This window comes from Croceibacterium selenioxidans (assembly GCF_018599195.1).
GTDB lineage: Bacteria > Pseudomonadota > Alphaproteobacteria > Sphingomonadales > Sphingomonadaceae > Croceibacterium_A > Croceibacterium_A selenioxidans.
The window spans coordinates 1686338-1742108 of sequence record NZ_JAHFVK010000001.1 but is presented as its reverse complement, the minus strand read 5'-3'; the positions used below and the strand labels follow the sequence as shown (position 1 = coordinate 1742108).

The 55771-nt window shown below is 63.3% G+C and carries 57 protein-coding genes and 1 tRNA gene (2 of these 58 cut by a window edge); 27 read left to right on the top strand and 31 right to left on the bottom strand.

Going from position 1 to position 55771, the window contains the following annotated elements:
- Together KK137_RS08560 and KK137_RS08555 are read left to right on the top strand one after the other, a co-directional pair.
- On the top strand, nt 1–659 hold the 3' portion of the coding sequence (locus KK137_RS08560; RefSeq protein WP_214535701.1) for a DUF2092 domain-containing protein. Its footprint begins 133 nt before the window's first position; 659 of the gene's 792 nt are visible here — the last part of the coding sequence; its start codon lies off the left edge, out of view; the stop codon is at nt 657–659.
- Nucleotides 656–1558: a hypothetical protein gene (locus KK137_RS08555; RefSeq protein ID WP_214535700.1), complete on the top strand. Its 903-nt coding sequence runs from the start codon at nt 656–658 to the stop codon at nt 1556–1558. Before KK137_RS08560 ends, KK137_RS08555 begins: the two co-directional genes overlap by 4 nt.
- A gap of 72 nt (nt 1559–1630) precedes the next feature.
- On the opposite strand, the gene KK137_RS08550 is transcribed toward KK137_RS08555, so the two are convergent.
- The 4 genes from KK137_RS08550 to KK137_RS08535 form a co-directional block, all read right to left on the bottom strand.
- Nucleotides 1631–2713, bottom strand: a complete 1083-nt coding sequence (locus KK137_RS08550) for a sensor histidine kinase (protein WP_214535699.1) — start codon at nt 2711–2713, stop codon at nt 1631–1633.
- Nucleotides 2714–2942: 229 nt separating this feature from the next.
- On the bottom strand, nt 2943–3773 hold the full coding sequence (locus KK137_RS08545; protein ID WP_214535698.1) for a hypothetical protein: 831 nt from the start codon (nt 3771–3773) through the stop codon (nt 2943–2945).
- A 119-nt stretch (nt 3774–3892) separates the two neighbouring features.
- A complete protein-coding gene (locus tag KK137_RS08540; RefSeq protein ID WP_214535697.1) occupies nt 3893–4315 on the bottom strand; it encodes a YidH family protein in 423 nt (140 codons plus the stop codon).
- A gap of 16 nt (nt 4316–4331) precedes the next feature.
- Nucleotides 4332–4952, bottom strand: a complete 621-nt coding sequence (locus KK137_RS08535; protein ID WP_214535696.1) for a YidH family protein — start codon at nt 4950–4952, stop codon at nt 4332–4334.
- 303 nt (nt 4953–5255) lie between these two features.
- On the opposite strand from KK137_RS08535, the gene KK137_RS08530 reads away from it, so the two are divergent.
- The 4 genes from KK137_RS08530 to KK137_RS08515 are packed head-to-tail and all read left to right on the top strand — an operon-like array spanning nt 5256 to nt 8310.
- On the top strand, nt 5256–6128 hold the full coding sequence (locus KK137_RS08530) for a hypothetical protein (RefSeq protein WP_214535695.1): 873 nt from the start codon (nt 5256–5258) through the stop codon (nt 6126–6128).
- A 12-nt stretch (nt 6129–6140) separates the two neighbouring features.
- Entirely contained in the window at nt 6141–6497 is a 357-nt protein-coding gene (locus KK137_RS08525) for a DUF1622 domain-containing protein (RefSeq protein WP_338028014.1), read from the top strand.
- The gene (locus KK137_RS08520) at nt 6494–7309 is read left to right on the top strand and encodes a hypothetical protein (RefSeq protein ID WP_214535694.1); all 816 of its coding nucleotides are present in this window, start codon (nt 6494–6496) and stop codon (nt 7307–7309) included. Before KK137_RS08525 ends, KK137_RS08520 begins: the two co-directional genes overlap by 4 nt.
- A gap of 14 nt (nt 7310–7323) precedes the next feature.
- Entirely contained in the window at nt 7324–8310 is a 987-nt protein-coding gene (locus KK137_RS08515) for a formylglycine-generating enzyme family protein (protein ID WP_250893629.1), read from the top strand.
- Here the strand turns inward: KK137_RS08515 and KK137_RS08510 are convergent.
- The 6 genes from KK137_RS08510 to infA form a co-directional block, all read right to left on the bottom strand.
- A complete protein-coding gene (locus KK137_RS08510; RefSeq protein WP_214535693.1) occupies nt 8296–9126 on the bottom strand; it encodes an acid phosphatase in 831 nt (276 codons plus the stop codon). The two genes, KK137_RS08515 and KK137_RS08510, sit on opposite strands and share 15 nt — an antisense overlap.
- A 166-nt stretch (nt 9127–9292) precedes the next feature.
- Nucleotides 9293–9368: transfer RNA gene (locus KK137_RS08505), tRNA-Phe, on the bottom strand.
- An 85-nt stretch (nt 9369–9453) separates the two neighbouring features.
- On the bottom strand, nt 9454–9618 hold the full coding sequence (locus KK137_RS08500; protein ID WP_214535692.1) for a DNA gyrase inhibitor YacG: 165 nt from the start codon (nt 9616–9618) through the stop codon (nt 9454–9456).
- A complete protein-coding gene (locus KK137_RS08495; RefSeq protein ID WP_214535691.1) occupies nt 9615–10589 on the bottom strand; it encodes a ribonuclease E/G family protein in 975 nt (324 codons plus the stop codon). Before KK137_RS08495 ends, KK137_RS08500 begins: the two co-directional genes overlap by 4 nt.
- Nucleotides 10582–11160: a Maf family protein gene (locus KK137_RS08490; protein ID WP_214535690.1), complete on the bottom strand. Its 579-nt coding sequence runs from the start codon at nt 11158–11160 to the stop codon at nt 10582–10584. Before KK137_RS08490 ends, KK137_RS08495 begins: the two co-directional genes overlap by 8 nt.
- 12 nt (nt 11161–11172) lie before the next feature.
- The gene (gene infA / locus KK137_RS08485; protein ID WP_055920719.1) at nt 11173–11418 is read right to left on the bottom strand and encodes a translation initiation factor IF-1; all 246 of its coding nucleotides are present in this window, start codon (nt 11416–11418) and stop codon (nt 11173–11175) included.
- A gap of 225 nt (nt 11419–11643) precedes the next feature.
- On the opposite strand from infA, the gene KK137_RS08480 reads away from it, so the two are divergent.
- The 5 genes from KK137_RS08480 (at nt 11644) to KK137_RS08460 (ending at nt 20519) form a co-directional block, all read left to right on the top strand.
- Nucleotides 11644–14811, top strand: a complete 3168-nt coding sequence (locus KK137_RS08480; RefSeq protein ID WP_214535689.1) for a TonB-dependent receptor — start codon at nt 11644–11646, stop codon at nt 14809–14811.
- A 100-nt stretch (nt 14812–14911) separates the two neighbouring features.
- On the top strand, nt 14912–16852 hold the full coding sequence (gene uvrC, locus KK137_RS08475; RefSeq protein ID WP_214535688.1) for an excinuclease ABC subunit UvrC: 1941 nt from the start codon (nt 14912–14914) through the stop codon (nt 16850–16852).
- Between the two features lie 39 nt (nt 16853–16891).
- Nucleotides 16892–18493, top strand: a complete 1602-nt coding sequence (locus KK137_RS08470; RefSeq protein ID WP_338028013.1) for a DUF6351 family protein — start codon at nt 16892–16894, stop codon at nt 18491–18493.
- Nucleotides 18494–18523: 30 nt separating this feature from the next.
- The gene (locus KK137_RS08465; protein WP_250893628.1) at nt 18524–19594 is read left to right on the top strand and encodes an AI-2E family transporter; all 1071 of its coding nucleotides are present in this window, start codon (nt 18524–18526) and stop codon (nt 19592–19594) included.
- A 112-nt stretch (nt 19595–19706) separates the two neighbouring features.
- On the top strand, nt 19707–20519 hold the full coding sequence (locus KK137_RS08460; protein WP_214535685.1) for a universal stress protein: 813 nt from the start codon (nt 19707–19709) through the stop codon (nt 20517–20519).
- Nucleotides 20520–20521: 2 nt separating this feature from the next.
- On the opposite strand, the gene KK137_RS08455 is transcribed toward KK137_RS08460, so the two are convergent.
- The 4 genes from KK137_RS08455 to KK137_RS08440 form a co-directional block, all read right to left on the bottom strand.
- Entirely contained in the window at nt 20522–21421 is a 900-nt protein-coding gene (locus KK137_RS08455; RefSeq protein ID WP_214536095.1) for an acyl-CoA thioesterase, read from the bottom strand.
- A gap of 32 nt (nt 21422–21453) precedes the next feature.
- Nucleotides 21454–22338: a cupin-like domain-containing protein gene (locus KK137_RS08450; protein WP_214535684.1), complete on the bottom strand. Its 885-nt coding sequence runs from the start codon at nt 22336–22338 to the stop codon at nt 21454–21456.
- Nucleotides 22335–23498 (bottom strand): GNAT family N-acetyltransferase, encoded by a 1164-nt coding sequence (locus KK137_RS08445; RefSeq protein ID WP_338028012.1) that lies wholly within the window; start codon nt 23496–23498, stop codon nt 22335–22337. The genes KK137_RS08450 and KK137_RS08445 overlap by 4 nt, the downstream gene beginning before the upstream one ends.
- Before the next feature lie 150 nt (nt 23499–23648).
- Nucleotides 23649–25769, bottom strand: coding sequence for a sodium-translocating pyrophosphatase (locus KK137_RS08440; protein WP_214535683.1), 2121 nt, complete (start codon nt 25767–25769; stop codon nt 23649–23651).
- Nucleotides 25770–26037: 268 nt separating this feature from the next.
- On the opposite strand from KK137_RS08440, the gene KK137_RS08435 reads away from it, so the two are divergent.
- The 3 genes from KK137_RS08435 (at nt 26038) to KK137_RS08425 (ending at nt 28019) form a co-directional block, all read left to right on the top strand.
- The gene (locus KK137_RS08435; protein ID WP_214535682.1) at nt 26038–27036 is read left to right on the top strand and encodes a fatty acid desaturase; all 999 of its coding nucleotides are present in this window, start codon (nt 26038–26040) and stop codon (nt 27034–27036) included.
- Between the two features lie 2 nt (nt 27037–27038).
- Nucleotides 27039–27233, top strand: coding sequence for a hypothetical protein (locus tag KK137_RS08430; RefSeq protein WP_214535681.1), 195 nt, complete (start codon nt 27039–27041; stop codon nt 27231–27233).
- Between the two features lie 402 nt (nt 27234–27635).
- Nucleotides 27636–28019 carry a nuclear transport factor 2 family protein gene (locus KK137_RS08425; protein ID WP_214535680.1) on the top strand — a complete coding sequence of 128 codons (384 nt, stop codon included), beginning with the start codon at nt 27636–27638 and terminating at the stop codon, nt 28017–28019.
- Between the two features lie 470 nt (nt 28020–28489).
- Here KK137_RS08425 and KK137_RS08420 read toward each other — a convergent pair whose 3' ends face one another.
- Entirely contained in the window at nt 28490–28840 is a 351-nt protein-coding gene (locus tag KK137_RS08420) for a DUF6717 family protein (protein WP_214535679.1), read from the bottom strand.
- Between the two features lie 797 nt (nt 28841–29637).
- The gene (locus KK137_RS08415; RefSeq protein WP_214535678.1) at nt 29638–29916 is read right to left on the bottom strand and encodes a hypothetical protein; all 279 of its coding nucleotides are present in this window, start codon (nt 29914–29916) and stop codon (nt 29638–29640) included.
- A 346-nt stretch (nt 29917–30262) separates the two neighbouring features.
- On the opposite strand from KK137_RS08415, the gene KK137_RS08410 reads away from it, so the two are divergent.
- From KK137_RS08410 to KK137_RS08390, 5 genes are all read left to right on the top strand, one after another.
- The gene (locus tag KK137_RS08410; protein WP_214535677.1) at nt 30263–30649 is read left to right on the top strand and encodes a BlaI/MecI/CopY family transcriptional regulator; all 387 of its coding nucleotides are present in this window, start codon (nt 30263–30265) and stop codon (nt 30647–30649) included.
- Complete coding sequence (locus KK137_RS08405) at nt 30646–31770, top strand: M56 family metallopeptidase (RefSeq protein ID WP_214535676.1); 1125 nt, start codon at nt 30646–30648, stop codon at nt 31768–31770. The genes KK137_RS08410 and KK137_RS08405 overlap by 4 nt, the downstream gene beginning before the upstream one ends.
- A complete protein-coding gene (locus KK137_RS08400; RefSeq protein WP_214535675.1) occupies nt 31767–33065 on the top strand; it encodes a serine hydrolase in 1299 nt (432 codons plus the stop codon). Before KK137_RS08405 ends, KK137_RS08400 begins: the two co-directional genes overlap by 4 nt.
- 71 nt (nt 33066–33136) lie before the next feature.
- The gene (locus KK137_RS08395) at nt 33137–34615 is read left to right on the top strand and encodes a serine hydrolase domain-containing protein (RefSeq protein ID WP_214535674.1); all 1479 of its coding nucleotides are present in this window, start codon (nt 33137–33139) and stop codon (nt 34613–34615) included.
- A 248-nt stretch (nt 34616–34863) separates the two neighbouring features.
- Nucleotides 34864–35427: a hypothetical protein gene (locus KK137_RS08390; protein ID WP_214535673.1), complete on the top strand. Its 564-nt coding sequence runs from the start codon at nt 34864–34866 to the stop codon at nt 35425–35427.
- A gap of 44 nt (nt 35428–35471) precedes the next feature.
- On the opposite strand, the gene KK137_RS08385 is transcribed toward KK137_RS08390, so the two are convergent.
- Nucleotides 35472–36029, bottom strand: coding sequence for a DUF4142 domain-containing protein (locus tag KK137_RS08385; protein ID WP_214535672.1), 558 nt, complete (start codon nt 36027–36029; stop codon nt 35472–35474).
- A gap of 230 nt (nt 36030–36259) precedes the next feature.
- Here KK137_RS08385 and KK137_RS08380 point away from each other — a divergent pair, with 230 nt between their 5' ends.
- Nucleotides 36260–36646, top strand: coding sequence for a DUF3597 domain-containing protein (locus KK137_RS08380; protein WP_214535671.1), 387 nt, complete (start codon nt 36260–36262; stop codon nt 36644–36646).
- 50 nt (nt 36647–36696) lie between these two features.
- A complete protein-coding gene (locus KK137_RS08375) occupies nt 36697–37251 on the top strand; it encodes an alpha-ketoglutarate-dependent dioxygenase AlkB (protein ID WP_214535670.1) in 555 nt (184 codons plus the stop codon).
- Nucleotides 37252–37272: 21 nt separating this feature from the next.
- Here the strand turns inward: KK137_RS08375 and KK137_RS08370 are convergent, their stop codons facing one another.
- Both KK137_RS08370 and KK137_RS08365 read right to left on the bottom strand, forming a co-directional pair.
- On the bottom strand, nt 37273–38157 hold the full coding sequence (locus KK137_RS08370; protein ID WP_214535669.1) for an NAD(P)H-hydrate dehydratase: 885 nt from the start codon (nt 38155–38157) through the stop codon (nt 37273–37275).
- Entirely contained in the window at nt 38157–38915 is a 759-nt protein-coding gene (locus tag KK137_RS08365; RefSeq protein ID WP_214535668.1) for a histidine phosphatase family protein, read from the bottom strand. Before KK137_RS08365 ends, KK137_RS08370 begins: the two co-directional genes overlap by 1 nt.
- Nucleotides 38916–39222: 307 nt before the next feature.
- Here KK137_RS08365 and KK137_RS08360 point away from each other — a divergent pair, with 307 nt between their 5' ends.
- The 3 genes from KK137_RS08360 (at nt 39223) to KK137_RS08350 (ending at nt 43181) form a co-directional block, all read left to right on the top strand.
- Nucleotides 39223–39768 (top strand): hemerythrin domain-containing protein, encoded by a 546-nt coding sequence (locus KK137_RS08360; RefSeq protein ID WP_214535667.1) that lies wholly within the window; start codon nt 39223–39225, stop codon nt 39766–39768.
- A gap of 92 nt (nt 39769–39860) precedes the next feature.
- A complete protein-coding gene (locus KK137_RS08355) occupies nt 39861–42038 on the top strand; it encodes a hypothetical protein (RefSeq protein ID WP_214535666.1) in 2178 nt (725 codons plus the stop codon).
- A 90-nt stretch (nt 42039–42128) separates the two neighbouring features.
- A complete protein-coding gene (locus KK137_RS08350; RefSeq protein WP_214535665.1) occupies nt 42129–43181 on the top strand; it encodes an extracellular catalytic domain type 1 short-chain-length polyhydroxyalkanoate depolymerase in 1053 nt (350 codons plus the stop codon).
- A 538-nt stretch (nt 43182–43719) separates the two neighbouring features.
- On the opposite strand, the gene KK137_RS08345 is transcribed toward KK137_RS08350, so the two are convergent.
- The 6 genes from KK137_RS08345 to hisG all read right to left on the bottom strand — a co-directional run bounded on the left by KK137_RS08345 (nt 43720) and on the right by hisG (nt 48985).
- Nucleotides 43720–44157, bottom strand: a complete 438-nt coding sequence (locus KK137_RS08345; protein ID WP_214535664.1) for a hypothetical protein — start codon at nt 44155–44157, stop codon at nt 43720–43722.
- A 98-nt stretch (nt 44158–44255) separates the two neighbouring features.
- Nucleotides 44256–45611, bottom strand: coding sequence for an FAD-binding oxidoreductase (locus tag KK137_RS08340; RefSeq protein ID WP_338028010.1), 1356 nt, complete (start codon nt 45609–45611; stop codon nt 44256–44258).
- A 113-nt stretch (nt 45612–45724) separates the two neighbouring features.
- Nucleotides 45725–46597, bottom strand: a complete 873-nt coding sequence (gene thiL, locus KK137_RS08335) for a thiamine-phosphate kinase (protein ID WP_214535662.1) — start codon at nt 46595–46597, stop codon at nt 45725–45727.
- Nucleotides 46594–47043 (bottom strand): transcription antitermination factor NusB, encoded by a 450-nt coding sequence (gene nusB, locus KK137_RS08330; protein ID WP_214535661.1) that lies wholly within the window; start codon nt 47041–47043, stop codon nt 46594–46596. The genes thiL and nusB overlap by 4 nt, the downstream gene beginning before the upstream one ends.
- Entirely contained in the window at nt 47040–48329 is a 1290-nt protein-coding gene (hisD, locus tag KK137_RS08325; protein ID WP_214535660.1) for a histidinol dehydrogenase, read from the bottom strand. The genes nusB and hisD overlap by 4 nt, the downstream gene beginning before the upstream one ends.
- Complete coding sequence (gene hisG, locus KK137_RS08320) at nt 48329–48985, bottom strand: ATP phosphoribosyltransferase (RefSeq protein ID WP_214535659.1); 657 nt, start codon at nt 48983–48985, stop codon at nt 48329–48331. Before hisG ends, hisD begins: the two co-directional genes overlap by 1 nt.
- Before the next feature lie 40 nt (nt 48986–49025).
- Here hisG and KK137_RS08315 point away from each other — a divergent pair, with 40 nt between their 5' ends.
- Together KK137_RS08315 and KK137_RS08310 are read left to right on the top strand one after the other, a co-directional pair.
- Nucleotides 49026–50099 (top strand): DUF2332 domain-containing protein, encoded by a 1074-nt coding sequence (locus KK137_RS08315; protein WP_250893627.1) that lies wholly within the window; start codon nt 49026–49028, stop codon nt 50097–50099.
- 125 nt (nt 50100–50224) lie between these two features.
- The gene (locus KK137_RS08310; RefSeq protein WP_214535658.1) at nt 50225–50791 is read left to right on the top strand and encodes a hypothetical protein; all 567 of its coding nucleotides are present in this window, start codon (nt 50225–50227) and stop codon (nt 50789–50791) included.
- 5 nt (nt 50792–50796) lie between these two features.
- Here the strand turns inward: KK137_RS08310 and KK137_RS08305 are convergent, their stop codons facing one another.
- The 5 genes from KK137_RS08305 to KK137_RS08285 form a co-directional block, all read right to left on the bottom strand.
- Nucleotides 50797–51282, bottom strand: coding sequence for a YybH family protein (locus KK137_RS08305; protein WP_214535657.1), 486 nt, complete (start codon nt 51280–51282; stop codon nt 50797–50799).
- Nucleotides 51283–51365: 83 nt separating this feature from the next.
- Entirely contained in the window at nt 51366–52553 is a 1188-nt protein-coding gene (locus KK137_RS08300) for a low temperature requirement protein A (RefSeq protein ID WP_250893792.1), read from the bottom strand.
- A gap of 72 nt (nt 52554–52625) precedes the next feature.
- Nucleotides 52626–53510: a pirin family protein gene (locus tag KK137_RS08295; protein ID WP_214535656.1), complete on the bottom strand. Its 885-nt coding sequence runs from the start codon at nt 53508–53510 to the stop codon at nt 52626–52628.
- Entirely contained in the window at nt 53507–54214 is a 708-nt protein-coding gene (locus KK137_RS08290; RefSeq protein ID WP_214535655.1) for a glutathione S-transferase, read from the bottom strand. The genes KK137_RS08295 and KK137_RS08290 overlap by 4 nt, the downstream gene beginning before the upstream one ends.
- Nucleotides 54215–54220: 6 nt before the next feature.
- Entirely contained in the window at nt 54221–54499 is a 279-nt protein-coding gene (locus KK137_RS08285) for a BolA family protein (protein WP_214535654.1), read from the bottom strand.
- Between the two features lie 52 nt (nt 54500–54551).
- Here KK137_RS08285 and KK137_RS08280 point away from each other — a divergent pair, with 52 nt between their 5' ends.
- Complete coding sequence (locus tag KK137_RS08280; RefSeq protein ID WP_214535653.1) at nt 54552–55130, top strand: J domain-containing protein; 579 nt, start codon at nt 54552–54554, stop codon at nt 55128–55130.
- A gap of 41 nt (nt 55131–55171) precedes the next feature.
- Here the strand turns inward: KK137_RS08280 and KK137_RS08275 are convergent, their stop codons facing one another.
- On the bottom strand, nt 55172–55771 hold the 3' portion of the coding sequence (locus KK137_RS08275; RefSeq protein ID WP_214535652.1) for a DUF899 family protein. Its footprint extends 135 nt past the window's final position; the window shows 600 of its 735 coding nt (coding positions 136–735); its start codon lies off the right edge, out of view; its stop codon occupies nt 55172–55174.

Genomic DNA, 55771 nt, shown 5'->3' with positions numbered 1-55771 from the left:
GGGCGGTCGAAGCGCTGAAGAGAATGAGCGCGTATCTGACCTCGATGAACACCTTCAAGCTTACGTCGACCGCGGCGATCGATGTGATCACGAACGAGAACCAGAAGGTCCAGATGGACTCCGTGACGGTCTATCAGGTGAAGAAGCCGGGGATCGCGATCGACTTCAATTCCGACATGAAGCAGCGGCAATATCTTTACGACGGGAAGCAGTTCACCATCTTTGCGCCGGCGATGAAATACTACGCCACCGTTCCCGCCCCTGGCACCAACCGGGAGTTCCTGAAGGAACTCTACCAGAAGACCGGAATCGAACTCCCGCTCGAGGACCTGTTTCGTTGGGCAGACGACGATGAGTCTGACATCAACGCTCTGACCTCGGCCTTCAATGTTGGGACGGCCACGATAGATGGCGCTCGCACCGATCATTGGGCCTTCAGGTCCAACGACTTCGATTGGGAACTTTGGATCGAGCAGGGAGATCGGCCGCTCCCGCGCAAGATAGTCATAACCGATCGGACCGATCCGACCTTGCCCTCCTTCACCGCGCGCTTGGCCTGGGAGGTGAACCCGGCGCTCAACGATGCGGACTTCACCTTCGTGCCCGGACCTGACGCTATTGCCATCCAGATCGCCAGCGCAGCGGGAGCAGGCCAATGAACAGGCTTTCCAGGATTGCGGCGATAGTAGCCGCCTTCGTATTCGTTTCTGCCTCCGCCATCGATGCCGACGCGCGAGGGCGCGGTGGCGGCGGCGCCCGAGGTGGCGGCTCCATGAGCATGAGCCGCGGTGGTGGGGGCGGCATGAGCCGAGGCGGCGGTGGCTTCAGCCGCAGCGGCGGGTCGAGCCGCGCCGGGGGCGCCAGCCGCAGCGGGAGTCGAGCCGGGGGGCAGCAGATTGGCTCGCGGCCTGGAGCGGGTAACCGCGCCTCGGCGGGCGGTGGTCTGGGCTCCGGAGGAGCTGGGCAGAGGCAAAGCATTGGCAGCCGCGATGGAAGCGTTGGCGGAGGCAATCGTCAGGCCGCCGGTCAGGGTAACCGACAGGTTGGGCAAGGCGACCGTCAGGCGAACCGGCAAACCGCTCAGGCCGATCGCCAAGCAAACCGGACCGATCGTCAGGGCAACCGTGAAGACACTCGGGGCGATCGCCAGGATAACCGGACCGAACGGCAGGAAACGCGCCAGGAGAACCGGACCGATCGCCAGAACACCAGGCAGGAAAACCGTACTGATCGGCAGTCCAACCGCGCCGACGCTTTCGAAGACGGCGATTGGGACGATTGGGATGATGGCTGGGGCGACTGGGTTGATCACCCGATCGCGGCCGGAATGGTCATTGGTGCCACCGCCGCTTGGACGTCCGCCGTCGTCGGTTCCTACTGGTATGGTCTGCCGCATGGCTGCCCGCCCTGGTATTGGGGCGGTGCCACTTACTATTCTTGCGGAGGGTCCTGGTACCAGCCGGTCTATGAAGGGGACACGGTCGTCTATGTGACGGTCGAAGACCCCTCCAAGGGCCAACAGGCCCCGGGTCCGGTCGAGGCGCCGCCGGGACAGTAGCCCGCGCTTGGAAGGGCCCGGCCGGAGCCACTCCTGCCGGCCCTTTTCGCAGGATTGTTGGCAGTCAGTCAGTCAGGCCAATTGAGCGTCAGGAACGCTCGCGATCAACACCGTACCGGTACCACGGCAAACGACGGAAACCCGCCCGCCGATTTCGCGCAGACGTTCCCCCATGCCCGTGACGCCAACGCCGAGAACGGTCTTGTCACGGAACGAGGGGACGAAGCCGATCCCGTCGTCCTCGATCACGAGATGGACGCAGTTGCGTGACCTGGCCAGGCGTACATTGACGGTAGTGGCTTCGGCATGGCGGTAGATGTTGGTCAGAGCTTCCTGCGCGAAGCGATAGAGGCTGATCTCGGCGAAGGGGGCCGACAACGGCTTGTCGAGCCACTGGCGATTGATCGTCAGGCCGGTACGTTTGGCGAACCCGGAAATCATCGCCTCCAGAGCCGCTTCCAACCCCATGTCTCCCATCGCTGGCGGATGATACAGGTAGGAGATGCTGCGGATTTCCTTATAGGCGAGCTCAAGGATTTGGTCGCAGTCGCCCAGCAGCTCAGCGGAACTGGGACTGCTGCCGCCGGCGAGCTTGAGCCGAGCCAGGTTCAGCTGGAGCCCGACAAGCAACTGCAGCGTGGAATCGTGCAGTTCGCGCCCGATGCGCTTCCTCTCGCGCTCCTGCGCATGCAACACGGCAGAACCGAGTTGCTGACGCCGGCGTTTGAGTTGGACCATCTCGGAGGCATCGCTGCCTGCGATGTAAACGAAGTTCGTCGCGCCGCGGACTAGCTTGTAGAGCTTCAGCGCGAAGTGTCGGGCGGGGCGGCCCTTCAGTCCGAAGTGCAGCCGGACCGTTTCATACTTGCCGCTTATGATGTCGAGCAGCGCCTGGCGCAGCCCGTTGGTCTCTTCGCTGGCGCTGCCATTTAGGAGCAGGCTCTCGGTACGGAAGAACTCGTGTTGGCTGGCCAGCTCCCGCCATGCGGCGTTCCGGTACAGGAGGGTGCCGTCATAGGCTACGATACCGGCAAACTCGTCGATACCGTCCAGCAAATCGTCCAGCGGCAGCGCAATGTGGTTCTCGGTAATATAATGGAGTTCGGACGCTGCCTGGCCCGCGAGCTGAGCTGGAATTCCTAGTTCCTTGCCCATCTTTCCCCCTGACCACCGGTAAAAAAGTCCCCGGGTGTCCGAGATTTAAACCTATATTAAATATGTTCGGTATCAGGAAATACCCTGACCAAGAATTGACCAATTTGCCCTCGCATTATTCATTCGCTGAGGCGCACGGCGCCTGTTGGGGGCGACTGAAGTCATACGAATGCTGGCAGGGTCTTCCCCAGGCGGCTCGATGCCCCTGCGGCAGGATCATCAGTGAGCTCTAAAAGCCCGCTTCGAGGAAGATCGCCGGGCCTTTGAAGTTGTAGGCAAACCGGCCGACGTAATCGCGCTTTTCCACGTCCAGCCGATAGTCGACATAGCGGTACATCACCCCCACGCCGAAGTTCCTCGTGAACCGGTAGGCGAGGCTCGCCTGGGTATTGATCAACCGGCCGTCGTAATTGTCGATCGACAGCGAAAGGTAGTCGATCCGCGCTCCCAATGTGAGCTTGGGGGCAACGTTGAACGTGGTGAACACTCCGACTGTCGGCAACGGCGCGAGGACATTCTGTTCCCGCCGTTGCAGCGTGACGGAAGTGCCGCCGCTAGTGGTGCCCTGTCCTTCGATACCGAACGAGATGTCGGTGGCATGAAGACCTATCGCGGCGCCGAGCTCGAAATTGTCCTTTCGAATGAAGGCCCACCCCAGAGTGAAGCGATAGATGTTGGTCTTGAAACTACCCGTAACGCTTGCGTTCACCGGATAGGTCACATCGTTAATGGTGATGTCGCGCGCGAGAGTGGCGGTGCTGTCCCGGTTGAGGGCGTAGTAGTCGAGCGCAACCTGAAAACCGCTTCCAAGGCGGGCGCCAGCCGAGAACGACGGCAGAATTTCATCATTGTCGAAATTAAGATCGTCCTCGAGGTCGATCTGCGTACCGCCATTCGGATTGGAGACCGGCGAGACGCGGACTTTGGTGTCGATCTTGGTGTAGTAGCCTGCGATCTGGGCCCAGTATTTGTCGTCAAGCGCCTGCGCGTTTGCGGACGAATTGACGATAAGGCAGCCCGCCAACAATCCCGCCGAGATTCCGATCCTCGATGCCCGCATGATCTCGTATCCCCTGTTCGATATGGGAGATTCTGACCCGACGTGGCGTTGTTTGCTATCGGGGTTTGTCCCCATCACCGGCTGTTCCGCACCCTCAATCTGGCGGTCGCGGGAGAGAGCTAGAAGTGCATGAACACGGACCCGAAAGCGAAAGTCCCGATCAGGATCACGGCGTAACTGACGAGCAGCGGTTGCACCCTGATCTTCTCCGGGCCGACGAGCACCGCATAAGGCCCACGGCTCAACGTCTTGACTGTGTAGTGGTATTGAATGGTGAACAGGATCAGTGAGATGACGCCCGCGGCGATCAGCACCAGTCCCACATTCCGGGGCATCGCCGGATTCATCGCCTCGAATCCCTTAGGCACTTGCCCGCGCAGGCGCTGAAAGAACTGCGCCACGGTGAATCCGAAGCCGATCAACGACACCGAAGTGCGCACGGCGGCCATCAGCGTCCGTTGAAGCCCTAGCTGGGTCCGCAGCCAGGCGAAATGGTTGCTGACGGTGGGCTGGACGTCGAACGCGAAGGGGGTTTCTGTCATCGTCGCCTGATCCTCATCACCCGAGGAAGCTGATGTCGAACACGATACTGGCGACTGCCAACACGCCTACCAGCAGTAGGGCGATCGCCGTCAGGAGCGTCGTCGAAATCGGATAGCTGCTTTGGCCGTGGATGAGGTGGTCTTCGATCAATTCCTGGCGGCGCGCCCGAAGTTCGCGGGCGAACTGCATGTGGCGAAGAATGCCGCCCACGAGCAGCAAAATACCGAGGACGATCAAGGTGAGGCCGAAATTGCGCGCCGACTGTGCGTTGTGAATCGCGCCCGTTTCTATCGCCTTCTTGAAGACCTCGTTGATCGTGAAGCCAAAACCGATCAGCGAAAGGGAGGTTCGGATGAACGCCATGAGCGTGCGATCGGCCGCCATTCGAGTCCGATGGATCGCCATGCCCGTTCGTCGCATCGCCATCTCGGTGCGTTCGTCCGAAAGGTCGGTGCGATACTCGGACAGATCGGTTCGATGCTCTGAGAGTTCGGTGCGGTGATGCGACAAGCCGGTGCGGTAATGCGAGAATTCGACCGAGGCCTTGTCGGCGTTGGTTTCATCAGGCGTTGGCAAGGTGGGTAACGGCGAATTCTTGAGGCGGTCGGGCCTGGGCGGTAATTCTGCTGCTGCCATTACTAGGTCTCCCGCCAGTCGTGCTCCAGGCGACCTGCCGCCCTGCCTTCTGTGCCGACGTGAGCGGGATTTTAGCTAGCAAGGCGCGCTTGCTAACCGGGGTAAACCCTCAGTTTCGATTCCGGACTTCCCTGCTGTATTTCGGTAGACTGGGCGGGCGGACCTTCCGAGGCCGAAATAGGCCATGCCTCGGGTAAATCCCGATACAGCAACGAACTTCCCTGCCTTACCCCCTTGAACGCGAGACGCTCGGACAGCGGAGGAAGCCAGTCCTGCCGGTCCGACCAGGGAATGGGATTCGGAATGTCTCCTATCAATCTTGTGGTTCAGGGAAGCTTGCTACTGCTCGTCTTCACGGTCGGACTTCAAGGCCGCTTTTACGACTTCCTGCTGGTGATCCGGCAGCCCCGGCTGTTCCTTTCCGGAGTGCTGGTGGTCAACGTGATCGTGCCGATCGTGGCGGTCTTGATTGTTTTCCTGTTCCCGATCGCGTTGATGACCAAGGCTGGCCTCATTGCCATGGCCATTGCTCCAATGGCGCCCTTCCTGCCGGGGAAGATGCTCAAGACCGGTGCCGGTCACGAGTTTGCGGTGGGCCTCTACGCGACCCTAATCGTCACCGCGATCCTGATCGTACCGGCCTCGATCTGGGCTGTCGGAGCTTTCACTCACCGCGAGGTCGACCTGCCGGTCGGCGCCTTGGCCTGGTTCGTGTTCACGACGGTGCTGTTACCTCTGTTGGCTGGCATGCTCGTCGCCCGGCTTTGGCCTGCGATCGCACCTCGTCTGGCCAAGATTGGAACGATCGCTGCGTACGTGGTCCTCGTTCCGGTCGTGCTCTTTCTCCTGGTGAAGTCAGGAGGCGAACTTGCTGGATTGCTCGGGGATGGAACGCTTGCGGCGATCATCATCACCGTTCTGATCGGGATGGTAGCGGGGCACGCGCTTGGCGGCCCGGAACCAGTTACCCGGCTGGCGATGTCCCAGGCCGCGGTAACGCGCCATCCGGGCATCGCCGGGCTGATCGTTCAGGCAAACGGGGTGGACAAGGCGGCGATGCTGGCCGTCATCCTGTTCCTCCTGGTCAGTCTGGTTCTCTCCACCCTCTATGGCAAATGGATCTTGCCCAGGGATGCCGCCGCGGCTGCGCGGGCGAACGGCGAGCTCCAGAAGTAATGGAGTAGCTGCGTGCCTTGGCTCGAACCCACTGCTGAAATCGTCGCGTCGATCCTCGAGATGATCATGCTCGCGGTCATTGTCGTCGGCACCCTTCGGGCGTTGAAGTCCATCATAATCCATGTCGTCCGGCGAGAGGCCCTTGCCGCCGACGTCCGGCAGATTTGGTTGCATTACGCCGGCTGGATCGTGCTCGCGCTGGAGTTTGCCCTGGCTTCCGATCTGATCGGAACAATCATCGACCCGACCTGGGACGATATCGGGCAACTCGCGGCGATTGGCGCGATCCGGACGGCACTCGCCTGGTTCCTGAGCAAGGACATCGAAGAGTTCAGCCAGGACCCGAAGCCGGAGACAAGGGAAGCATGAGCCCGGGCTACGGATCGACTGTGGGGCTTGCCGCAGCCGCGGCCGCGGCACTGGCCTCGGCACCGGCCAGAGCGCAGGACGAACCGCCGCCTGCCAACGATGCCCAGCAGTTGGCCAAGGACCTCGCCAATCCGATCTCCAGCATGATCAGCCTGCCGTTCCAGTTCAACGTCGACGGTGGCCTGGGCGAAAGTGACGGCGTCAGGAGCACGATGAACATCCAGCCCGTGATCCCCGTGGGATTAGGCGAGGACTGGAATCTGATTATCCGCACGATCGTGCCGATCATCCACCAGCAGGATGTGGTGGAACCCGCCTCAAGCCAGTTCGGCCTGGGAGACACGCTCCAGAGCTTCTTCTTCTCCCCGAACTCCGGGGGGGTCATCTGGGGAGTAGGGCCCGCGATCCTCTATCCCACTGGCACCGACAGCGCCTTGGGGAGTGAGAAGTGGGGGGCTGGCCCCACTGCAATCGTGCTGAAACAGGCGGGGCATAACACTATCGGCGTGCTGGCAAATCACATCTGGTCGATCGCGGGGGACGACAGCCGGGCGGACGTCAGTTCCACCTTCATCCAGCCTTTCTTCAGCCACACGACCGCGACGGCGATGACGATCAGTCTTTCGGCCGAGACGACCTACGACTGGAAGGCGGATCAGTGGACGGTGCCTGTGATCCTGTCCGCCGCGCAACTTACGCATATCGGCAAGCAGCCGATCAGCGTCGGCGCGGGTCTGCGATATTACGTCGAGAAGCCCGAGGGCGGACCAGAGTGGGGTCTCCGGCTCATCACCACGTTCCTCTTCAAATAGGAGAATCTCCCCGCATGAATGCTCACCAACCCAGGAAAACTTCACCGGGCGAAGCCGCGACCGAGGACATGGTCTGGCTCGAAGGCGGGGTATTCAAGATGGGGTCGGACAATCATTATCCGGAGGAAGCGCCAGTCCACCTGGCGAAAGTGGATGGGTTCTGGATTGACAGAATGCCGGTCAGCAATCGTCAGTTTGCCGCTTTCGTTGAACAGACCGGCCACGTGACGACCGCCGAAATCGCACCCGATCCCAAGGATTATCCCGGCGCCTTGCCGGAGATGTGCAAGGCCGGCTCGCTGGTTTTCGTGCAACCTCCCGGCCCGGTGGACCTTTCGAACTGGTACAATTGGTGGTCGTTCATGTTCGATGCGGACTGGCGCCATCCCCAGGGGCCGGGCAGCACCATCGAGGGTATCATGGACCACCCGGTGGTTCACGTCAGCCACTCTGACGCGCTTGCCTACGCGAAATGGGCGGGGAAGGACCTGCCTAGCGAGGCAGAATGGGAATATGCGGCCTGGGGCGGTACCGAAGACGCGGAATTCGCCTGGGGCGACGAGCTCGAGCCGGGCGGCGAGCATCGTGCCAACGTGTGGCAGGGTTCGTTCCCGTGGGAAAACGCCGAGCGCGACGGGTTTGCCCGGACTTCTCCCGTCGGCAGCTTCCCGCCGAACGGCTTCGGCCTGTTCGACATGATCGGCAATACCTGGGAATGGACCGATGACTGGTACATCGCCCGTCATTCATCGCCGACCAGCAAACCCTGCTGCATCCCCAGCAATCCTCGTGGGGGAGAGGAGGAGGCCAGTCACGATCCTGGCGATACGGCCCGGATCGCACGGAAGGTGGTGAAAGGGGGGTCGCACTTGTGCGCCCCCAATTATTGTTGTCGCTATCGGCCTCCTGCTCGGCATCCGCACCCGATCGATACTTCGACCAGCCACATAGGCTTCCGTTGCGTCAGAAGGGCCGCTCCCGGCGGCTCAGGGCTGGATTGAAAGGATGGCGCTCTCAGCCTCGCACTGGGCGCTCGGGGGCGTGGCCGCGGACAGGTCGGCGAGCTCCTGACGGACCGCCGCCAGGTCTGCCTGGAAGGCCGGATCCGCGTGGAGACGGGCCACTGTGCCTGAAGCAATCACTCGCCCCGCCTCGACGTCGCTCTGCCAATGGGCGTCGCAAATCACGCGGCTCTGCCCGAAATCGCGTCCTCGCTGGAGGATGGCGTCTGCCCTGTCGGGCATGAGTTCGGCAAGGACCAGGGCCCAGCCCCATCCGGCGGCGCTATGGCCGGAAGGGTAGGATCCGTCGTGCCGCAACAGGTCCTCGTCGGGCGGATAGCAGGTTCCTTCGCCATGGGTTACGAAGGGGCGGGGCCGGTTGTAGTGCGTCTTGGCCTTGTAGGTCGACAGTCCGACATCGATCAGCATTCGGCCCAGCAGGGCGTAGAGTTTGGGAGTGGTGTCAGGACCGATCGGGATTCCGGCAGCACAGGAGAAAAGGTTCCCTGCGTGCGGAAAGTTGAGGTCCGCGTCAGACGCGGCAAGGGCCCAGCGCGGGGTATTGCGGACAGGCACCGTCGCTTCACGCGCCTGCTCATCCCTCTCCATCGCCGCCGAGCCGGCTTCGGGGGGAGGGGGGAGCAGCGCGAGGCTGTCCGGCAGCGCCTCGCGGGGCAGGTAGCCGGGAGGAAGCTGGGCGATCACTGCGCTGGCGTCCTGTTGGCTCTGCGCAGAGACTTGTTCCGTCGACCAGGCGCCAATGCCAACGACGGCAGCGAGGGCCGAGAGTGCAGCCAGACGTAGCACTTGGCGCATGCGAGGCACCCTATCGTTCACGAACGGATCGTGACCGGCTTAGGGGGGCCCTTGCGGCTCCCATACCGGGGCAATTCCTTGTCTTGAGACGGATTTACCCTGAGCGCGAAGGGCGCCCAACGTTCGCACCGACCCACTCAGTCGCGCGGCTTCGCATTGTAGGGTGTGGTGCCCAAGGGCGGAATCGAACCACCGACACTGCGATTTTCAGTCGCATGCTCTACCAACTGAGCTACTTGGGCATACACTCGGACGCAGCCATCTTGCGGCGGTCCGGCGGTTGGAGTGCGCGCCTATGACGAAGGGGCGCGACCTTTGCAAGAGGGTTCATTCTCCCTTGGCAATGTCTTCCGGATCTGCGGGCGGTCCAGGTACGGTATAGCCGTCGTTGAACCACTGGGCGAGGTCACGGTCGCGGCAACGGCTCGAGCAGAAAGGCGCGAATTCCTCGGAACGCGGTTTGCGGCAGATCGGACAGGGACGCTTGGTCATCGTGGCACGAGTTGGGCTTGCGGCGCCGCAATGGCAAGGGCCGGATCGGCTTCCCAGCTCACCTCGCGCCCCGTGCGGCGCGCGAGTTCGGTCAACCATTCCGGCCTGAGCTGCGCTCCCAACGCCGGATGGCCGGACAGAAGCAGGCTTCCCGCGCCCTGCAGTCCCTGCGCCTGGCGAAGGAGCGAACGAGCGGCCAGGCCGGCACGCTGAAACGTCGCTCGATGAAGCAGAGATGGTCGTTCCTGCCGGGCAATCAGTTGCACGAAGCCAAAGCCGTTCATGGCCGTTCGTTCATGGGGCCATCCCCCAAGCGCCTGATCGAGAGCCTCGTCGACTGCGCGGCGGTCGGCTTTGCCCGGCAAGGTGGGAAAGTCGATTCCGATAGAGCCGCCCGCATCGAATCGGCGCAGCGCCTCGGCCAAGGGTTTGACCGCGGCCAGCGCCAGGGCTCTCGGGTCAAGAGTGCCATCGATATCGATTAGCAGCATTGCCGGCGTCGGACTGAATTGAAGGCTTCCTCCGGGGAATGCGACCTCAGCCTCGAAGGCCTCTGCCAGCAAGTCCGACAAGTCGCTCTCCGGGAACGCTGGCACGACCCGGACGACGTCGCCATCGTTGCGAAGTCTTTCTGCCAGCGACGGCGCCGCTTGCCCCGGGGAATCGGTCGGCCGCGCCCGTGCCAATTTTCGTCGCCCTCGTTCCCCGATTGCCGTTCGCGTCACTTCGACGCGTATTGATGAGCCTTCGCTGGCAGAAGCGGGAAGTTTGTCGACCAGCGCTTCCTCGCCGTTAGCAAATCGCACTGTGCCGCGCCGGCTTCCGGCGGCTCGCGATACGAGGATCGCGTCTTCTACGAGCCCCGCTGCAAGTCCGCCGGGCCAATCGATCCGGGCCGCGACGATGTGGTCTCCATCGAGCTGGATCGCGCGATGTTCGCCGATCCCTTCTTCGATCAACCACTCAGCCAAGAGCGAACCCGGCCGCCTTGAGCAGTGCCCGCGTCTCGAACAGGGGCAGGCCGACGACGCCTGAGTGGCTGCCGCCGATCCACGCGATCAGCCCTTCTGCGCTGCCCTGGATCGCATAACCGCCCGCCTTGCCGTGCCACTCGCCCCCATCGAGGTAGGCGTCGATTTCCGTCCTGGACAGGTTCTTGAAGCGGACGATGGTCTCACTCAATCGCTCGCGCAGGGTACCGTCGGGTGACCGCAAGGCGATGGCGGAAAGGACGCGGTGGCGTCGGCCGCTAAGAAGCTCAAGACAGCGACGAGCGGTAGCCTCGTCATCGGCCTTCGGAAGAATTCGGCGCCCGAGGGCAACGACCGTGTCGCCGGCCAGCACATGGTGTTGCTGACTGGCCGCGGCGAGAGCCTTCTCGCGCGCCACCCTGACCGCATAGTTGCGCGGAATTTCGCGCGGCTCCGGAGTCTCGTCGATATCGGCAGGCACGACTTGCGCCGGCTCGACGCCAAGCCGCGCCAGCAACTCACGCCGTCGCGGACTTGCCGATGCAAGGACGAGTGTCGGGGGCGTGGACACGCCCGCTGCGCTTTATTGCGGGCCCGGGCCGCCCCGGCCGGGCATGAAGCGGTAGGTGATGCGGGCCTTGGTCAGGTCGTAAGGCGTGAGTTCGCACAGCACCTCGTCACCTACCAGCACGCGAATGCGGTTCTTGCGCATCCTTCCGGCCGTATGGCCGAGCACTTCATGGCCGTTTTCGAGCTCTACCCGGAACATCGCGTTCGGCAGCAGTTCCACCACCTTGCCGCGCATTTCGAGGAGTTCTTCTTTTGCCATGCAGTATCTGTTTCCATTTCAAGTGAATGTGACAGGCTTTCGCCTTGGGCGCGCGCCATAGCGGGCAAGGCGCGAAAAGGGAAGCTCCGCCTTCATTGGCGCGGTTCCTGACAGGCCAGATACATCTGCGACATTTTATTACCCTTCGCGGCTTGCGTCCTTTCCGGGTCGCAGCAAGGAGCCGCAGTCGGCGCTGAAATTAGAACAACTTGAGGAAGCCCCCCTTTGCGTATCTCGTCTTCGACCAGTTTGCTTGCCCTTGCCACCGCGATCAGCCTGACGGTTCCGCATCTCGCCACGGCGCAGGACGATAATGCCGCGCCCACGGCCGGGGCGGCGGCCCAGCAGCCCGCAGCGCCCGCGACTGAGCCGGTTGCATCCGATGATGAGATTCTGGTCATTGCCACCCGCCTGGCGGGCCAGGTCGATGCGCCCCAGCCGCCGATCCTCGAACTCAATACCGAGGATATCGCGGCCTACGGCGCCAGTTCGATCCAGGAACTTATCCAGGCGCTGAGTTCGCAGGTCACCAGCGGCAGCGGCCGCGGCGGCGGTTTCCCGGTGATGCTCGTCAACGGCGTGCGCATTTCGAGCTTCCGCGAACTGCGCTCCTACCCGCCCGAAGCGATCGAAAAGGTCGAGGTCTTCCCCGAGGAGGTCGCCCAGCGCTACGGTTATTCGCCTGACCAGCGCGTGGTGAACTTCATCCTCAAGAGGAACTATTCGAGCCGCGAGATCGAGCTGCAGTACGGACAGCCCTGGGATGGTGGCAATTCGACCAAGGAGATCGAGGGGACCTATCTCCGGTTGCTCGGCCAGTCCCGGCTCAACTTCAACCTCGACTGGGAGCATTCCAGCCTCCTGACCGAGGCCGAGCGCAACGTCGAGCAGACCGAAGGCAGCCAGCCGACGCTGCCGACCGATCCTGACCCGGCGGAATATCGCAGCCTCGTCGCTCCTTCGACCAACATCGAAGCGACCGGCAACTTCACCTCGCGCCTCGGTGGCGGGCCGACCTCGTTGAGCCTTAACGCCACGTTCGAGCGCGACGATAGCCTGCGATACCAGGGCCTCGATTCGGTCCAGTTTACCGATCCGAACAACCCGGATCCCAACACGAACAAAGTGCTGCGCACGTTTAACGAGGACGACCCGCTGACGGTCGATTCCCGCAGTGACACCTACTCACTGGGCGGGACGCTCAACAGCACGCTGGGTGACTGGCAGATCACCGGAACGGCGGATGGAAGCCGCGTTAATTCGCGCAGCCTGACGCAAAGGCGGGCCGACACCGCCGCCTTGGTCGATGCCGTAAATTCTGGCGCGTTGCCGCTCGGCACGGACATCAATCTGCCTGACGCGGGTTTTGACCGGGCCGACACGCGAACCGACAGTGCCAGTAGCAAAGTCACGGCCATGGGACGGCCGATCTCGCTGCCGGGCGGCGATGTGTCGGTCACTTTCGATGCTGGTTACGACTGGACCCGAATCCAGAGCCAAAACAACGACGATCCGGAGGTCCACCTCAGCCGCGGTGATCTCAACGGCGGCGTCAACGTGGCCATTCCGATTACCAGCACTCGCGACGATTTCGGCGCCGCGCTCGGCGATATCAGCGTCAACCTGTCGGGCGGGGTGGACGAACTCTCCGACTTCGGCACGCTGACCGATTGGAGCGCTGGCCTCAACTGGGGCCTGACGGACCGGTTGAACTTTGGCGTGACGTATGTTGGGCGCGATGCAGCGCCTTCCCTGGCGCAGCTCGGCGCGCCCGAGACGACTACCGTCAACGTGCCTGTCTATGACATCGCCAATGGCGAGACGGTTCTTGCGACGGTAACCACCGGGGGCAATCCAGACCTGCCTGCGCAGACCCAGCGCGATCTGCGGGTGAGCATGAACTGGCAACTGCCGGAATTCACCTCGGCGATCCAGCAGTCGCGCCTGACGGTCGAGTACTTCCGGAACAGTTCGGAGGACGTTTCCTCATCCTTCCCACTGCTCACACCGCCGATCGAGGCCGCCTTTCCTGATCGCGTGGTTCGCGATGCCGACGGGACGCTCCTGTCGATTGACCAGCGCCCGGTGACCTTCACCCAGCAAAAGTCACAGCGCATCCAGATCGGCCTCAACATGACGGGTCCGTTCGGAAAGGCCCGGCCGGAAGCGGCAGCGCGGGCGCAGGCGAACAATCCGTTCGCGATGATGCGCCAGGCAAGGCCGGGCGGTGGCGCGCCGGCGAATGGCGGCCAGGGGCCCGCTGGTGGACCGGGGCCCCAGGCGGCTACGGCAGCTCCGGGCCAGGGACCGGGTCAGGGCGGCCCGGGCCAGTTCAACCCCCAGGTGTTCCAGCAGATCCGCGCGCGCTTCTGCACGCCGGAAATGGCCAGCACGGTGCCCACCGCCGAGGATCTGGCCGGATTGCCAGAGCCGTTGCTCAACCGGCTCAAGAACGCGGACGGCACGATCAGTGCAGAGCGCTGGGCCGAAGCTCGCGGCGGTATCTGCAATGCCAACTTCCAGCCGGTCGACCCCGCTCGCTTCGCCGAGATGCGCGAACGTATGTGCGGCAAGCAGGGCGAAACGCCCCCGCCGATCACCGACGAGCAACTCGCCGCCTTGCCGCCGCAAATGCTCGAGCGGCTCAAGGGACCTGACGGCAAGGTCGATCCCGAACGAGTGGCGCAGATGCGCACGCGGTTCTGCAGCGCCAATTTCGGCCAGGGCGGACCTGGTGGTCCCGGTGGGCCCGGTGGGCCCGGGCAGGGCGGCTTCGTATTTGGTGGACCCCCCGCGGGTGGTCCAGGCGCAGGCCAGGCCGGTCAGAGTGGCCCAGGCGGTGGTGGTCCGCGCGGCCCAGGCGGGCCGGGGGGTGGCGGCTTCGGTGGGCCGGGTGGCAGCGCCGACGGCCGTGGCCGCTGGTTCGTCAACTTCAGTTACACGCACGAACTCGAGAACGAAGTCCTGGTCGCACCCGGTGGTCCGCTGCTCGACCTGCTCGACGGTGACGCGCTTTCAGGCGGCGGCAATCCGCGGCACTCGGCGCAGTTCAACGGCGGCCTGTTCTATGCCGGCTTCGGCACCAACGTGAACGCCCGCTACACCGGTAGCTCGCACATCGACGGTACCGGGCAACCGGGTAGCACCGACTTGTTCTTCGGCGACTACATTACCGTAAACTGGCGGATGTTCGCCGACCTCAACCAGCGGGCTTCGCTGATCGAACAGGTGCCGCTGCTCAAGAATACCCGGGTCAGCTTCGGGGTGAACAACGTGTTCGACACTCGCCAGCGCGTGACGGACGGCAGCGGCGTCGTGCCTCTGCGTTACCAACCCTATCTCGTCGACCCGATCGGCCGTTCGTTTGAGATCGAACTGCGCAAGCTGTTCTGATCTCCCCGGTTGGCGAGGAGAGCGGGACGATCAGCCTGCAATCCTCGCCAGCCGGAACTGATGGATGACGGATGCGCAACGGCGCATTATCTGATCCTCCATGGCTCGCACTCCCGCCGGAACTCCACCCCATCCCAAAGGCGCCGAGCGTTTCCATGAGGAGCGCGCGACTTACACCGTCCGCGGCGCAGCCCAGCCCGACATCGAAGCGGGCGTGGCGGCTATCCGAGAGGTCGTGCGGACGCTGAAGCCCAAGCCCGGCGTCTACCGCATGCTCGATGCTCGCGGCGACGTGCTCTACGTCGGCAAGGCGCGGGCGCTGAAGAATCGCGTGGCCAACTACACCCAGGTCGCGGCCCTGCCTCTGCGATTGCAGCGCATGGTGGCGCAGACGCGCGGGATGGAGATCGTCACCACCAATTCGGAAGCCGAGGCGCTGTTGCTCGAGGCGCAGCTCATCAAGCGCTTTCGACCCGCCTACAACGTCCTGCTGCGCGACGATAAGAGCTTCCCCTTCATCCTGCTGCGCTCCGAGCATGACTTTCCCCGCATCATGAAGCATCGCGGCGCGCGGAAGATGAAGGGCGACTATTACGGCCCCTTCGCCAGCGCCGGTTCGGTCAACACCACCGTCAACGCGCTGCAGAAGCTGTTTCTTCTCCGCAGCTGCACCGACAGCTTCTTTGCCCGGCGCGACCGGCCGTGCCTGCTCTATCAGATCAAGCGCTGCTCGGCCCCTTGCGTAGGTCGGATCGACAAGGCGGGCTACGCCGAACTGGTGCGTGAAACGAAGGACTTCCTCGGCGGACGCTCCGGAGCGGTGCAGAAGAAGATCGAGTCCCAGATGGCGGCCGCGGCCGAGGCACTCGACTTCGAGACGGCTGCCATGCTGCGCGACCGCTTGAGGGCAGCGACGTTCATCCAGGGCACCCAGGCCATCAACGCCGAGGGCGTCGGCAACGCCGACGTCTTCGCGCTCGCCTCTAAGGGCGGGCAAGTCGCCATCCAGGCCTTCTTCATCCGTGGCGGCCAGAACTGGGGCCACCGCGCGTTCTTTCCGAGCCATACGCAGGGGGTGGAGGACGAAGAGGTGTTCGCCCGTATCCTGGCCCAGTTCTACGAGGAAGTGCCTCCACCCCGCACGATCCTGGTCGACCGCGAACTGCCCGAGCGCGAGCTTCTCGAACTTGCCTTATGCGAAGCGGTTGGCCGCCGGGTCGAGATCAGCGTGCCGCAGCGCGGAGATCGCCGGCGCTTGATGGAACAGGCGAAGCGCAACGCTGCAGAGGCGCTCGATCGGCGCCTGGCGGAGAGCGGCAGCCAGGCAAAGGTCCTGCGGGAAATGACTGAGTTCCTCGAGCTGCCTGAAGAACCCAGGCGCATCGAGATCTACGACAACAGCCACCTCCAAGGTTCCAAGGCGGTCGGGGCGATGGTGGTTGCGGGGCCGGAAGGCTTCCTCAAGAACCAGTACCGCAAGTTCAACATCAAGAGCGCTCAGACCAACGACGACTTCGGCATGATGCGCGAGGTGATGGGGCGCCGGTTCAGTCGCGCGCTCGATGAAGATCCCGATCGGGATGGAGGCTCCTGGCCCGGGCTCGTCCTGATCGACGGGGGCAAAGGCCAGATGTCGAGCGTCCGCGACACGCTGGAAGAGCTCGGCATCGAGGACGTGCCGCTGATCGGCGTGTCCAAGGGTCCCGATCGCAATGCCGGTCGCGAAGTCTTCCATTTTCCCGACGGGCGCGAGAAGACCTTGCCAGTCAATTCGCCAGTTCTGTTCTATTTGCAGCGCTTGCGCGACGAGGCGCATCGCTTTGCTATCGGCGCTCATCGTCAGAAGCGCAGTCGAGCCATCACGGCTTCACCGCTAGACGAGATTCCGGGGATCGGCCCTTCGAGAAAACGGGCGTTGCTTCTGCACTTCGGTACCGCGGGCAAAGTTCGTGCGGCCGCGCTCGAGGATTTGCAGCGCGCCCCGGGCGTGAGCGCAACGGTGGCGCAAGCGGTATATGACTTCTATCATCCAAGCGGATAACAGACTGAAAAAGCACCGACAGGGAGGGGCCCGAGCACTATGATCAAACCGACCATGAGAGGCGCGCGCTTGGCGCTGACTCTTTCGCTTCCGCTGTTTGCGGTCGCCGCTAGCCCGGCACTCTCGGCGGGGGATGACAAAGGAGGCGCCTGTTCTGCTCTGGTCGGTGCCAACTTCGGGAAGGGAGTGGAGATTACCTCCGCTACCATAGTCCCGGCGGTTCCCTCGGGCACGCGGGTCCAATTCGGTCCGAACTCGTTTACGGACGCCGGCCTACCTGCCCATTGCCGAGTTGAGGGCGTGATCAATCGTCGCACCGGCGCGCAGGGCAAGGAATTCGGCATCGGTTTCGAATTGGCGCTCCCTGAGCCGTGGAACGGGCGCTTCCTGCTTCAGGGCGGCGGTGGCCTCAACGGAAGTGTCGGACGGGCAATCGGGGATGTGGCGACAGGCGGCGTCCCCGCGCTTTCGCGCGGCTTTGCCGTTGTCAGCCACGACAGCGGCCACAAGGGCGCGGTGTTCGATGCCAGCTTCTCGGTCGACCAGCGCGCCGCGCTCGATTTCGCGGAGGCCTCGGTGCGAACGGTGACCTTGGTGGCCAAGGATATCGTGCAGAAGCACTACGGCCGCGAGATCGCGCATAGCTACATGGCGGGATGCTCGACCGGTGGACGCGAGAGCATGCTCGCTTCGCAGCGCTATCCCGAACTGTTCGACGGCATCGTCGTTGGCGCCCCGGCGATGCGGACCGGCTTTTCGAACCTCGGCGCAGCCTACGCCAAGGTGCAGTTCAATCAGGCCGCCCCGCGCGACGCCGAGGGCAAGCCATTGCCTGAGCAGGCCTTCAGCCCCGCCGATCGCCAGACGATCCTGAAGGGTATGCTCGCCCAGTGCGACGCGCTCGACGGTCTCGAAGATGGCATGATCATGAATGTGGCCCAGTGCCACTTCCAACCGGCGAAGCTGCAATGTTCGGGCGCCAAGCAGGACGGCTGCCTCAGTGGCGTGCAAGTTGGCGCGCTTGAGCGAGCCTTTGCCGGGCCGAAAGATGCCTCGGGCCGTCCGCTCTACGTGCCGGTGCCGTTCGATACCGGCGTAGTCGACCTCTCTGGCCCGATCTCGGGATATATCGTCAGCGGCAAAGCGGATATCCTGGGGCCGGCCAATCGGGACCTCACCATGGACGTGGATGCGGCCGCCTGGACCATTCGCGCCGACGCGATGCAGCGGCTTACGGACACCAACGTGTGGACCAATCTCAACACTTTCCTCGGCAAGGGCGGCAAGATCCTGTTCTACCACGGTGTCAGCGACCCCTGGTTCTCGGCCAACGACACCTGGGACTATTGGCAGCGCGCCCGCGAAGTGAGCGGGGGAGAGGCGTGGGACAAGGCCAGCCGCTTCTACATGGTCCCGGGTATGGCTCATTGCGGCGGCGGCAATGCGTTCGACCGGTTCGACCTGCTGAGCGAAGTGGTCGCCTGGGTAGAGGAGGGCAAGGCTCCCGCGAACCCGGTGGCCCGCCGCAGCTCTGCGCCCGAGCAAGAACGGCCCCTTTGTCAGCATCCGGCCTATCCGCGCTACATGGGTGGCGACACCAAGAAGGCCAGCAGTTACGTCTGCACGCAGCCAGCGGCCTGAGAAAACTCCGAGATTTAAGGGGGCAAAATGATGAACTTGCGCGGTGACCGTCTGGAGAATGGGACGTTCCTGCTCCTCGTCGTAGCGGTCACCGTGCTGTTCGGCTGGCTGACGCTGCCTTACTTTGGGGCGATCCTTTGGGGCGTCGTGGCGGCCATCCTGTTCACGCCGCTGTACAACAAGTTGGTTACCGCCTTTTCGGGTCGCAGAAGCCTGGCGGCGACGCTTACGCTGCTGACAGTGATCGGGTTGGTGGTGATCCCCGCCTTTCTGCTAGCGGTTTCGCTGGTGCAGCAGGCGACCGAGATTTACGTTGGCCTTGAGGAAGGCCATTTCGATCTCGCGGTCGTTCTCAGCCAGATTCGGTCGGCGCTTCCCCGCTGGGCTTCCGACATGCTGGGTCCGAACTGGACCGACGCCAATCGGCTGCGCGACACCTTGGCGGCAACGCTTTCCACCGGGGCCCAGAGCATCGCCGGCCAGGCGCTATTGTTCGGGCAGGGCGCGCTCAACTTCCTCGCAGCGCTAGGTATCATGCTATACCTGACGTTCTTCCTGCTGCGCGATGGCGACGCCTATGGCAGCAGGATCAAGTCGGCTATTCCACTCGATCCCGACTTGCGCGACCGGCTGCTGCAGGACTTTGTCACGGTAGTCCGGGCCACGATGAAAGGCTCGATCGTTGTAGCCGTAATTCAGGGCGTTCTGGGCGGCGTGATCTTCTGGGCCCTGGGCATCGAAGGGGCGCTGCTTTGGGGCCTGCTGATGGGTGTCTTCTCACTCGTCCCGGCGGTTGGAACCGGAATCGTTTGGGTTCCGGTCGCAGTCTATCTGCTTGCGACGGGATCGATTTGGCAGGGCGTGGTTCTCGCCTTTTGCGGGTTTTTTATCATCGGGATGGTCGACAACCTGCTTCGCCCGATCCTGATTGGTAAAGACACCAAGCTGCCCGACTTCGTGGTGCTGATCTCCACATTGGCGGGCCTGAAGCTGTTTGGCATTTCGGGTTTTATCATCGGCCCGATCATCGCCGCCCTGTTCGTTTCGGTATGGCGGACTTTCACGGAACTTCGACTGCGCGAAGTCGCGACGGACGATTAGGGCAGCGCGGGAACGCCCCTACGCCTTTCGCTGTTTTGGTTTGGGGTCTTGACCCTCGTCAAGGCACGGGCGGCGCAGGCTCGCCATTGTATCGGACAGCGAAGGAGACTCTATGCGCTCGATCCTGCTTCATGCTCGCCGCGATGATCGGTTTGAAGGCCGCCTCCAGGTCGCCCTGGACCTGGCGAGGCAACTCGACGCTCATTTGACCTGTCTGCAGGTCGTGTCGTTCGACGTGGCCGTTCCGGGCGATCTTTACGGCACCGTGATTTCCGAGATGATCCCGGTGATACGCGACGCCGCTCTGGAATTTCGCGCGGAGGTCGAGGGCCGCCTGGCCAAGGAAGACGTCCGCTGGACCTGGGCGGACGAGTTCGGGGTGGAGGAGTCCTACTTGCTCGACTACGCTGCCCTCAGCGATTTGGTGGTGGTCAGTGCTTCGCCGCCTGAGCTGGGAGCTGGACCTTCGCCGTTGGTCGGTGGCCTCGCGATCCATGGTCGTGCCCCCTTGCTGGTGGTGCCCAGCGCCCAATCGGGCCTTTCGCTCGGCGGTGCCGCGCTGGTCGCCTGGAACAACTCCGCCGAGTCATCGCGCGCGTTGAAGGCGGCCGTGCCGTTGCTCGCGCGGGCGAGTAGCGTTTCGCTCGCGATCGTTGCCGAGGACAAGGCGGAGAGCGAGCACGACATTCCGCCGCTGCGGGGTGTGGAATATCTCGCGCGGCACGGCATCGAGGCCGAGATCGTCGAACTCGCGCAGAGCTCGGAAGGTGTTGCCGCCACGTTGGAGGAAGCGGCCAAGGCGCGCGGTGCCACTTACCTGGTTATGGGCGCTTACGGTCACTCTCGGTTACGGCAGTTACTGTTCGGCGGGGTCACCCGGCGATTGTTAACCGAACCCACCCTGCCGTTGCTGCTCGCACATTGACCCTAGCCTTCGACGGCGCGGATCATCCCTTCCTGTGCGACACTGGCGACAAGGCGGCCGTCGCGCGTGAAGATCTGTCCTCGGCCAAATCCCCGGGCGAGCCCCGACCAAGGGCTTTCGGTAACGTAGAGCAGCCACTCATCGGCTCGAAACGCGTCGTGGAACCAGATCGCATGGTCGAGGCTGGCGGCCTTGATCTCGCCCTTGTGGAAGCTCAGTCCGTGCGGCTGAATTGCCGTGGAAAGCAGCTGAAAATCGCTGGCGTAGGCCAGCACTGCGCGATGGATCGGCTGATCGTCGGGCAGGGGGGCGACTGTCCGGAACCAGGCGTGCGCGCGGGGTTCGCGCTTGCCGGGCGATTGCCAGTTGCGCGGTTCGACGGAGCGGAAGTCGATCGGCCGGGCACGAAGCATGAGATCGCGCAGCGGGCCTTCGGGCATTTCGGCCCCGGCCCGTTGGCGGATCGCCGCGTCGGGCTCGAGCTCTTCGGGCGGAGGCACTTGCGGCATCACCGCGAACTGATGCGTCAGCCCTTCCTGCGGCTTCTGGAACGAGGCAACCAGGTTGAGGATGGGCGCGCCCTCCTGGCTTGCGACGACGCGGCGATTGGAGAAGCTTCGTCCGTCGAGGTCGCGCTTGACGCGGAATTCGATGGGCAAGGCGTCACTCCCGCCACGCAGGAAGTAGGCGTGGAGCGAATGGGTGTGCCGATCTTCGGGAACGGTTCGCCGCGCGGCTCCGAGCGCCTGGGCAATCGCCTGCCCGCCAAAGACTCGACCGGTCCCGCCGACCTGCCTGCGACCCACGAAGGTGTCGGCTCCCCGAGGCTCCAGATTGAGTAGAAGTACGAGATCGGCAACCAACTGCTCAGGCGTTGGCACGGATTTCTTTTCAGTCGCCATGCCGCCACGCTTGCGCGGCGCCGTGGCGTCAGTCAACGGATGCCGGGGATCCGGCGCAGGATGCGCCACGCGATTGCCTTGCCCGTGTTGCGCCCAGGCCACCGTACCGGCGGATGGGGATTCAACCCACACCTGCGCAGCAGCCCGTTGAACGCGCGAGCGTCTGCCTCGGCGAAACTCCATTCGCTGCGCCAGGTAATCGACAGCGAGATCGAAGGCGCGGGCCCGTTGCGTACATAGTGCGGCGCCATAACCGGCACGTAGAGCGCCTCTCCCGGCGCAAGGCGAAATGTGAGCCCGTGGCAGGCGAATTCTTCGCTCCAGGAGAGCTCGCGCGCGCCGCCGGTGTGGTACTGCTCGTGCACCGCATCGGGAGCGAACAGCTCGTCTCCGGCGCGAAAGACGGTCATCGCCTTTTCGCCGACGAGTTGCAGCAGGATGTTGTGTTCCGGATCGAAGTGGTACGGAGTGATCGCATTCGGGCTCGACACGAAGACGTAACCCTGCGTTTTCAGCATCCGACCGGTCTTGCGAAGGATCTCCACCTCTAGCTCGCCGAGCAACTCCGCCAGCAGCGCGGCGTAGGTCGGATGCTGTTCGATATTTTTGAGCACCGCCCAGCTGTTGCTCTGCTCGATTCCCCGAATGGTCTCGCCGATGGTCAGGCCATTGCCTTTCGGCTTGCCTTCGACGCCGATCGAGAGATCGCCGCGATTATATTCGACCGAACTCGCTGGAAGAACTTCGCCAAGCTGCGCCAACGCCTCCAGCTCAAGCAGCGGATGATCTTCAAGGCTGTGCCGCAGCTTGTGCGGCCCCTCAGGATAGGACGCCGAAAAGTTGGCACGCGAAAGAGGCGGGAACACCGCCGCCGTGCGCCTGGCTTCCGCCCGATACAGATCATGCAACTCGTTCATTTGGGCCCCTTGCCACCGGACGCGGTTTCCACGGCAGCGATTAAGCGGAACAACAACTGGCGGGCGGCACCGCCGATAGCCACATTCCGGCTCACGATTGAGCGCCGCTCCCGCCAAAACTGGTCGATCATCGGATGATTCATCGCAGCGCAGCTGTCGGACCATTCGATCTCGGGCCGATTGAGAACCTCGAAATTCTCGAGCTGGAGCAGGGCGCCTGGAGAGAACCGCGCATAACGCTCGTCAAACGCGGTCTTGAACGCGAACGCAGCGGGTGGACAAATAAAGCTCACGAGCATGGCGAGCGGTTCGCCGTCTAGGCGAAGGGCCCGGCGTTCAAGCCGCCCCTTCCTCGCAGCACCCCTGAGAGCATCGCGGAAGAAGGTCTCGGTCGCCCCATCACAGGCTAGGGCCGATCCCGCTTCGCCTTTCCAACCCGCGCGTTCCAGCAGGAGGAACTCGTCGATCCACTGATCGAGGTCCGTGGCATCTTGCAGGCATTCCGACGACAGCGATCCCTCTTCCTGCAGGCGGCGATGCTGGCGGCGCAGCTCCTTGCGCTTCTTTCCCGACAGGGCCCGTTCGAGATAGGCCTCGGGTGCGAGGTGCGATCGGAGCATCGCGCGTTCTTCTTGCACGACTGTCGCAGCGTGGCGGGACATGTGATCCAGCACCTGGAGCAGCGCTTCAGCGATGGGCCCATCGCCCGCCTGGCGTTCAAGGTGAAGGAACAGGGCGCTGCCAGCGCTATCGTCCATCCATGCGAGCGTCTCGAGCCAGAACGCCTTCTCGAGCCCTCGCGCTATCAAGGGCGTTCCGAGGAAAGCGTTGGGATGAAGCCAGTTGCGCCAGTGCGGAACGGGGTGGCCGTAATAGCTGGCGTCTCGAGAGACAGGTAGCAATCCCGCCAGTTGTCCGTCGGCTTCCAGGCAAAGCAGGGTCACGGCGTCGTCGCGATCCAGGGCCTGAAGCGCCGGAAGAAGGCACCAGCTCTCGAAAAAGGGATTGGGTTCGCTCGCCCGCAAGGACAGGGCGTTCCAACCGGCCAGTTCGGTGGGGCATTCGAAGATCCGCCAGCTACGCTCGACGATCCGCAGGCGCGGGGCCGGGGGCCGCACCTCAAAGGTTGGTTGGAGATAGAGGACTGCGTTGCTGCCCACGCGAGAGGTTAACCTTGACCGCTGACGGCCCGGTCACCGTCTTGATCCGATTAGTCCGGTGGACCGAAGGAACGGCTAAGCGAGAGGGTAAAGAAAGCCCCACCAGGCCGGGCCTGGTGGGGCAATTCGTTTACCAATCAGTGGATTCGGTCAGCCAGCGGCGAGCGCCGCCAGCAGCAGCAGTGCCACGATATTGGTGATCTTGATCATCGGGTTCACCGCCGGACCTGCGGTGTCCTTGTAGGGATCGCCAACCGTGTCGCCGGTCACGGCAGCCTTGTGGGCTTCGGAGCCCTTGCCGCCGTGGTTGCCGTCCTCGATGTACTTCTTGGCGTTGTCCCAAGCGCCGCCACCGGCGGTCATCGAGATCGCGACGAAGAGGCCGCCAACGATCACGCCCAGAAGCAAGGCGCCGAGAGCCGCGAAGCCATTGGCTTCACCCGCGATCGCCGTGATTGCGAAATAGACGACGATCGGCGCAAGCACGGGCAGCAGCGAAGGAATGATCATTTCCTTGATCGCCGCCTTGGTGACCAGATCCACCGTCCGGGCGTAGTTCGGCTTCGAGGTGCCGGCCATGATCCCCGGATCGTTGGCGAACTGGTCGCGCACGTCCTTGACAACGTCGCCCGCGGCCCGGCCGACGGCGGTCATGCCCATCGAGCCGAACAGGAACGGCAGCAGCGCACCCAGCAGGAGGCCTACGATAACGTAGGGGTTCTCGAGGCTGAAGCTCACTTCGCCGTTGGTCAGAACGCCATCCGACAGGGCCGGGAAGAAGTGGCGCAAGTCGGTGGTATAGGCGGCGAACAACACCAGCGCGGCGAGGCCGGCCGAACCGATGGCGTAGCCCTTGGTAACAGCCTTGGTCGTGTTGCCGACTGCATCGAGCAGGTCGGTTTTTTCGCGGACCGAGTCATCGAGACCCGCCATTTCGGCGATGCCGCCGGCGTTGTCGGTGACCGGACCGTAGGCGTCGAGTGCCACGACCATGCCGGCCAGTGCCAGCATCGCGGTCGCGCCATAGGCGATGCCGATCAGGCCGGCGATCTGGTAGGCGACGATAATGCCGGTGACGATCACGAGCGTCGGCAGCGCCGTCGCTTCGAGGCTCACCGCAAGGCCCTGGATCACGTTGGTGCCGTGGCCCGTTTCCGAAGCCTTGGCAATCGAGCGGACCGGGCGGAAGTTGGTGCCCGTGTAGTACTCGGTTATCCAGATGATCAGGCCGGTGATGACCAGGCCGACGAGAGCGCAATAGAACAGCGCCCGCCCGTTGAACTCGGTGCCCGGAATGACCGCTTCCATGCCACCAAGGGCGTAGGAGGTGGCGAACCAGATCGCCGGGATCGACAGTACGGCCGAGACCAGGAAGCCTTTGTACATGGCGCCCATGACGTTGTTCGACTTGCCGAGGCGGACGAAATAGGTGCCGATGATCGAGGTGACGATGCACACGCCGCCGATCAGCAGCGGCAGCGCCATGAGATTGCGCAGCAGGTCACCAGCTCCGGTGAGCAGCAGCGCGGTGAGTACCATCGTCGCACCGACGGTCACGACGTAAGTCTCGAACAGGTCGGCGGCCATACCGGCGCAGTCACCGACGTTGTCGCCCACGTTGTCGGCGATGACTGCCGGGTTGCGGGGATCGTCCTCGGGAATGCCGGCTTCGACCTTGCCGACGAGATCGGCGCCGACGTCAGCGGCCTTGGTGAAGATACCCCCGCCGAGACGCGCGAAGATCGAGATCAGAGAGGCGCCAAAGGCGAGGGCAACAAGCCCGTCAACCACCGTGCGGTCCTCACCGCCGACGGTATAACCGCCCGGGCCGGTCAGGTACCAGTAGAAGACCGCGATCGCGAGCAGGGCCAGCCCCGCCACCAGCATGCCGGTGATGGCACCGGCGCGGAAGGCGAGGGTGAGACCCTCTTGCAGGCCCTTCTGCGCGGCAGCGGCCGTGCGGACGTTCGAACGCACCGAGATGTTCATCCCGATGAACCCGGCGGCGCCCGACAGGATCGCGCCGAGCACGAACCCGGCGGCGCTGATGGGTCCGAGGAACGCGAACACGATGACGGCGACGACCACGCCGACGATGCCGATCGTGGTGTACTGGCGCTTGAGATAGGCCTGCGCGCCTTCCTGGATCGCTGCCGCTATCTCCTGCATCTTTTCGGTACCGGCGCTGGATCCCAGCACCTGCCTACTGGTGACGAAACCGTAGATGACTGCAAGCAGTCCTAAGCCAATGGCAATCAGTGTCAGGTCCATGACGAGACCATCCCTCCCCTCTTCCAAAAAGGAAGCGCGGCCCGATCATTGCGCCGGGTCCGCGCGGAACCTGATGGCTAAAGCGGCCCGTAAGGCGGTGCAAGCCCTAAACCGCACCATCCCGTGGACCAATTGGGCCGGGTGAGCCACCGAACAGTAAAAGAATCCGACTGTCCGGAATTGTGACGCCATTTCCCTGATTCTTGCGGGTTTGCTTGGTTTATGCGAAGTTAATTCAGATTTCGGAGGCGGCGTCCTGCCGCTGGCAATGGGGTTGCGACAGGTGGCGGACGGGCCGATCGGGGACGAGTACCTTCTTGCGCGTGACGGGGTTGGCGTAGAGACGCTTGCGCCGGAGACCGACCGTTCCGCCATTCCGTTGACCGGGCCCGACGGGCTCGACCGCCACACCCGCCGCGATCTGCGCAAGCAAGAACTGGCCGTCGCCCGCGAGTACATGGGCGGAGCGATGTGGCCTTACGTGGTGGCCGCCTGGGGCGGGTTCGCGCTTTGGGTCAGCCTGTTTCCGCTGACCATGCTCGACATCGTGCCGTTGCCTATTGCGTTCGTGATCTCGTGCGTGCTGGCGACCGGCGGTTACGTCACCAGCCATGAGGCGATGCATTCGAACATCGCGCAGAAGGGCAGCAAGCGCCGCTGGGTTAACGAATGGGTTGGGCAGGTCTCTACCATCCCGATCGTGTTCCCGTTCTCGATGGCGCGGTTGATGCACCTGGAACACCACTACCACTGCAACGATCCCGAAAAGGACCCGGATTACACCGACGAGGCGCCCAATGCGCTGATGGCGTGGTACAAGACCTGGTATAACCGCCAGCCCGGCGTCGACGGTTCGATCCATGCCTACAAGCGCATCCTCAACGAGATGGGCACACCCGAGGCCGCGCGCTCACTCAAGGAGACCATGGTCCTCCAGCTGGTGTTCATGGCCGTGCTCTTCACCATGGCCTGGAGCGGCTATGCGATCGAGGCCGCCCTCGTCTGGTGGCTGCCGCGGCATATCGGTCTCAGCTATATTCGCTTTTACCTGAGCTGGGCGCCGCACCATCCACGCGCCGGGCGGACCGGGCGCTACGAGAACACCTACGTATTCAAAAGCCGCCTCGGCCATGTGCTCTCGATGTGTATGGAAACGCACATCGTGCATCACCTCTATCCCAACATCCCCAACCACCGCACCCGCGCAGCTTACATGGCGCTCAAGCCGATCCTCGATCAGCGCGGTGTGGACATCACGAAGCTGTGACGATGGAAGCCGCCGTAAAGCAGTTGTTCCGCTGGATGCCCTTTATCTTCGGCATCGGTTTCATCGCCCCGCTGGTCGCGCAATCGCTGGCCTATTGGGACATCGAGGCGCCTTTCGGCCTCAGCCGCATCTACTTCGGGCTGCTGATCGGCGCGCCCTGGGGGCTCTATGCGGTGTGGCGGGGGCGCTGGATCTAGAGCAAACCTGCGCCCGCCAAGTTGACACTTAGGGGTGACGGGGTGACACGGTAGCGCGGCCTTTGCGAAAAGTGTCAACTTGCCGATTTTCCAAGGAAAACTGCCAGATATTGTGTCAACTTGCCGCGCGGAGTGTAACCTTCCGCAGCCGCATCCGTCTTCTCCAAGTTGACACTTTTTGCCCGCGCTGATGAGCGCGCGACCGGAGAATCCAACAATAGGAAAGGGCGTTGGTGACCATGGACCGGACGCGGCGCTGTAGGAAAGTGTTTTCGTTCACTTTCAGTCTTTTGCGCGCAGATCAGAAGATCGACGTTGCCAGGATGCCTCCCAATAACCCGCCATGGACATTCCGAAAGATTGCCTGTTGCTTGGCGCGGCTCGAAAACGCACAGAGGAGGCATGACTAACCTCGACCCAGCCGTGTTCGCGGCCGAGTGGTGCAGCGCCTGGAACGCGCACGATCTCAACCGTGTCCTCGAGCACTTTCATGACGACGTGGTCTTCACTTCACCGGTTGCCGCAGGTCTTTTCCCCGAAACGGGCGGCGTCATGCGCGGCAAGGCAGCGCTTCGGGCCTATTGGGAGGAGGGCCTTCGTCGCATCCCTGACCTTCACTTTACCATCGAAACCGTGTTCGCGGGCATCGGCACGGTGGTAATTCAGTACCTCAATCAGAAGGGCGTTAGCGTGTGCGAGGTCTTGATCTTCGACGGGGCCCAGGTGTGTGCAGGGCATGGCACTTATCCAACCCACGTCGACAATCCGGCGGGCACGGGTGGCTAAAGGATTCTGCCGAGGTTCCTGCCGCCCGCCGTTCCGAGGCTAACGCGCGCGCTTGCTCGGCGGCAAGGATTTGAAGTGGCCGATTGGCTACGGAGCTAGGGTTGGGAGTGGGGCAATTGGTTGTGTTCAAGGCGACGATAGCGGACGGTCTGCTTTCGACCCATTGCGGACATATGGGCTTAGGTGCCGCGCATTGCTCGCCAGTTATCCGGGAGGTCGCCTTCCAGGCAGTTTCCGGATTTGCATAGCGCGGCTTCACCAAGGAGAGAACGGACAGCCGCTAACTTGGCGCATGGTACGGCCTCATCCACTTCAAAGACGTAGATGGGATGGGGTGTGAGTCTATCGGCATCAGCAAGCACGCGCTTGAGTTGGCTGTAATCAAAGCTCTCTGAGCCCCGCGTAACGGCTCCTTGGGGCGTCACCCAAAAGCGACCCATAGCAGACATTCGCGGCGCCAAGCCGCCGGCTTAACCGCCGGGTTTCGGTTTCACCTGAACATAGATTTCCGGGGGGGTCTCATCGAAGTATCGAAAAAGAGCGGGACAAAGCCACCCTTCTGCTTCGAGCTCCGATGAGTAATAGACATTCCCGCCACGCTCTTCCCTCCGCCATTCGAGCCGGAACTGATGCCCAGGAAATGGTGTACTCGAAAATACCATCACGAAACCGGCACCTGCGTTGGGAATATCAGCCGTGACCTGATCGATCATTGTATCGGCGCCGCCAACGAAGGGTTCGGCGGTCAGTCCTACGCGAGGATCGTCGAACACCCACATATCGAGGTAGCGATACGGGGCAATGACGTTGATGGCGTTCATGTGCGCAGGCCTCCCTTCTCGCGCACCTAATCACACAAGCGATGCCGGACAACAATGTTCACCCATGTTGGTCGTTCGGAGCGCAACTTTCCCGAAAGCCAGCACATCCGTTTTGCGGACAGGCCGCAATCGACCCATTGCTGACCTTGAGGTCCTCTGTCAGTCCATTTCCCTCATATAAAAGTTGGAGGGGTATTTGAGGCGGGCCAATCTGTCCTGGTTCGCGGCGGGCGCGGCAACGAGCGCGCTTGCTGCGGTTTTGAGTCGAGTTTTGATCCCTGTATCTGACGATGCTCATCCATACTTGGCGATCACCGATCGATGGTACCGAGTGGATGAAGTGGGGCAATACAAAGATATTGAATATAACGGTGGACAATTGTTCAGCGATTGCGGCGCGCGGCAGTTCACTATAAGACTATCTCAGCAACCGCATAGAGAAACCTATTCTATCATCAAGATAAACCAGCCTAACGCGACGGCTATTAGGTGTATTTTGGGGAGGGCTGCTAAGGAAGGATTCCCAATTGAGGGAAAATTTATTACGGATAATCAGATTAGGAACTATTGATGCGGGCATTTTCTTGGTGTGCCCACCTTAAAACGGGGCGATGACCGCTTTCCACCCATCTCGGTCATTCCGACCGGCAAGAGCGCAAATCCCAAGGCAGCCCGGCTGTAAATGATCCACAGCGGCCTTAGGCGAGAGGTTTGGAAGCCAAACAGCTGACCGACGGCTTTCATGGCGGCAACGCCCGAATGCGGACAACGACACGCCGCCTTGAGCCGATGCCGCGTTAATCCGGCACGTAGATGATGGTGTCCGGCTGTTGGGGGCTAGCGGCGGTTACATCCTTGTCGGCATTGGGATCTTTATCCCGATCTTCTAACCGCGCTGCCTGTTCCGCAGCTTTGGCTCGATCAGCGATCTCAACGGCATCCTGGCGAAGTGCGTCGAGTTTTTCGGACGTCTCCTGAAGTTCGGCAGCCCGCCTTTCAGCTTGTGAGTTGCAGGCAGCGAGAGACGGCAGCACAACGAGAGGTACGATCAAGTTGAAAGTGCGCAACAGTGACATGAGATCCCCCTAATTGCCCAAACGCATGACTATCCTCGATTGAGCATTACAGGAAGACATCGGGTTGGTGGTGAGCACCGCTTTCCACCCATTGCGGTCATTCCGTGCAGCGTGAGTGGCAAATCGAGACCCGCTCCGGAGCGGACGATCCGCCAACGACCCCTCGCAGCAATTCGGCTCTCCGGATGACGGCTCTGCGCCCGTCCAAGTCGCGCAACAAGCCGTCCTCGCGAACCAGGAGCAGGCGCCAGCCAGACCTTGTTGCCGGACCTGCGTCAAATCCCCATTGCAGGCGCGCTACATTTGTGGCACGCTACAAATGTAGCAGTGAGGTTGGAGGCGGCCGATGTTGAAGAAGTTGCCCCCGCGCGAACGCGAGATCGTCGATCTGCTCTACGAGCGGGGCGACCTGACCGTGGCGGAGATTTCGGAAGCGCTACCAGGGCAACTCAGCGGCTCGGCCGTCCGGACGATGCTCAGCCGGCTTGAGCACAAGGGCTTCGTTCGCCGCTCCGACAGCTCGAAAGGCCATCTCTACCGGCCCGCCGTGCCCGACAGCCAGGCGCGCAAGACCGCGCTCAAGGACTTGGTGCGGGTATTCTTCCACGGCTCCCCCGCAGGCGCCGCGACAGCGCTGCTCGGCATGTCCGAGCGGCTTGACGAGACCGAGCTCGACGAACTTGAAGCGCTGATCGCCCAGGCCCGCGCCGCCAGACGCAAGGGGCCCAAGTGATATTCGTTCTCCTTGCCGCGAAGTCGGTGGTGATCGCCGGCGGAACCCTGCTGGTGCTGCGGTTCATGCGCGGCCGTTCGGCTTCGGATCGGAGCTGGATCGCGCATCTCGGCTTGGCGGCGCTCGCCGCGTTGCCGCTCGGATCGTTGCTGTTTCCGCCGATGGAGGTGCCGACCTCCTACGTCTCCGTCCTGGCCGAGGCCGCGACGGCAAGCTCCGGCACTGCGAGGGCCGCACCGATCGCGCCTGCGCCCCACACCCCTGTTGCGGAGTCGGGCTTGACGCAGGCGGCGGACGGGCTGCTCCTCGCCTATGCTGTGCTCGCCCTGTTCCTTATCGCCCGCACGCTGCTGGCGTTGTTGCGGCTGGTGTTGCTGACGGCGCGGGCTCGCGCGGTGACCGACGATCACTGGCTCCAAGCCCTGGACCGGGCCCGGCGGCGGATCGGATTCACGAAGAGCGTCGCGTTGCTGGCCAGCCCCGAGATCGCCTCTCCGGTAAGCTGGGGGATCCAGGCGCCCAAGATTCTGCTCAACACCGATGCCGTCGCGGCGCACGCGGACGCGGACGCCATCGTGGCGCACGAACTGGCGCACCTCGCGCGGGCGGACTGGGCCAAACTGGTGTTGGCCCGCGTAAGTGTGGCTATATTCTGGTTCAATCCCTTTGCCTGGCTGTTGGCGCGAGAGGCGCACCAGCTGCGCGAGGAAGCGGCCGACGACGCCGTGCTGGCCGCGGACGTCGAGGACACGGCTTATGCGAGCTTGCTGGTCAGCGCTGCCCGCCAGCAAAGCAACGGCCTGCAGTTCGGAGCCCATGGCGTCGCTCCCTCGCGAAACTCGCTCGCCCAGCGTGTCCGGCGGGTCCTCGACCGCGGCTTGAACCGGTCTGCCGGCGGCACCCGCTGGGCCGCGGCCATGGCCGTGAGCGCGACGGTCCTGACGGCTCCGCTGATGACCTTGCAGTTCACCGATACAGCGCTGGGTTCCTCGACCCCTACGCCGTTCTCGTCAGACGACAATGCCGAAGCGGTCGTGTTCGACCTTCGAATTCCGCCGCGCGAGCCCAATACGCTGCCGAAATCGACACAAGAGGCGGGCTTGGGGGTAACCACCAAGTGACCGGCGCCCGAATCTCGCGCGCGATCGGCGGCGCGGCCGGGGTAGTTCATCGGGCCATTGTCGCACTTCTATTGTTGGCCATGCCCCTTGCCGCCGCCGCACAGGATGTCGAGCAGCGCGCCAGGGAAATCGTCGCGGTAATGCAGGGACAGGCGATCTACACGGACGTGTTCGACGAAGCCTTCACCTCGCGGGTTTCGCAGGAGCAGCTTTCCGCGATCTTCGATCAGGCCAAGGGCCAATACGGCCCGCTGGTCGGACTGGAATCGGTCGAGCCAACGTCGCCAACCGCTGCCAATATCGCCATCCGGTTCGAGCGCGGGATCGCTTCGGGCGTGTTCAACCTTGCCAATAGACCTCCCTATCGGGTCGCCGGCATTCTCGTGAACAACCTCGCCCCGGCCGATGACAGCGCCGAGAAACTGCTGGCCGATATCCGGGCCTTGCCGGGCGAAACATCGATCCTCATCACGCCGCTCGACGGTGGCGAGCCTTTGCTGTCGTACAATGCCGACCGGCATCTCGGCATCGGATCGGCCTTCAAGCTCTACATCCTTTCCACGCTCGCCCGTCAGGTTGCTGCAGGAAAGCGAAGCTGGAGCGATGTCGTCCCGATCACCACCATAGCCCATCCTTCCGGCGCCTCGAGGGACTGGCCAGAGGGTGCGCCGGTCACGCTGCATACCCTCGCCACGCTAATGATCTCGGTCAGTGACAACACCGCCACCGACAATTTGCTGTCGGCCGTCGGGCGCGGCGCGGTGGAGGCGGAGGTCGCCGCGTCGGGACATTCCGATCCCGCCCTGCTGGTTCCCTTCATGTCGACGCGCGAGATGATTGCCCTAAAAATCAATGGCGATGTCGAAGCCTATCGAGCCGCCGACGCGGCCGGTCGGCTAGCCGTGCTCAAGGTCACCGCCGATAGCAAAATCGACATGTTCGAATTCATGACGACGTTCACCGGCCCGCCCAAAGCCATCGATATCGAATGGCTGGTCTCGGGCGAGGATATGGTCAATCTCATGCGCCGTATCCACGAACTCGACGACCCCACCGCGCGCGAGATCATGGCGGTGAGCACCTCTGTCCCGGATAATCTCAGCGGGGGCTGGCAGTATATCGGTTTCAAGGGTGGGTCGGAGCCGGGAGTGCTCAACTTGAGCTGGCTGCTGCAGGACCACGCCGGCGAATGGCACGTGGTGACGCTGAGCTGGAATAACCCCGATGCGGCCGTCGACCGGGAGGCGTTCACGGCGCTCGCAATGCGCGCGATTGCGCTGGCCCGGCCAGACTAGCCCCAATTTCTCAAGCGAGGATGTCGGCCATCCTCAAATCGGCGGAAATCTCGTGAAAGGGGACGACAGGGATGAGGGTGAGCTGTTTCTCGATGGCGCTGGCGACCGGCGCTCTGGTTGCGAGCCTGCCGGCGCAGGCCCAGGTGAGGGTTCAGGCGCAGCAAGCCGCGCCTTCCCCTGAAGCGCAGGTCTTCGCCAGGCTCAGCGATGCCGAGGTGGAGCGCCGCGTCGGCGCGGTGATCGACGAAGTCAGGACCCGCCCGGAGTTCGTTGGCCTGTCGGTGGCGGTGGCACGCGGCGACGACCTGATTGTGGATCGCGGCTACGGCATCGCCGACCTCGAGTGGAACGCGCCGGTCGATGCGAGCACGATCTTCCGCATTGGCTCGATGACCAAGCAGTTCACCGCCGCGGCAATCCTGAAGCTTGCGGAGCAGGGCAAGCTCTCCGTCGATGATCCATTGAGCCGATACGTGCCCGAGTTCGACACCGGCGGCCGAGTGGTGACGATCCGCGAACTGCTCAACCACACCTCGGGCATCCCTGAATATACGATGCAGCCCGGCTTTTTCGGGAGGTTGTCGCTGATCGACGTGAGCGACGCCGAGCTGCTGCAGCTGGTGTCCGGCAAGCCGTTCGACTTCGAGCCGGGGGCGGGCTGGCGCTATTCGAACACCAACTACTACCTGCTGGGGATGGTCGTGGCCAAGGCGAGCGACCGGGCCTACGCGGCGTTCATGCAGGACGAGTTCTTCACGCCGCTCGGCCTGACGCATACGCGCTACGGCTCGGAAACCGCGATCATTCCGCACCGCGCGCAGGGCTATTCCTTCGACCCGGACACACACTCGCGCTCCAACGACGCGGCGATCAGCATGAACACGCCCGGTGGCGGCGGAGCGCTGGTCTCGAGCGCCGGCGACCTGGTTCGCTGGCAGATCGCCCTGACCAACGGGCGTGCGATCCGCCCCGCCTCGTTCGAGCAGATGATCGGCTCGCCGGTGAAGATGGGACCGAGCGAGGCGCTTTACGGGTTCGGGGTGACGATCGATCGCCTGGACGGTCAACGCATCATCACGCACGGCGGCGGCATAAACGGCTTCGGCGGCGTGCTGAGCTGGCTGCCCGACAGCAACTTGCGCATCGCGGTAATCTCGAACAGCGAAGCGATGCCGACTCCGATCATCCAACGGCGGATCATTGCCGCACTGACGTCCGACGAGCCGCCTGCGCTGCGGACCACGCCGCAGCCCGGCTCCGAGGCCGCGCTGCGCAAGATGATTACGGACATCGCGGCGGGAACGCCTGATTACTCCACGATGTCGCAGTTGGGTGCCGATGTGACGCGCGCCATGCTCCCGACGTTACAGCAGATATACAAGGACCTCGGGCCGCTACGCTCCCTGACTTTCATGGAAGTCACGCTCGCGGATTTCGACTCCTATCGCGCCGAGTTCGCGAACGGCGCGGCGGTCTACACGATCATGCTCGCTCCGGACGGCACGATCGCGACGGTCAACTACCGCCCTCTGCCACCCGGCGGCCAGTAGAGGAGGGCGCCAGACGTACGGATAGCGCCTGGGTTCCTGTGTCGGGCCGATGTTAATTTAGGAACGGCAACAGCTTAGATCGATAAGCCTGTTATGTCCGATGAAGATGACCGCGCTTATTATGCCACCGAGGCGAGAAGGTGCCGTCGCTTCGCTCAGGGGGCCGATCGGCGCACCGCGAATGCTTTGATCGAGCTAGCTTTGGAATATGAAGCCAAGGCTAGTCCGGCATCACAGGCCCCGCGTTGATGCCACGGCAACAAAAGCTCAAGGTCTTCCGGACCCCGATCGGATTCCACGACGCCTATGTCGCTGCGCCGAGCCGTAAGGCTGCCCTGGAGGCGTGGGGCAGCGACAGTGACCTATTCGCGCGGGGCATAGCCGAACCCGTGACCGATCCGGAATTGGCTCGTGAATTCCTCGAACACCCCGGCAAGGTCATCCGTCGCTTGCGTGGCACCGAGGCCGAGCAGATCGCAGCGCTGCCGAGGCGATCTCCCTCCAAGCACCCTGCCGCGCCATCGAACCGGAAGGCAGCAGAGATTGAGGCGCCGAAGTTGAAGGCGACCCGATCCGTCAAACCTCGACCGCGCCCGGACCGCACCGCTCTTAGTCAGGCCGAGCGCCAGTTGGCGGACGCCGAAGACCGCCACCAGAAGGAGATACGGGTGCTAGCCCAGCGGGAAGCGAAGTTGCTTCATGAGCGGCGCGAGCTTGAACGGCAGCATGACCGCGAACGCGACAAGCTGCAGAGAGAACTCGCCACTACGAAGCGCGCTTTCGAGAAGGCCTTGCGAAAGTGGCAAGGTTGATCGCTCCGGGCCTGCCAAGCGCCGCAAGACGGAGAGTCTGGCCCTCAGGGAAGTTCGCGTGCGTGGCTAAGGTGCCCTTCAACGATGGGTGCCGTCTCGCTGGCAAAGGCTTTGAGGGGCTCTGATGCACCGCTCGCCGCCTGGCTCTTGAGCAGGGCCAAGGCTTCTTCATGGGCCGCGATTTGTTGATTGGCATAGAGGGCGTCGAAATTGTCGCCTGCCGCCACCAGGGCATCAAGATCGGTCCGATGCTTGGGTTGCATGGCGAGGGGCAGCCCGACGCCGCCCGCTTTCGCCACCGCCGCCTTCAGCTTCTGAGTGGATGCGGTGTGATCGGTTATCATCATCTGAGCGAACGACTTCACCTTCTCGTTGGCGCTTCGTTGTTCGGCGATCTTTGCCGCCTCGATCTCGTACATGTCGCTCGACGCGGCCGCGTCCACGAAGCCTTGAGGTGTCGAGGTATCGGGCAAAGCCGTCTCAGCCGTCGGAGGGTTAATGTCTCCCGTCGCTTGGGCGGCAGGCTCTTGGGTCTCCGTCGCGTTGTTACACGCTGCCAGCGCCAGAGCGCCGGCGAGGCCGATTAAAAGCTGCGCTTTCATGGGTCGTGTCCTTATGTGACTTCGACACGGCAACCGGGGCCTGCGGTCAAAGTTCCCCCCATTTAGGTTTGTTACAACGGGGCAAGGGATCGCTACCGCGCGTCGAAGGCCAAATGGGTCCCGACCTTGGGATGGACTGGCGCGACTGGCGTTGTGATCAAGGTTAACTCTGGTGTCGATCAGGCGGTGGACCGGTTCAGGACTCGCTGGACCCAATTAGGAGACGTCGCATGAGTATCTTCGGACGCATCAAGGATGCGATCTTCGGCAAAGAAGCCAAGACCGCTCCGGCGCCGCAGGCAACCGAACCCGCCGCCTCCGCTGCTCCGACTGCGGCGCCGTCGGCTCAGCCCGTTCTCGAAGTCGACGTCGAGCGCGTACTTTCCGAACGAGCCACCCGCAGCGATCAGGATCTCAACTGGCGCTCCTCCATTGTCGACCTCATGAAACTTCTCGAACTGGATTCGAGTTTGGGCGAACGTCAGGAGCTGGCACGAGAGTTCGGTTATACCGGCGAGCTTGATGGGAGCGCCGAAATGAATATCTGGCTCCACAAGCGTGTCATGACCGAGCTCGCCAGGAATGGTGGCAGGATTCCGGCAGACATGCTGGACTAGGAACGACTATCGCCCATTTCCAATTCAAGCGCGAATGGCCAGTTTAAGTGATGGATCTGTTCGGCACGCCGCCCATTCCGGGCCTTGGCTATCAGGACGGATTTGTTACGCCAGACGAAGAGCAGGCGCTGATAGACCATATCGGCGAGACCAATCTGGCGCCGTTTCTTTTCCAGCAGTGGACCGGCAAACGCTTCACCCAGTCCTATGGGTGGACCTATGACTTTCAGACCGGCGTCTTTGCGCCCGCCCAGCCTATTCCCGATTGGTTGCTGCCCTTCAAGGAACGCGCGGCGCTATCGGTAGGGTTGAAGTCTGGCGATCTGGAGCAGGCTCTTCTCATTCGGTACGACCCGGGCGCAGGCATAGGATGGCACCGCGATCGTCCGGTATTCGAACATGTGATCGGCATTTCGTTGGGCCACGCCGCGACGTTGCGGTTTCGGCGCAGAACCGGGGCCAAGTTCGTTCGCGCGTCCCAGCAGGTTTTACCGCGCTCGCTCTATCACCTCAGCGGCGAGGCGCGGCACGACTGGGACCACAGCATCGCCCAAATGAACGTTACGCGTTGGTCGATAACCTTTCGCAGCTTAGCCAGGCGGTAGAATACGGCTTCTCGCAAAGACCTATCCGGCTCCGAAGTTTGCGATTAATTTCGGAATAGCGGGTAGGAGGTCGCGGGCGAGGAAGCCGATCTCGGCAATCTCCTTCGCCGCGTGCTCCCCCGCCGCGCCATGGATGAACACTCCCCAGCCTGCCGCCGTAAAGGGCACGGCGCCGCGGGCCGCGATCCCTCCGATCACGCCTGCCAGGACATCGCCCGACCCACTGGTTGCAAGCCCAGCGCTGCCGCCCTCGAAGAGCGCGGCTTCTTCCCCGGCACCCGCCAGCACGGTCCGGGCCCCTTTGAGCACCACGATGGCGTTGAATTTTTCGGCCACCCGTTCGGCCGCAGCAACGGGGTCGTTCGCAATGGTTTCCGCATCGATGCCCGTCAGGTAGGCCATTTCGCCATAGTGCGGCGTCATGATCACGCGGCCTTCATGGGCCGCAACCAGCGTGCCGAGATTGCCAGCGCATGTCAGCGCGGCGGCATCCAGGACAATCGTCTGGCCTGCCGACGCTCCCCGCAAGAGGGCGGCGACCAGTTGTTCGGTGCGCTCACTGGCGGACATTCCCGGGCCGAGAACAAGCGTGTCGCAATTTGCCAGTCGCTCTCCCAACAGTTCGATCGCCCCGGAGGCGATCTCCCCATCGTCATCAGCGGGCAAGGCGATCATCGCGGCCTCGGGCATCAAGACCGCAAGCGACATCGCCGCCGCGCGAACCGTGGCCATTTGCAACTTTCCCGCGCCCGCTCGTAGCACCGCCTCGCCGGTAAGCCGCAGCGCTCCGGGTACGAATTCAGCGCCGCCCACCACCAAAACGCGGCCGCGGGCGTTCTTGTCTCCGCCGATCGCGGGGGAGGGGAGCGGATGGCGGTCCAGCCAGGCGCGATCGAGCTTCTGCACTAGCCGCGCCGCCCAACAATCGCATCGGGCTCGCTGGTGACGGCCGTGTCCTGTTGCTTCATCGGAGCAACGACATTGTAACGAGCCAGCACGAGCTTGCCGTCACCGCCCGCACCGGGGTCGAAGCTGTATTCGGTGATGGCGCAGTTCGCGATGTCGCCTTCCTGATCGATTGCCAGGATCGCGGCCTCGTCGAGCGTTTCGATGATGTAGCGCAGGCAAAGGACCACCACCTGGTGAGTGAAGATCATCACCCGCCTGCCGCGGTAGTGCAGCGAGATGGTGTCCAGCACCGATCGTAACCGCAGGATGACATCGCACCAGCTCTCGCCGCCCGGCGGGCGGTGGTAGAACTTGCCGAGAAGGCGGCGGAATTCCGCTTGCTCGGGAAACACGTTGGCAACCCCGAACGTGGTCAGCCCGTCGAGTATTCCAAACTCCTTCTCGCGCAGCCGCTCATCGAAACAGATCGGCTCATGGGCGGGCGTTCCCCCGGAATCGCGAAAGACTTCGGCGGTTTGCAGGGCTCGGACATAAGGCGACGAAAGCAAGACGTTGGGCCGCCAGTCCGGCGGAAGGTTGGCGAACCAAAGTCCCAGCGCGCGAGCCTGCTCCCTGCCTAACTCGCTCAGCGGCACGTCGGCATCGCGACTGGTCAGGGCAATGCGATCGGCTAGGGCGTCGTGCGCCATGTCCCTCGCAACGTTGCCGGAACTTTGTCCATGGCGAACGATGATCAACTTTTCAGGCCAATTCATACCGATCTCCGCACGCAAGCCGGCAACGTGCGGGGCAGGGCTTCGATCCTCGGGACGGTCAAGCCGCCAGGGTTCCGCCGGGGTTGAGGCCGACGTTGGGTACGTGTCCTGCTCGTCAGGGAACATCTGGTAGCCCTCCGGTCCCCGGTCGAGACTCGAACCCGATGCAATCGACGCAGGCATCCTGCCCGAACGTCTTGTCGTCCATTTAGGATACCCTTGCTTTAGGTCAGTTCTGGAACACCCCCCATAACCCCCTGTTCTTGAATAGTGCGACCGTCCGGCCGCGAGAAAACAGGAACCTCCCATGTCCATTATCGACAAGGTCATCGCCGCCGTCACTCCGCCCGAAAGTGAAGAGGAAAGGATGGAGGCTCGCAGCCGGGCCAATGCAGCCTCAATGCCGGGCGATTGGCTCGCGCTAATCCTCAAGCATCACCTTCGGATCGAGGACGCCTTTGCAGAGGTGAAGGTGGCAGGCGACGCTGGCGCACGCAGGGCGGCGCTCAAGCGCCTTGGCATATTGTTGACGGGGCACGCGAACGCGGAAGAGGCTGTGATTTATCCAGCGCTGGCCGAAGAACACCAGAAAGCCCATGCCGCAGCCGGGTACGAGGAGCAGGCCATGGTCAAGGTTCAGATGGCGCTCCTCGAAAAGATCGACCCCATGAGCCAGGATTTCATCGATAAGCTTGAGCACATCGAAGGCGCGGTCGCGCATCATGTCTATGCTGAAGAAGGGAATTGGTTTCTCGATCTCAACGAGAGAGCCACTCCTGAAGACCAGGCGGTTCTCGCTCGTCGCTATGCCGAGGAATATGATCGTTACGTAGGCGGCCAGCAGGGTCTTTGAGCGTCGTGGCCACTCAGACCAAACGCCGACCTTCGCCAACGAGCAAGACGGAACGAAAACCAGATAAGGTCGTCCCGGCCAGTCCCTATGTCATGGCTCTTGCCTGGGCTCTCAGGGAGCGGAGCGGGCAGCGAATTGGGTCATTCGACATTGGCGAACTCGCCGCCGAAATACTCGCCACGCAAGACTCGGTGTGGGTGATCATCCGCCGGTCCGGACGCGGCGGTGTCGCATTACGTGCCGCATTCGTGCCGACGGGATTTGCCTGCCGGACAACGCCCACCAAGGGCGGAGAGACGCAGCGTCTGCGGATCGATAGTGCCTTAGGGGTTCACGAGATTGTCCTCAAAGCGGGTGGTGACGCCCTGGAGCACGTCCGGGTCACCGTCACGTTCACGCCTGCTGGGCCAACGTTGGTGCCGTTCCTGCCGCGCGATCTCTATCCGCTCGACGCAAATGACGATCCGCTGACCGCCGAAGGCAACGTGGAAGCAGCCCAACGGGGGCTCAACAGCGGGCTGCTCTATTTCCATATCGATGAGCCGGCGTTCGGCAATGTTCTCTACTTTCAGAACCTGACCGCGATGAACGGCTACTATCGAGCGACCAAGACCAGCCCTGACGGCGCGGTCGGGGGCTTGTGGCCAGAACTTGGCTATCTGGTGCCCTCGCCATTGCAGAGAGGAACGCCTCCTTCGCACTCGCTGCCAGTGGGCAAAGATGTGACCCTGTCGGATGCGATCCTCGTGTTCCGCCATCGCGCTCCTCCGCACGAGAGGGAATCCGCCCGGCAGTTTCTCCAGATGCTGGGCGAAGCCTACAAGCTGATCGAATTGCCCCAGACCGACTATCGCGACTGGGTGACCCGCGCCGAGAAGACCCTGGTCGATCTCGATGCCGCTCCCGAGGCGACGATCCGCCACTACGGGCATCGCTACATCCACCCTTACACTGCCCACGAGTATCCCGATTCCATGGTCCAGTTATCGATCCTGTCGGCCATATTCGACTGGGGTCGCTGGAAGGGTGAACCGCATCCTCTCGAGGCCGAGCTACGCGCCGGTTTGAAGCGGTTCTACGATCCCAAGCTCAAGGCACTGCGCCGTTACCTCCCTAACGTGGGAGAGGACAAGGACGCCGACGCGGTCGACAGCTGGTATCTTTACCATCCCATGCTCAATCTGGCCCGCATGGCGCTGGCGGGCGACAAGCCCTCGGCGTCCCTGTTTCTCGATTGCATCGACTTCAGCATCAAGGCCGCGCGGCATTTCGATTATCGATGGCCGATCCAGTATAAGGTCACCGACTTCTCCATCATCACCGCGACTGCAAATGACGAACGCGGCCAAACCGATGTGGGGGGCCTCTATGCTTACATCATGCTCCAGGCCCATGAACTGACGAGCGAGCCGCGGTTCCTCGATGAGGCCAAGGCGGCGATCGATGCCGCCATGGGGATGCGCTTCAACCTTAACTACCAGGCCAATTTGACAGCCTGGGGGGCGGCCGCCTGCATGCGGCTCTATCGCATTACCAACGACGTGACTTATGCCGAGCAAAGTTACGTCTATCTCGCGAGCTTCTTCCACAATTGCGAGATTTGGGAGAGCGAACTGGAGCATGCGGTGCATTACCGCAATTTCCTCGGGGCGACCTGCCTGCAGGATGCCCCGTATATGGCAATCTACGAGTGCTTCGACGCGTTTACCGCGTTTGAGGTATTTCTCGACGAAAGTGGGCCCAACCTCGACCCCGCTGTCCGAATGCTGGTGGCCGAGTACTGCAAGTATGCCCTGGATCGCGCCTGGTTTTACTACCCCGACGCCTTGCCTGCTGAAATTCTCGCGACGGAGAACCGTAACGGCCACATCGATCGGAATCTCTCCTTTCCTCTGGAGGATCTCTATCCGGATGGACAGTGCGCCGGACAAGTCGGGCAGGAGATCTATGGCGCCGGTGCGGCAATGGTGTTCGCCACGCGGAGCTTCCACCCGATCGAAGGAGCACCTTTCAAGCTATTCTGTGATCATTTCGTTCGAGGGATCGAACGGACCGGAGATCGGTCGCTGAGTGTTGTGCTCGACGGTGGGGAGACCTGCCTCGCTGCGCTTAGTTTCGTGCGCGAGAAGCGGCGCAAGTTGCCCACGCTCAGGGTGGTGACGGCGGGCGGAGACGAGTTGAAGGGCCGCGCCCGTGATGAGTCACGAGTGGATTTCAACGTCCCCGCCAATGGGCGGCTGATCATTAGCTGGATTGAGCAACCAGATTAACTGCTTTTCGTTGTCGTTAAGGGCTTTGCCGCAGTGCAGCATTGCGGTATGGTGCAATGCACCATCCTAGGTCATACCAAGGCAATCAGCATGAACATGAACTTACGCCTTGATCGTTCCCTTATGGCGCGCGCGATGCAGGGACGCTCGCCTAGCCGCCTGCGGGAATTGGACGACTTCGGCTCGAACCCGGGGGGGTTGAAAGCCTGGTTTTATGCACCATCGTCGGAAAATCCCTTGCCGCTTGTGGTGGCGCTTCACGGATGCACGCAGACAGCGGGGGGATATGACACCGGCACGGGGTGGTCCGAGCTCGCTGAAGCCCATGGGTTCGCCGTTCTCTTGCCCGAGCAGCAACGGGCGAACAATCCGAACCTTTGCTTCAATTGGTTCGAGCCCGGCGACGCCCGGAGGCGCTCTGGCGAGCCTCTCTCGATTGCCCAGATGATCGATGCGATGGTGGGCCGCCACGGCGTCGACGGCAAGCGCGTATTCATCACCGGATTATCCGCTGGCGGTGCCATGACATCGAACATGCTGGCAGCCTACCCGGAGAAATTCGCGGGAGGGGCCATCCTGGCCGGACTGCCGCACGGAGCTGCATCCAGCATGCCCGAAGCGTTCCAACAGATGCGCCGATATTCGCCGACAGCCAAAAGCAGTGGCCGATCGATACGGGAAGCCGCCTCGCACGACAGCGAATGGCCGGCAGTGTCCATTTGGCATGGCACAGCCGACACGGTGGTCGACATGTCCAATGCCGAGGGCATTCTGCGCCAGTGGCAAGAGGTCCATGGCGTGGGACAAGAACCGACCGAGCAAGAAGTGATCGACGGTCATCCCCGACGCGGCTGGCGCAACAACGCGGGCAGGCTTGTAATCGAGGAATATCGCGTGCTGGGGATGGGCCATGGCGCGCCCCTCGCTGTTGAAGGCGAATGCGGTTGCGGCGAAACCGGGGCGTTCATGCTCGAGGCCGGAATTTCATCGACCCTGCACAGCGCCCGAACCTGGGGGTTGATCGATCCGGCGGTTAAGCGGGCCAAGACATGCGCAGAACCGACCAGACCTCTCCATTCGAAGTCTGGCAGCGTCCGACAAGTGATAGAAGACGCACTACGGACAGCGGGACTGATGCGATAGCCGCAGTTAACTTGGTGGTGTCCGCATCTCTCGTGCGGAAGGCTTCATAACCTTAGCCGGAATTCCCCTCACTCGCGCTTCGCCGAATGGGCAAGATGTGACCCTGCAACTGTGAGCGCAGTTCGTTCGCCCCCTCGTCTGTCGAACATTCGACGCTCGTCGCTCCATTAGGAAGGTTTCGAAGGCGCACGAATTCGACGCCAGCCAAAGCGCACAGAGTCATGGTTTCGGCCATTCCAAACGACAGATGGACAACTTTACCCGTCACTCGGCGATCGCTCGCGCCGTAGCCCCTAGTCCGATCGCCATATGGGTTTCTGCTCCTCTGCGCCGCCCCTGCGGGGCTTCCAGGTTGGACGCGCAGCTTCGTGAGGGTCGAGTGCTGCGCGTCCTGCCAGGTAACGGGAGCTTCATCGCGCCGTTCCAAAATTGATTTGGGATTATCGAGCTGTCCGGCCGATCCGAAAACCTAGCGGCGGGCAGGGAACACCAGAGCGCCGGGTGGCTCAGTTGAAGCGTGAGTGGCCCTTGGTCCTCGTTAACTAGCGGCACGAAGCATCGCATGGCTCCCCGGACGATCCGCGTAGGCGCGGCAACCGCGATCCGAGCCTTGGTAGTCCCAGTCGCGAATGAGACCATCGGCACCGACTACCATGCGTATGACGCAGTTGTTCTGGACCGTATGACGCGGTGCGGGGAATACGCCGCCCTTGAAGTCGGCCGCTTCGACGAAGCCGGGCGCGGCATTGGTGTACTCGGTGCTGGTGAATGTCTGGCCCCATCCATAGACGAGGTCTGGGCCCATCGGCGCCGAGCCGATCGGTTCGCCAAGCCAGGCTATCGCGACGTCGACGGGTTGGCCGGCCATGGCATCGAGAGTGCTATCGAGGCCGGCCGATGTTTGCTGAGCGTGCGTTGTGCAGGCCGAAAGCAGCAAGCCGGAAATGACTATCGCAACGCGCTTGGTTCTCTCCATCCGTCAGCGACCGAGAGCTACTATAGCGAGTCAGGGCCTTAAGCCGGAATGAATGAGCACGCCCGCAAACAGGATGATTGCCTGTGTTGGCGGTCCGGTCATGGCCATGTGAAAAACAGGCTGTCCGGATCGTACTTCGTGCGCAGGCTTTGCAGGCGCTCGAGGGTTTCTTGAGTGAAACACTCAGCCAGACGCTGCGGAGAGGCGGTCAGGTCGGCCTCGCCCACGTAGCGGCCAGAACGAAAGGGGCTGAGTGCCTCGTCGACCCGGCGGACCCAGGCGCAGTTGGCGTCGTCATCTGCCGGATCATCCCACATGGCATAGATACCGGCCCCCGTACCCCCTCCGACCGAGAGAGCCCCGTCCTTCGGAAGACCAGTGCGCGAATGTCCACCATAGGCCACCAGGTCGATCGTCGAATGCGGGCTGTGCGCAGGGATATCGTAGACCGCGAGCAGTAGTTCGCCCAACGGAGCCGTAGCCCACAGATGATCTGCTGCGACGCGCTTCCCGCTTGGCATGGGCGACAACTTGAAGAGGTCGGTGAACGGGATCACCTCAGTACAAGGATCGCCGATCGGGCTCGCATCTTGCGGCGGGGACGCGAAAGAAGAAACGCGCGATCTCGCGTCGGCTTCGGAGTCGCCGCAGGCTGAGACCCTGAGGACGATCGCTGGCTCCGAGGTATCCCAATGCGACATAAGAAAGCAGCCGACCTCGGTTTCCCTCGGCGCTGAATCGGTCGCAGCAGTGAGCCAGTCGGCCAGGAGCGGTGCGCTTGATGCTGGAAACGCGGCTCGCCAGGCACAGGTAACAGGTGGCAGAGAATGGAGGGCCACGTGATAGGCCGTGATCGCTGCAAAAAACCCCGGTCCGCCTCCGCGCGCGGCCCAGAACAGGTCCGGATGATGGCTCTCACTGACCAGGACAATCTCGCCATTCGCTAAGACCATTTCCATCGCGATGACGTTGGCGCAAGCGGCGCCCCATTCGCCCGAGTTCCAGCCAAAACCACCGTTGAGGAGATAGCCGCTTACGCTCACGTCGGCGCAGTGTCCGACGGGAAAGGCAAACCCCTGCGCGGCGAGCTCTTCACTCAGATTATCGCCGCGTACGCCCGCGCCAATTCGGGCAACTCGGGCCGTCCTGTCGATCTCGACGAAGTCCAATCCACCCAGATCGAGCAGCACACCTCCGTTTCGCAACGCGGCTGCGCCGTAATGGTGGCCGCCGCCCCGGGGTGACACTTGCAAGCAGTTGGCTGCGGCAAAGCGAACCGCTTCGGCAGCCTCCTCTGCTGAACCCACCCTGATAATCGCATCGGGATCTCGGGCTTGATCCAGCCGCTTATTCCAGATCGTCCGTTCGCGCTCTTCTGCGTATCGGACCGAATCTCTGACGGTGATGCGGTCCCCTCGCTGGACAAGCTCATCGAAGGGCGGGTGGGCATTCACTCACAGCCAATCGAGTAGAGGTCGAACGGTTCCGACCTGTGGCTCATCCCGCGATCGTAAGTTCGATTTATGACCAGTGGATTTGAAAGGCGGCCGCGCGAAATAGCCCGAGCTTAGTGCTCCCAGCCCAATCCGTGACGGTTGGCGATAGGCTCTCCATCAAGGAAAAGCGGCACAAATCCGCGCGGCTCCACCATTCCGATGCGGCTGGCCGGTACCGGTGGCTCGACATCGGCCGGCAGCGTGAACAACAGCTCGTAGTCGTCACCCCAGCGCAGCGCATCCAGCCGTCGGGTTTCGGGCACGGCGATCGGGACGGCGCGGCTGTCGATGGCGAGCGAGACCTGACTCGCCTCGGCGAGGCGCCAAGCGTCGAGCAGGACGCCGTCAGACACGTCCATCATCGCCGTCACCAGCGGGGCGAGGGCCTCGCCTTCTGCCAGCCGTGCCATGGGTCGGCGATAGGCTGTGCTGTCCTCTCCGGTCGCATCACGCAACGCCTCGAAGCCGAGCATCGCGGAGCCGACTTGCCCGGTGAGCCACAGTACGTCGCCAACTTTCGCGCCGCTTCTCGAGGGCACTGGCGAGTGCGTTGCCCGGCCGATGGCTGTGAGACCGAGCGCTTGCGGCGCCCCGCCTGACACGGTGTCACCCCCAAGCAGCGGTACGCCGTAATGCTCCAGGACTTCGCTCAAGCCCTCTGCGAAATCGGCTTGGTCGGGCGCGAGCATATAACCGACCAGCACACCCAAGGGTTCGGCCCCCTTGGCGGCGAGGTCGGAGAGGTTGGTCGCTACCAGCTTCCACGCGACGTCGGCCTGTGATTGCGAGGGGAGGAAGTGCCGTCCCTCGACCATCATGTCGTGCGTCAGGACGAGCGTTTCCGCCCCGAACTGCAGCACCGCGGTATCGTCGAGCAAGCCGCGCGCGGCGGGATGGTGGGCGAGAGCCCGGAGCGTGTCGATGAAAGCGGCCTCGCCGCTCAACGGGCGGCCTTCGCCACCGCGTCGAGTACGCCGTTGACGAACTTGGCCTCGCGCGCGTCGAAAAAGGCGTGGGCGACGTCGACATATTCGCTGATCGCGGCGCCGGTGGGGATGTCGGGTCGGGCGAGCAGCTCGTACGCGCCCACGCGCAGGATCTGCAGCATGGTCTTGTCGAGACGCTGGACCGACCAACCCTCGGCCAGCTTGCTGCCCAGCAGAGTGTCGATCTCTTCTTCGCGAGCGACCGCGCCGCTTACCAGGTCGTCGAAGAACTCGACTTCGGCCTGGATGTATTGGTCTTCCTCGATTTCCGCCCCAAGGCGGTGTTGGTGAAACTCATCGAGCAGGCGCGGAAGGTGGGTGCCTTCCATCTGCCGCTGGTACAGCGCCTGGACGGCTGCGAGCCGGGCGGCCGAGCGGGCCTTGGAGCGGGCGGGGGTGTTCATTTCAACCTCAACTGTACGGATTTGGCGTGAGCCGGAAGACCTTCCATCTCGGCCAACGCGACGGCGGCCGGACCGATCTTGGCGAGCGCGTCGGCATCCATCGAAATGAAACTGGTGCGTTTCATGAAATCGAGCACCGAGAGTCCGCTGGCAAAGCGGGCGCGGCGGCCGGTCGGTAGCACGTGGTTCGGGCCGGCGACATAATCGCCGACGGCCTCGGGCGTATACCGGCCAAGGAACACGCTACCGGCGTGACGCAGCTCGGCGAACAGCGCCTCCGGATCGTCGACCGCCAGCTCGACATGCTCGGCGGCCAGGCGGTTGGCGAGAGCGGGCGCTTCCGACAGGTCGTTCACGATCAACAGCACGCCGTTGTCCTCCCAGCTCTGACGCGCGCAATCCTCGGTGGCGAGCATCGAGCACTGCACGTCGACGCGGTCGGCAACCTGATCGGCGAATTTGGCGTCGTCGGTGATCAGGATCGACTGCGAGGACGGGTCGTGCTCGGCCTGACTCAGGAGGTCGGCGGCGATCCAGTCTGGATCGTTCGTGCCGTCGGCGATCACGAGAATCTCACTCGGTCCGGCGACCATGTCGATGCCGACCACGCCGAACAGCTGGCGCTTGGCTTCGGCCACGTAGTCGTTGCCGGGGCCGGTGATGACGTCGACCGGCTTGATGCGCTTGGTGCCATAGGCGAGTGCGCCAATGGCTTGCGCTCCACCGATACGCCAGACTTCGTCGACCCCGACGAGGTGGGCGGCGGCGAGGACCAGCGGATTGCTCTCGCCACGCGGGGTCGGTGTGGCGACGACGATGCGCTCCACACCCGCGACCTTGGCCGGGATCGCGTTCATCAGCAGCGAAGAGGGATAGGCCGCGCGCCCGCCCGGGACATAGAGACCCGCGGCATCGACCGCGCGCCACCTGGCGCCCAGGCGAACGCCCGCGTCGTCGGTGAAGTCGCGGTCACGCGGAAGCTGGTCGACGTGATAAGCGCGGATGCGTTCGGCGGCGAGCTCGAGCGCATCACGGAGCTTGGGTTCGAGCGCGTCGTAGGCCGCCTTGCAGGCCTCCGGCCCGATGCGCCAGTCATCGTCGGCGCCGAGCGTATGGCGGTCGAAGCGAGCGGTGTATTCGGCCACCGCTTCGTCGCCACGCTGGCGGACTTTATCAAGGATGTCGGAAACCACGCTCGACACGTCGCTTTCAGTCTCGCGCCGGTCTTCGACGAGGCGGGCGAACTTGCGTTCGAACTGCGGGTCGCTGGTAAGCAGGCGTTGCATCAGGCGGCCTCGCTTTCAGAGAGGGCGCGGAAACGCTCGACGAGCTGCGCCACGCGCGCGTCCGTCTTGAGCGCCGCGCGATTGACGATCAGGCGCGCCGAAACGGGCATGATCACGTCCGTTTCCACCAGGCCGTTGTCGGCGAGGGTGCGCCCGCTCGAGACAAGGTCCACGATCCGCAGCGACAAACCCAGCGAGGGCGCCAGCTCCATCGCCCCGTTCAGCTTGACGCATTCGGCCTGGATGCCCTGCCGTTCGAACCAGCGGCTCGTCAGGTTCGGGTACTTTGTCGCGACACGCAGGTGACTGGCGTTGCCCGGGCTGTAGACGCTCGCATCCTTCGGCTCCGCCACCGACAGGCGGCAGTGCCCGATGTCGAGGTCGACCGGGGCGTAGAGCTCCGAATAGTTGAACTCCTCGATCACGTCTGAACCGACGATCCCGGCATGCGCGGCGCCGAAGGCCACGAACGTGGCGACGTCGAATGCGCGCACGCGGATGATCCGCATTGCGCCGTCTTCGGTCGCGAAACTCAGCGCGCGGTTGCCCTTGTCGTTGAAGGCGCTTTCCGGCACGACGCCGGCGCGTGCCATCACCGGCAGGGCCTCGTCGAGGATGCGGCCTTTGGGCACGGCGAAGGTGAGGGCAGTGGTCATGGCGCGGCCCTAGGCAAAGAGGCAGGAAAGGGCAACGTTGATGGCAAGTGCGGCGAATGGGCAGCCGGTGATGGGGATTACCGATGTGCGCGAGGCAATTGCCTGGCAGGCCGATCATGCGGCGAAAGCGCTCGCCCCCAATACCGCCCGTGTCATTCGCGCCGAGCTCGCCATTCTAGACACGCCGACCGAACTGGCTCAGCGGATGAACAACTGGCCGGGCCTGAGCCTGGAGGACGCCATGCCCTTGCGCGTGGCGGGCGGCTTGCACTGGCTGACCCTCTCGGGCGCGGACCGGCGGCTGGAGCGGGTCTACGCCGGCGAGATCACCGACCAGGCGGTGGTTGACGAGCTGGTCGCGACGCTGGCGGTGGAATGGGATGCCAAGCTCGTGCCGTGGCTCGACAGCCCGCCGCAGACAAACGAGGCGGGCCGTTCCGCCAGCATCATGGGCGGCCTGCTGTGGCTCTCGCAACGGCTCGGGCCGAAGTTCGAGCTCAACGAAATCGGCGCCAGTGCGGGTGTCAACACGATGATCGAGCGCTATCGCTATGACCTTGGCGGAACGCTAGCTGGGCCGGTAGACTCGCCGATGCACATTGTGCCCGAATGGCGCGGACCCCCGGCGCCGTCGGGTGAGGTGGAGATTGTCTCCATCCGCGGTTGCGACGTTGCTCCGATCGACTTGTCCGATCCCGCAGAGGCCTTGCGGCTCAAGGCTTACGTGTGGCCCGACGCGACCGGGCGCATGGGCCGGATCGAAGCCGCCGCCCGGCTTGCGGCCGAAACGCCACCGCTGCTCGAGCGCAAGGATGCCGAAGAGTTCGTGCTCGAACGGCTGGCCGCGCCGCAGGAGCCGGGGGTGACGCGGGTGCTCTATCATTCGGTCATGTGGCAATACCTGCCGCAAGCCGCGCGCGAGGCGATCACAGTCGCGATGGAACAAGCGGGGGCTCGGGCCAGTGTCGACAGGCCGCTCGGCTGGATCAGGCTGGAAACCAACCGCGAGACTTTCCGCCACGAGCTGACCGTGCGCTACTGGCCCGGTGGCGAGGAACCGGTGATGCTGGCCGAGGCCCATCCGCACGGGGCGTGGGTGGAGTGGCTCGGGTGAGGTAATCGTCCCTCGCGGCAACGGATCAAGCTGAGCTTTTCAGCGATTCCTCACCCTCTCCTCATGCCTTTCAGCGCGGTGCCGATCATGGCCTGACTCCCGGCAAACGAGGAAGGGTATGACACATGACGACATCGATCGAACGGAACGGCGGTTGGCGATCCAGCCCGTGGAGAATCCTGCTGTGGCTCATTCCCACAGGCCTGCTGCTTACGCCTGCCGTGGCGATGCAGTTCAGCCGCGATGTGCAGTGGGGCCCAGTAGATTTCGTGTTCATGGGCGTCTTGCTCTACGGCTGCACCTGGCTGGTGGACTTGGCGATGCGCAAGCAGAGCAGCACGGCCTATCGGCTGGGAGCTGCCATTGCCGTGCTGACCTCGTTCCTGCTGGTCTGGGTCAATGCGGCCGTTGGCGTGATCGGTGACGAAGGCAATCCGGCCAACCTCGTGTTCATCGCGATCATCCTGATGGTCGTCGCCGGAGCGGTTGTGGCCCGTTTCCGAGCCGACGGCCTATCGCGCAGCCTGCTCCTGGCCGCCGGCGCCCATGCGATTGTCGCGGTCGTGGCGCTGATCGCTGGAGCAGGAGCCGACGAGCCGCCCGGTGCCGTCGGGCTGTTCATGCTCAACGGCGTATTCGTGGCGCTCTGGCTGGTGTCGGGCGGTCTGTTCCGGGCGGCAAGCCGCGCCTGAGCTTCTCAGGCTGGCTTGTCGGTGGCAGGCGCCTCGGTAAGCGGCATCTGGTAGTCGGCGGCGATCTTCCAGGGATCGCCGGCCTCCTTGCGCCACACGGTCTGGTTCGTGGTCGCTTCGGTGGAGGGTTTGCCGGACGCAGGGTCGGTAGTCGTCACTCGCGCGGTGTGGGTGGTGACGACCATGTCTCCACTCGACGCCGCCCAGGCCTTGCCCGGCGTGATCTCGATCTTGAGGTTCGGATCGCCGAGGAGCGCTTCGTACGTCGTACCGATCGCCGCCGCCCCGACCGTGGGCGCGCGGCCGTGGGCAACGAGGATGGCCTGATCCTCGTAGTTGCGGGTGGCGCCGCGCAGGTCCTTGGCGGCGATCGCCTGGAATTGCGCCTCTTCGGTGGCCCGCACGGTTTCGAGAACCGCATCGGTATCGGCGGACGAGCCGCACGCCCCCAGCAGCACAATCGGGGCAAGGGTCAGGAAAGCGGCTCGCATTGTAATCCTCCACCAAGACGGTCTTCGCCGTTTGAGGTGGCAGGGATTTGGCTAGCTCGCTTTGATCGAACGCAAATCAGGCCTCACGCCTTCTTCCGCCATCGTTCGAGACGCTCCTGCCAACCACCATGCAACGAGAACCACTCCCACACCGCGACCAGCAGCAGCACGGCCACGCCAAGACTTCCGAACAGAAGGGCTGGCAGAGGAACTAGCCACGCGTAGGTCGCCAGCCATCCGAAGAGGCTGAGCCCGGCAAGGTGCGACAGCGGAAACCTCAGATGCGTGCTCGAGCCTTTCTTGAACTGCCCGACGCCCAGCAGGTAAAGCGCCATGCCGCCGCAAGTGAAGGCCACCAGCGCGCGGCTGGCGTGGTGATCGGGGTGAGCCAGCAGCATCTCGTCTGCTACCGCCCCGCCTATTATCCCCATGACTATGGGCATGTGCAGGTAGGTGTAGGCATCCCGCGCAACGCGGCCGGGCTGCGAATGATGCTCGATCCGGTCCGAGCCCCGGCGCGCGCCGGTGTCGAAGTAGATCCACCACATGAGCACCGAGCCCGAGAAGGCGATCAGGAACGCGGTGAGATTGGTGGCGGTGAACGCCTGCCCGGCAAAGGTGCCGCCGGTCACCACTATGCCTTCACCAAGCGCGATGATGATGAACAGTGCACAGCGTTCGGCGAGGTGGTGACCCGAAATGCTCCAGTCGTCCAGGGTCGAGCGGCCGAGGAACGGTAGGCGGAAGAGGGCGAAAGGCCCGGCATATTCGATCGCCAGCGCGGCGAGCCACCACCAGAACCGGTCCCAGCCTTCGGCTAGCAAGGCCCCCGCAATCCATACCACGGCCGAAGTCATGAACCAGATCGCGATACGCAACATGTTGCGGGCATTGCCGCCTTCCGACCTGTACATGACGTAGACCATGAACAGAGTTCGGCCGACCTGAATGGCGACGTAGCTCAGCGCGAAGATAAGGCCTTTATCCTCGAAGGCGTGAGGCAGGACGACGGCCATGATCAGGCTCGCCAGCATCACGCAGATGAGCATGATGCGTACCGGTAACCGCTCGGGCTCGGCCCAGTTGGCGGCCCACGTTGTGTAGATCCACGCCAACCACACCGCGGAGAAGGCGATCGCCGCTTCGGCCAATCCCTGCCAGCTCATCGTTTCGAGGATGAGGTGCGAGATCTGCGTCAGCGCGAAGACGAAGACGAGATCGAAGAACAGCTCAAGATAGCTGACGGGAACGTGGCCGTTCTGATCGCGCAGAAGCGATCTGTTCTTGCTGGAACCCTGTGCGCCGTGACCCTCGCTGATGGTGGCCTCCCCTGATTTGCCGCCTCAGGGATAGCTGACCGTCTTCGGCCTTTCGGGCAAGGGGATGAATTCATGATCGTCGCCCGGAACCAGCGGGAAGCGGCCCGAGGTCCAGTCTTCTTTTGCCTGCTCGATCCGGTCCCGGCTGGAACTGACGAAGTTCCAGTAGACGTAGCGGTGCGTCTTGAACGCCTCTCCGCCCAGCAGCATGATCTTGCCGCCCCGGCTTGAGCTGAGCGTCATCGGTTCGCCCGGCTTGAGCACGGTCAGAGCGTAGAGTTCGAGCGGATGCCCGTCGATGCTGGCCTCGCCACCGACAAGCATGACCGCGCGTTCGTCGGCTTCGGCATCGATCGGGATCGCGCCTGCCGGACCGAGGTCGATCTCGGCATAGATCGTGTCGGCATAGCACGTCGTCTGCGCGCGCTTGCCCCAGAGCGAGCCCATGATGACCCGGGCCTTGATGCAGGTGTCCTCGATCAGCGGGAGGCCGCTCACGGCCTCGAACGCCGGGGCGATCTCCTCCATGCCATCGGGTAGGGCTAGCCAGGTCTGCATGCCGTACATCGAAGGGCCTGCGTCGCGTTCGCTCTGCGGGCTCCGTTCCGAATGGACGATACCGCTGCCGGCTGTCATCAAGTTCACCGTTCCGGGTCGGATGGTGGAGTAGCTCCCCAGGCTGTCGCGGTGGTCGATCGCGCCCTCGAACAGCCAGGTGACCGTGGCGAGGTTAATGTGCGGGTGCGGACGCACATCCATCCCTTCCCCCGCATTGAGCCGCGCCGGGCCGAACTGGTCGACGAACACGAACGGGCCGACCATGCGGCAATTGGGGCTCGGCACCGCACGGCGGACCTGGAAGCCGCCGAGGTCGTGCGTGACGGGGGTGACGGTCTGGAGAATGCTCATTCGGCGTCGAGCTCCGGATAGTGACGGAAAATGCCATCCTCGTTGAAGGGGATACGGCGGTCGGATGACAAGTAGACGGCGATGCCATCGATCTGAGCGACGGCATCATGCACGTCATGGAGAAGAGGGTAGCGAGGCTTGAGCGCGGCCATGCGCCTCGGGAAAGCGTAGGTCAGCCCCTCGATCAGCTGGAATAACGAGGTGTCGATGGGACTCCACTTCGCGCCGAGCACGAACGGCCCTTCGTGGACCTTCAGGGCAGCCTCAAAATGATCGAGGTACTTCGGCATGCGGGCCGAGCGGAAAGAGGTGGCGGCCCTGAGCGCCTCGGCCTTCTGCTCGTGATAGTATTTGTCGGCGGCGACCGGGTGGTGAACATTGTGCGCTTCGGCCACGAGGTCGGTCACCGTTAGCTGGAGCTGGATCAGCTGCAGGTCGGTTTCGAGGCTGCCGGCCCCCAGGCCGTGGCGGTCGGTTAGCCAGGCGAGAATATGCGCGACCTGCGCGCTCGCGAAGTCCCCATCGACCAGATAGGGCGGGGCGAAAGGACCGAACCCCCTGCGCGCCGCCATGTCTTGCATCAGGGCTTCGGCACCCTCCTCGCGCGCGCGATCCCGGTATGGGATGCCTGCTCCCTCTAAGACCAACCGCACGAATTCCCCGCGGCCCTGGATGTTCGGCCAGTACCACAGGTCGTAGCTCATGCTGGTCTAGTCCGCTTCGTTGGGGGCGAAAGCTCGAATGGCGAGAGCATGCACCCGGTTCCCGGGAATGTCGCCCAGAGCGCGGTTGACCATCCGTTGGCGATCGACGCGGCTCTTGCCCACGAAGGCCGCGCTTTCGATCACCACGGTGAAATGCGATTCGCCGCTGCCATCGTCGCCCGAGTGTCCGTGATGGCGGGCGCTGTCGTTGATGACGTCGAGCCGGGTCGGCAGGAAGGCTTCCTGCAGCAGGATTTCGATTTCGCGTGCAACAGGTCCGCTCATCGGTTCATTCCAGGGCTTTTCATCCGGCCGCTCTATCACCACTAATGATCGAATGCGCCCCGAGAAATTTCACGGACGATACGAAAACGAAGGCAAGGCCTGCGATGCACCCGATTGCCAGGAAGCGGGCGAATTCCGCGCGCCCGGTACGCGAAGGGCCGGCTTTGACGGGCCGGGCGAGTGGCGCTGGTTCTGCCTGCAGCACGTGCGCGAGTTTAACGCGGGGTACGACTGGTTCGAAGGCATGTCGGCCGACGAAATCCTCGCCGCGCAATCGCCTATCGCCGGCTGGGAGCGCGAAACACGAGCGTTCAAACCGGGCGCGGGCACCGTGCCGCGCTGGGCCGACTTCGACGATCCGCTCGACGCGATCGGGGCGCGGGCCGCCGATATCCGCAAGCGCGCCGCTGGGCGGCAGGCCACGGCTCGCTTCAGCGCCAAAGAGGCAGACGCGCTTTCGGCCATGGGCCTGGGCCCGGACACCGACCTCCATTCGCTGCGCAAGCGCTACTCCGCGCTCGTCCGCCGCTTCCATCCCGACCGCAATGGCGGCGACCGGAGCCAGGAGGCGCGGCTGCAGCGGGTGGTCGAGGCTTATCAGATGCTGCGGAAGTCGGCGGCATTCACCTGAGACGGTTGGCCCTCTCTCCCTGGCAGAGGGGATAAGTGCCCTTACGCGTAGGACAGCTTCGGAAAGAACGTCGCCCCGCGGCCTTCCGGGATGGTGTCGAGCAGTCCCCACACCGGATCGGCGAAATCCATGGCCCGGTGATTCTGTCCCGGCTCGTCGGGCGCGAAGACCAGTTCGCTGCCCCAGAAGTGGCTCACGGTGTCGCCGTCCTTGCGGAAGACGTTGAGCATCGGCTCGTCCCAATTCTCGCCATTCTTGAAGCCGCGGTGCTCGCGCATGGCCGGGGTGAGAGCGGACGTATTGCCGTAGTAATGATCGCTGTAGCTGTTGCCGGCGGTCGACAGCATCACGAGATGATCCCAGCCGCGCTCATGAGCCAGGGCCTCGAGCCGGGCGATCGGTGATCGCGAAACCACGTAGAACGGCGCGCGTTGCGCCACGTGCTCGGCCGAGCCGTCTATCCCGTCGAGCAAGTGCGTGCAGCCGGGGCACGGGCTGTCGCGCTCTGGCCCGAACATGAAGCTATAGAGCATGATCGAGGGGAATTCCCCGAACAGCTGCGAGAGCCGCACTTTCTCCGGCCGATGGTTTGCGCCGATGCGCTCGAACTCGAAGTCCTCCGGCACCTCGCCACCCGGCGG

Excerpts from the sequence above, each read along its gene's own strand:
- KK137_RS08555 (WP_214535700.1), top strand. The coding sequence starts at position 656 with ATGAACAGGCTTTCCAGGATTGCGGCGATAGTAGCCGCCTTCGTATTC.
- KK137_RS08550 (WP_214535699.1), bottom strand. The coding sequence starts at position 2,713 with ATGGGCAAGGAACTAGGAATTCCAGCTCAGCTCGCGGGCCAGGCAGCG.
- KK137_RS08545 (WP_214535698.1), bottom strand. The coding sequence starts at position 3,773 with ATGCGGGCATCGAGGATCGGAATCTCGGCGGGATTGTTGGCGGGCTGC.
- KK137_RS08540 (WP_214535697.1), bottom strand. The coding sequence starts at position 4,315 with ATGACAGAAACCCCCTTCGCGTTCGACGTCCAGCCCACCGTCAGCAAC.
- KK137_RS08535 (WP_214535696.1), bottom strand. The coding sequence starts at position 4,952 with ATGGCAGCAGCAGAATTACCGCCCAGGCCCGACCGCCTCAAGAATTCG.
- KK137_RS08530 (WP_214535695.1), top strand. The coding sequence starts at position 5,256 with ATGTCTCCTATCAATCTTGTGGTTCAGGGAAGCTTGCTACTGCTCGTC.
- KK137_RS08520 (WP_214535694.1), top strand. The coding sequence starts at position 6,494 with ATGAGCCCGGGCTACGGATCGACTGTGGGGCTTGCCGCAGCCGCGGCC.
- KK137_RS08515 (WP_250893629.1), top strand. The coding sequence starts at position 7,324 with ATGAATGCTCACCAACCCAGGAAAACTTCACCGGGCGAAGCCGCGACC.
- KK137_RS08510 (WP_214535693.1), bottom strand. The coding sequence starts at position 9,126 with ATGCGCCAAGTGCTACGTCTGGCTGCACTCTCGGCCCTCGCTGCCGTC.
- KK137_RS08500 (WP_214535692.1), bottom strand. The coding sequence starts at position 9,618 with ATGACCAAGCGTCCCTGTCCGATCTGCCGCAAACCGCGTTCCGAGGAA.
- infA (WP_055920719.1), bottom strand. The coding sequence starts at position 11,418 with ATGGCAAAAGAAGAACTCCTCGAAATGCGCGGCAAGGTGGTGGAACTG.
- uvrC (WP_214535688.1), top strand. The coding sequence starts at position 14,912 with ATGGCTCGCACTCCCGCCGGAACTCCACCCCATCCCAAAGGCGCCGAG.
- KK137_RS08470 (WP_338028013.1), top strand. The coding sequence starts at position 16,892 with ATGATCAAACCGACCATGAGAGGCGCGCGCTTGGCGCTGACTCTTTCG.
- KK137_RS08465 (WP_250893628.1), top strand. The coding sequence starts at position 18,524 with ATGAACTTGCGCGGTGACCGTCTGGAGAATGGGACGTTCCTGCTCCTC.
- KK137_RS08460 (WP_214535685.1), top strand. The coding sequence starts at position 19,707 with ATGCGCTCGATCCTGCTTCATGCTCGCCGCGATGATCGGTTTGAAGGC.
- KK137_RS08455 (WP_214536095.1), bottom strand. The coding sequence starts at position 21,421 with ATGGCGACTGAAAAGAAATCCGTGCCAACGCCTGAGCAGTTGGTTGCC.
- KK137_RS08450 (WP_214535684.1), bottom strand. The coding sequence starts at position 22,338 with ATGAACGAGTTGCATGATCTGTATCGGGCGGAAGCCAGGCGCACGGCG.
- KK137_RS08440 (WP_214535683.1), bottom strand. The coding sequence starts at position 25,769 with ATGGACCTGACACTGATTGCCATTGGCTTAGGACTGCTTGCAGTCATC.
- KK137_RS08435 (WP_214535682.1), top strand. The coding sequence starts at position 26,038 with ATGGGGTTGCGACAGGTGGCGGACGGGCCGATCGGGGACGAGTACCTT.
- KK137_RS08430 (WP_214535681.1), top strand. The coding sequence starts at position 27,039 with ATGGAAGCCGCCGTAAAGCAGTTGTTCCGCTGGATGCCCTTTATCTTC.
- KK137_RS08425 (WP_214535680.1), top strand. The coding sequence starts at position 27,636 with ATGACTAACCTCGACCCAGCCGTGTTCGCGGCCGAGTGGTGCAGCGCC.
- KK137_RS08420 (WP_214535679.1), bottom strand. The coding sequence starts at position 28,840 with ATGAACGCCATCAACGTCATTGCCCCGTATCGCTACCTCGATATGTGG.
- KK137_RS08415 (WP_214535678.1), bottom strand. The coding sequence starts at position 29,916 with ATGTCACTGTTGCGCACTTTCAACTTGATCGTACCTCTCGTTGTGCTG.
- KK137_RS08410 (WP_214535677.1), top strand. The coding sequence starts at position 30,263 with ATGTTGAAGAAGTTGCCCCCGCGCGAACGCGAGATCGTCGATCTGCTC.
- KK137_RS08395 (WP_214535674.1), top strand. The coding sequence starts at position 33,137 with ATGAGGGTGAGCTGTTTCTCGATGGCGCTGGCGACCGGCGCTCTGGTT.
- KK137_RS08390 (WP_214535673.1), top strand. The coding sequence starts at position 34,864 with ATGCCACGGCAACAAAAGCTCAAGGTCTTCCGGACCCCGATCGGATTC.
- KK137_RS08385 (WP_214535672.1), bottom strand. The coding sequence starts at position 36,029 with ATGAAAGCGCAGCTTTTAATCGGCCTCGCCGGCGCTCTGGCGCTGGCA.
- KK137_RS08380 (WP_214535671.1), top strand. The coding sequence starts at position 36,260 with ATGAGTATCTTCGGACGCATCAAGGATGCGATCTTCGGCAAAGAAGCC.
- KK137_RS08375 (WP_214535670.1), top strand. The coding sequence starts at position 36,697 with ATGGATCTGTTCGGCACGCCGCCCATTCCGGGCCTTGGCTATCAGGAC.
- KK137_RS08365 (WP_214535668.1), bottom strand. The coding sequence starts at position 38,915 with ATGAATTGGCCTGAAAAGTTGATCATCGTTCGCCATGGACAAAGTTCC.
- KK137_RS08360 (WP_214535667.1), top strand. The coding sequence starts at position 39,223 with ATGTCCATTATCGACAAGGTCATCGCCGCCGTCACTCCGCCCGAAAGT.
- KK137_RS08355 (WP_214535666.1), top strand. The coding sequence starts at position 39,861 with ATGGCTCTTGCCTGGGCTCTCAGGGAGCGGAGCGGGCAGCGAATTGGG.
- KK137_RS08350 (WP_214535665.1), top strand. The coding sequence starts at position 42,129 with ATGAACATGAACTTACGCCTTGATCGTTCCCTTATGGCGCGCGCGATG.
- KK137_RS08345 (WP_214535664.1), bottom strand. The coding sequence starts at position 44,157 with ATGGAGAGAACCAAGCGCGTTGCGATAGTCATTTCCGGCTTGCTGCTT.
- nusB (WP_214535661.1), bottom strand. The coding sequence starts at position 47,043 with ATGAACACCCCCGCCCGCTCCAAGGCCCGCTCGGCCGCCCGGCTCGCA.
- hisD (WP_214535660.1), bottom strand. The coding sequence starts at position 48,329 with ATGCAACGCCTGCTTACCAGCGACCCGCAGTTCGAACGCAAGTTCGCC.
- hisG (WP_214535659.1), bottom strand. The coding sequence starts at position 48,985 with ATGACCACTGCCCTCACCTTCGCCGTGCCCAAAGGCCGCATCCTCGAC.
- KK137_RS08315 (WP_250893627.1), top strand. The coding sequence starts at position 49,026 with ATGGCAAGTGCGGCGAATGGGCAGCCGGTGATGGGGATTACCGATGTG.
- KK137_RS08310 (WP_214535658.1), top strand. The coding sequence starts at position 50,225 with ATGACGACATCGATCGAACGGAACGGCGGTTGGCGATCCAGCCCGTGG.
- KK137_RS08305 (WP_214535657.1), bottom strand. The coding sequence starts at position 51,282 with ATGCGAGCCGCTTTCCTGACCCTTGCCCCGATTGTGCTGCTGGGGGCG.
- KK137_RS08295 (WP_214535656.1), bottom strand. The coding sequence starts at position 53,510 with ATGAGCATTCTCCAGACCGTCACCCCCGTCACGCACGACCTCGGCGGC.
- KK137_RS08290 (WP_214535655.1), bottom strand. The coding sequence starts at position 54,214 with ATGAGCTACGACCTGTGGTACTGGCCGAACATCCAGGGCCGCGGGGAA.
- KK137_RS08285 (WP_214535654.1), bottom strand. The coding sequence starts at position 54,499 with ATGAGCGGACCTGTTGCACGCGAAATCGAAATCCTGCTGCAGGAAGCC.
- KK137_RS08280 (WP_214535653.1), top strand. The coding sequence starts at position 54,552 with ATGCGCCCCGAGAAATTTCACGGACGATACGAAAACGAAGGCAAGGCC.